At 60.9% G+C, this 55,976-nt stretch carries 52 protein-coding genes and 2 pseudogenes (1 of these 54 running past the window's edge); 25 read left to right on the top strand and 29 right to left on the bottom strand.

Going from position 1 to position 55,976, the window contains the following annotated elements:
• On the top strand, positions 1–243 hold the final stretch of the coding sequence (locus NKH80_RS17970; protein WP_352992770.1) for a LysR family transcriptional regulator. Its footprint begins 654 nt before the window's first position; only the last 243 of its 897 coding nucleotides appear in the window; its start codon lies beyond the left edge, outside the window; its stop codon occupies positions 241–243.
• A 302-nt stretch (positions 244–545) separates the two neighbouring features.
• On the opposite strand, the gene NKH80_RS17965 is transcribed toward NKH80_RS17970, so the two are convergent.
• The 3 genes from NKH80_RS17965 to NKH80_RS17955 all read right to left on the bottom strand — a co-directional run bounded on the left by NKH80_RS17965 (position 546) and on the right by NKH80_RS17955 (position 2,775).
• Entirely contained in the window at positions 546–1,145 is a 600-nt protein-coding gene (locus NKH80_RS17965; protein WP_352992848.1) for a transglutaminase-like cysteine peptidase, read from the bottom strand.
• A gap of 256 nt (positions 1,146–1,401) precedes the next feature.
• Positions 1,402–2,019: a PilZ domain-containing protein gene (locus tag NKH80_RS17960; RefSeq protein WP_254817716.1), complete on the bottom strand. Its 618-nt coding sequence runs from the start codon at positions 2,017–2,019 to the stop codon at positions 1,402–1,404.
• 117 nt (positions 2,020–2,136) lie between these two features.
• Positions 2,137–2,775 carry a PAS domain-containing protein gene (locus NKH80_RS17955; RefSeq protein ID WP_352508577.1) on the bottom strand — a complete coding sequence of 213 codons (639 nt, stop codon included), beginning with the start codon at positions 2,773–2,775 and terminating at the stop codon, positions 2,137–2,139.
• Between the two features lie 392 nt (positions 2,776–3,167).
• Between NKH80_RS17955 and NKH80_RS17950 the strand changes: the two genes are divergently transcribed.
• From NKH80_RS17950 to NKH80_RS17935, 4 genes are all read left to right on the top strand, one after another.
• Entirely contained in the window at positions 3,168–3,938 is a 771-nt protein-coding gene (locus tag NKH80_RS17950) for a rhomboid family intramembrane serine protease (protein ID WP_352992768.1), read from the top strand.
• A 100-nt stretch (positions 3,939–4,038) separates the two neighbouring features.
• A complete protein-coding gene (locus tag NKH80_RS17945; protein ID WP_023717464.1) occupies positions 4,039–4,470 on the top strand; it encodes a CBS domain-containing protein in 432 nt (143 codons plus the stop codon).
• A gap of 190 nt (positions 4,471–4,660) precedes the next feature.
• Entirely contained in the window at positions 4,661–6,160 is a 1,500-nt protein-coding gene (gatB, locus tag NKH80_RS17940) for an Asp-tRNA(Asn)/Glu-tRNA(Gln) amidotransferase subunit GatB (protein WP_352896737.1), read from the top strand.
• 1 nt (position 6,161) lies between these two features.
• Entirely contained in the window at positions 6,162–6,650 is a 489-nt protein-coding gene (locus NKH80_RS17935; protein ID WP_352992766.1) for a GNAT family N-acetyltransferase, read from the top strand.
• 16 nt (positions 6,651–6,666) lie between these two features.
• Here NKH80_RS17935 and NKH80_RS17930 read toward each other — a convergent pair whose 3' ends face one another.
• The 5 genes from NKH80_RS17930 to NKH80_RS17910 form a co-directional block, all read right to left on the bottom strand.
• Positions 6,667–7,008 carry a hypothetical protein gene (locus NKH80_RS17930; protein ID WP_352649224.1) on the bottom strand — a complete coding sequence of 114 codons (342 nt, stop codon included), beginning with the start codon at positions 7,006–7,008 and terminating at the stop codon, positions 6,667–6,669.
• A gap of 142 nt (positions 7,009–7,150) precedes the next feature.
• Positions 7,151–8,362 (bottom strand): hypothetical protein, encoded by a 1,212-nt coding sequence (locus NKH80_RS17925; protein WP_352992763.1) that lies wholly within the window; start codon positions 8,360–8,362, stop codon positions 7,151–7,153.
• A 146-nt stretch (positions 8,363–8,508) separates the two neighbouring features.
• Entirely contained in the window at positions 8,509–8,808 is a 300-nt protein-coding gene (locus NKH80_RS17920; protein WP_352508571.1) for a hypothetical protein, read from the bottom strand.
• A gap of 94 nt (positions 8,809–8,902) precedes the next feature.
• Positions 8,903–10,303, bottom strand: coding sequence for an ArnT family glycosyltransferase (locus NKH80_RS17915; RefSeq protein ID WP_352992761.1), 1,401 nt, complete (start codon positions 10,301–10,303; stop codon positions 8,903–8,905).
• Between the two features lie 209 nt (positions 10,304–10,512).
• Positions 10,513–11,673, bottom strand: coding sequence for a helix-turn-helix transcriptional regulator (locus tag NKH80_RS17910; protein ID WP_352705060.1), 1,161 nt, complete (start codon positions 11,671–11,673; stop codon positions 10,513–10,515).
• 253 nt (positions 11,674–11,926) lie between these two features.
• Here NKH80_RS17910 and NKH80_RS17905 point away from each other — a divergent pair, with 253 nt between their 5' ends.
• The 3 genes from NKH80_RS17905 (at position 11,927) to NKH80_RS17895 (ending at position 13,394) form a co-directional block, all read left to right on the top strand.
• On the top strand, positions 11,927–12,325 hold the full coding sequence (locus tag NKH80_RS17905) for an NADH:ubiquinone oxidoreductase subunit NDUFA12 (RefSeq protein ID WP_254817092.1): 399 nt from the start codon (positions 11,927–11,929) through the stop codon (positions 12,323–12,325).
• Positions 12,326–12,481: 156 nt separating this feature from the next.
• The gene (locus tag NKH80_RS17900) at positions 12,482–12,955 is read left to right on the top strand and encodes a DUF2155 domain-containing protein (RefSeq protein WP_352705058.1); all 474 of its coding nucleotides are present in this window, start codon (positions 12,482–12,484) and stop codon (positions 12,953–12,955) included.
• Between the two features lie 88 nt (positions 12,956–13,043).
• Complete coding sequence (locus NKH80_RS17895) at positions 13,044–13,394, top strand: hypothetical protein (RefSeq protein WP_352705115.1); 351 nt, start codon at positions 13,044–13,046, stop codon at positions 13,392–13,394.
• Between the two features lie 96 nt (positions 13,395–13,490).
• Here the strand turns inward: NKH80_RS17895 and aat are convergent, their stop codons facing one another.
• The 6 genes from aat to NKH80_RS17865 form a co-directional block, all read right to left on the bottom strand.
• Positions 13,491–14,108: a leucyl/phenylalanyl-tRNA--protein transferase gene (aat, locus tag NKH80_RS17890; RefSeq protein WP_292662502.1), complete on the bottom strand. Its 618-nt coding sequence runs from the start codon at positions 14,106–14,108 to the stop codon at positions 13,491–13,493.
• Positions 14,109–14,123: 15 nt separating this feature from the next.
• A complete protein-coding gene (gene accC / locus NKH80_RS17885) occupies positions 14,124–15,467 on the bottom strand; it encodes an acetyl-CoA carboxylase biotin carboxylase subunit (RefSeq protein ID WP_352477446.1) in 1,344 nt (447 codons plus the stop codon).
• Positions 15,468–15,486: 19 nt separating this feature from the next.
• Entirely contained in the window at positions 15,487–15,945 is a 459-nt protein-coding gene (accB, locus tag NKH80_RS17880; RefSeq protein ID WP_352477448.1) for an acetyl-CoA carboxylase biotin carboxyl carrier protein, read from the bottom strand.
• Positions 15,946–15,971: 26 nt separating this feature from the next.
• Positions 15,972–16,406, bottom strand: coding sequence for a type II 3-dehydroquinate dehydratase (gene aroQ / locus NKH80_RS17875; RefSeq protein ID WP_031211260.1), 435 nt, complete (start codon positions 16,404–16,406; stop codon positions 15,972–15,974).
• Positions 16,407–16,570: 164 nt separating this feature from the next.
• Positions 16,571–17,374, bottom strand: a complete 804-nt coding sequence (locus tag NKH80_RS17870; protein WP_352705055.1) for a DsbA family protein — start codon at positions 17,372–17,374, stop codon at positions 16,571–16,573.
• 70 nt (positions 17,375–17,444) lie between these two features.
• Positions 17,445–18,839, bottom strand: a complete 1,395-nt coding sequence (locus NKH80_RS17865; RefSeq protein WP_352508566.1) for a M48 family metalloprotease — start codon at positions 18,837–18,839, stop codon at positions 17,445–17,447.
• A gap of 145 nt (positions 18,840–18,984) precedes the next feature.
• Here NKH80_RS17865 and NKH80_RS17860 point away from each other — a divergent pair, with 145 nt between their 5' ends.
• Both NKH80_RS17860 and NKH80_RS17855 read left to right on the top strand, forming a co-directional pair.
• The gene (locus NKH80_RS17860) at positions 18,985–20,133 is read left to right on the top strand and encodes a pyridoxal phosphate-dependent aminotransferase (RefSeq protein WP_352705053.1); all 1,149 of its coding nucleotides are present in this window, start codon (positions 18,985–18,987) and stop codon (positions 20,131–20,133) included.
• 11 nt (positions 20,134–20,144) lie between these two features.
• Positions 20,145–21,110: a glutaminase gene (locus tag NKH80_RS17855; protein ID WP_254817099.1), complete on the top strand. Its 966-nt coding sequence runs from the start codon at positions 20,145–20,147 to the stop codon at positions 21,108–21,110.
• Between the two features lie 95 nt (positions 21,111–21,205).
• On the opposite strand, the gene NKH80_RS17850 is transcribed toward NKH80_RS17855, so the two are convergent.
• Positions 21,206–24,199: an Rne/Rng family ribonuclease gene (locus NKH80_RS17850; RefSeq protein WP_352992758.1), complete on the bottom strand. Its 2,994-nt coding sequence runs from the start codon at positions 24,197–24,199 to the stop codon at positions 21,206–21,208.
• A gap of 668 nt (positions 24,200–24,867) precedes the next feature.
• On the opposite strand from NKH80_RS17850, the gene NKH80_RS17845 reads away from it, so the two are divergent.
• From NKH80_RS17845 to NKH80_RS17820, 6 genes are all read left to right on the top strand, one after another.
• A complete protein-coding gene (locus tag NKH80_RS17845) occupies positions 24,868–26,130 on the top strand; it encodes an N-acetylmuramoyl-L-alanine amidase (RefSeq protein WP_352508563.1) in 1,263 nt (420 codons plus the stop codon).
• 214 nt (positions 26,131–26,344) lie between these two features.
• On the top strand, positions 26,345–28,801 hold the full coding sequence (locus NKH80_RS17840; protein ID WP_352508562.1) for a penicillin-binding protein 1A: 2,457 nt from the start codon (positions 26,345–26,347) through the stop codon (positions 28,799–28,801).
• A gap of 167 nt (positions 28,802–28,968) precedes the next feature.
• A protein-coding gene (gene prfB / locus NKH80_RS17835) for a peptide chain release factor 2 (RefSeq protein WP_352882141.1) occupies positions 28,969–30,100 on the top strand; the annotation gives its coding sequence in 2 pieces (ribosomal slippage) (positions 28,969–29,034 and positions 29,036–30,100; 1,131 coding nt in all).
• A gap of 471 nt (positions 30,101–30,571) precedes the next feature.
• Positions 30,572–30,958, top strand: coding sequence for a hypothetical protein (locus NKH80_RS17830; RefSeq protein WP_352477462.1), 387 nt, complete (start codon positions 30,572–30,574; stop codon positions 30,956–30,958).
• Between the two features lie 195 nt (positions 30,959–31,153).
• Positions 31,154–31,522: a GFA family protein gene (locus NKH80_RS17825; RefSeq protein WP_254817105.1), complete on the top strand. Its 369-nt coding sequence runs from the start codon at positions 31,154–31,156 to the stop codon at positions 31,520–31,522.
• 174 nt (positions 31,523–31,696) lie between these two features.
• Complete coding sequence (locus tag NKH80_RS17820; protein ID WP_254817106.1) at positions 31,697–32,344, top strand: YiaD family glycine zipper/OmpA-like lipoprotein; 648 nt, start codon at positions 31,697–31,699, stop codon at positions 32,342–32,344.
• 90 nt (positions 32,345–32,434) lie between these two features.
• On the opposite strand, the gene NKH80_RS17815 is transcribed toward NKH80_RS17820, so the two are convergent.
• Positions 32,435–32,707: a DUF2798 domain-containing protein gene (locus NKH80_RS17815; protein ID WP_352508560.1), complete on the bottom strand. Its 273-nt coding sequence runs from the start codon at positions 32,705–32,707 to the stop codon at positions 32,435–32,437.
• Positions 32,708–32,755: 48 nt separating this feature from the next.
• Positions 32,756–33,640, bottom strand: a complete 885-nt coding sequence (locus tag NKH80_RS17810; protein WP_352508559.1) for an NmrA/HSCARG family protein — start codon at positions 33,638–33,640, stop codon at positions 32,756–32,758.
• Between the two features lie 120 nt (positions 33,641–33,760).
• Here NKH80_RS17810 and NKH80_RS17805 point away from each other — a divergent pair, with 120 nt between their 5' ends.
• Positions 33,761–34,654, top strand: a complete 894-nt coding sequence (locus NKH80_RS17805) for a LysR family transcriptional regulator (RefSeq protein WP_352992755.1) — start codon at positions 33,761–33,763, stop codon at positions 34,652–34,654.
• Positions 34,655–34,679: 25 nt separating this feature from the next.
• Here NKH80_RS17805 and NKH80_RS17800 read toward each other — a convergent pair whose 3' ends face one another.
• Positions 34,680–34,844: a YjiS-like domain-containing protein gene (locus NKH80_RS17800; RefSeq protein WP_352992846.1), complete on the bottom strand. Its 165-nt coding sequence runs from the start codon at positions 34,842–34,844 to the stop codon at positions 34,680–34,682.
• A gap of 253 nt (positions 34,845–35,097) precedes the next feature.
• Here NKH80_RS17800 and NKH80_RS17795 point away from each other — a divergent pair.
• A pseudogene (locus NKH80_RS17795) lies at positions 35,098–37,109 on the top strand (BTAD domain-containing putative transcriptional regulator).
• Between the two features lie 45 nt (positions 37,110–37,154).
• Here the strand turns inward: NKH80_RS17795 and NKH80_RS17790 are convergent.
• The 7 genes from NKH80_RS17790 to NKH80_RS17760 form a co-directional block, all read right to left on the bottom strand.
• Complete coding sequence (locus tag NKH80_RS17790) at positions 37,155–38,750, bottom strand: DEAD/DEAH box helicase (RefSeq protein ID WP_352477469.1); 1,596 nt, start codon at positions 38,748–38,750, stop codon at positions 37,155–37,157.
• Between the two features lie 190 nt (positions 38,751–38,940).
• The gene (locus NKH80_RS17785; protein ID WP_352992753.1) at positions 38,941–39,714 is read right to left on the bottom strand and encodes an NAD kinase; all 774 of its coding nucleotides are present in this window, start codon (positions 39,712–39,714) and stop codon (positions 38,941–38,943) included.
• Between the two features lie 461 nt (positions 39,715–40,175).
• The gene (locus NKH80_RS17780) at positions 40,176–40,934 is read right to left on the bottom strand and encodes an MBL fold metallo-hydrolase (RefSeq protein ID WP_352477472.1); all 759 of its coding nucleotides are present in this window, start codon (positions 40,932–40,934) and stop codon (positions 40,176–40,178) included.
• Positions 40,935–40,936: 2 nt separating this feature from the next.
• Positions 40,937–42,001: an ABC transporter ATP-binding protein gene (locus tag NKH80_RS17775; RefSeq protein WP_352992751.1), complete on the bottom strand. Its 1,065-nt coding sequence runs from the start codon at positions 41,999–42,001 to the stop codon at positions 40,937–40,939.
• A complete protein-coding gene (locus NKH80_RS17770) occupies positions 41,998–42,780 on the bottom strand; it encodes an ABC transporter permease (RefSeq protein WP_352992748.1) in 783 nt (260 codons plus the stop codon). Before NKH80_RS17770 ends, NKH80_RS17775 begins: the two co-directional genes overlap by 4 nt.
• 2 nt (positions 42,781–42,782) lie before the next feature.
• Positions 42,783–43,625: an ABC transporter permease gene (locus NKH80_RS17765; RefSeq protein ID WP_502900967.1), complete on the bottom strand. Its 843-nt coding sequence runs from the start codon at positions 43,623–43,625 to the stop codon at positions 42,783–42,785.
• A gap of 13 nt (positions 43,626–43,638) precedes the next feature.
• Positions 43,639–44,745: a polyamine ABC transporter substrate-binding protein gene (locus NKH80_RS17760; protein WP_352992746.1), complete on the bottom strand. Its 1,107-nt coding sequence runs from the start codon at positions 44,743–44,745 to the stop codon at positions 43,639–43,641.
• A gap of 90 nt (positions 44,746–44,835) precedes the next feature.
• Here NKH80_RS17760 and NKH80_RS17755 point away from each other — a divergent pair, with 90 nt between their 5' ends.
• The 3 genes from NKH80_RS17755 (at position 44,836) to NKH80_RS17745 (ending at position 50,767) form a co-directional block, all read left to right on the top strand.
• Complete coding sequence (locus NKH80_RS17755) at positions 44,836–45,450, top strand: TetR/AcrR family transcriptional regulator (protein WP_352992745.1); 615 nt, start codon at positions 44,836–44,838, stop codon at positions 45,448–45,450.
• Positions 45,451–45,686: 236 nt separating this feature from the next.
• Positions 45,687–50,276 (top strand): AAA family ATPase, encoded by a 4,590-nt coding sequence (locus NKH80_RS17750; RefSeq protein WP_352992744.1) that lies wholly within the window; start codon positions 45,687–45,689, stop codon positions 50,274–50,276.
• Positions 50,277–50,344: 68 nt separating this feature from the next.
• Positions 50,345–50,767, top strand: coding sequence for a TetR/AcrR family transcriptional regulator (locus NKH80_RS17745; RefSeq protein ID WP_352992743.1), 423 nt, complete (start codon positions 50,345–50,347; stop codon positions 50,765–50,767).
• 55 nt (positions 50,768–50,822) lie between these two features.
• Here the strand turns inward: NKH80_RS17745 and NKH80_RS17740 are convergent, their stop codons facing one another.
• On the bottom strand, positions 50,823–51,023 hold the full coding sequence (locus tag NKH80_RS17740; RefSeq protein WP_254817120.1) for a DUF2905 domain-containing protein: 201 nt from the start codon (positions 51,021–51,023) through the stop codon (positions 50,823–50,825).
• A 135-nt stretch (positions 51,024–51,158) separates the two neighbouring features.
• Between NKH80_RS17740 and NKH80_RS17735 the strand changes: the two genes are divergently transcribed.
• Complete coding sequence (locus NKH80_RS17735) at positions 51,159–51,725, top strand: DUF2569 family protein (RefSeq protein WP_352689930.1); 567 nt, start codon at positions 51,159–51,161, stop codon at positions 51,723–51,725.
• A 453-nt stretch (positions 51,726–52,178) separates the two neighbouring features.
• Here NKH80_RS17735 and NKH80_RS17730 read toward each other — a convergent pair.
• From NKH80_RS17730 to NKH80_RS17720, 3 genes and pseudogenes are all read right to left on the bottom strand, one after another.
• Positions 52,179–52,427, bottom strand: a pseudogene (locus tag NKH80_RS17730) (cupin domain-containing protein); the annotation flags it as partial.
• Between the two features lie 135 nt (positions 52,428–52,562).
• Positions 52,563–52,760: a hypothetical protein gene (locus tag NKH80_RS17725; protein ID WP_352992742.1), complete on the bottom strand. Its 198-nt coding sequence runs from the start codon at positions 52,758–52,760 to the stop codon at positions 52,563–52,565.
• Positions 52,761–53,027: 267 nt separating this feature from the next.
• Positions 53,028–53,267 carry a hypothetical protein gene (locus tag NKH80_RS17720; RefSeq protein WP_352992741.1) on the bottom strand — a complete coding sequence of 80 codons (240 nt, stop codon included), beginning with the start codon at positions 53,265–53,267 and terminating at the stop codon, positions 53,028–53,030.
• Between the two features lie 484 nt (positions 53,268–53,751).
• On the opposite strand from NKH80_RS17720, the gene NKH80_RS17715 reads away from it, so the two are divergent.
• The 3 genes from NKH80_RS17715 to NKH80_RS17705 all read left to right on the top strand — a co-directional run bounded on the left by NKH80_RS17715 (position 53,752) and on the right by NKH80_RS17705 (position 55,910).
• Positions 53,752–54,465 carry a hypothetical protein gene (locus tag NKH80_RS17715; RefSeq protein ID WP_352992739.1) on the top strand — a complete coding sequence of 238 codons (714 nt, stop codon included), beginning with the start codon at positions 53,752–53,754 and terminating at the stop codon, positions 54,463–54,465.
• A gap of 61 nt (positions 54,466–54,526) precedes the next feature.
• Entirely contained in the window at positions 54,527–55,081 is a 555-nt protein-coding gene (locus NKH80_RS17710) for a hypothetical protein (protein ID WP_352992737.1), read from the top strand.
• Positions 55,056–55,910, top strand: coding sequence for a hypothetical protein (locus NKH80_RS17705; RefSeq protein ID WP_352992735.1), 855 nt, complete (start codon positions 55,056–55,058; stop codon positions 55,908–55,910). The genes NKH80_RS17710 and NKH80_RS17705 overlap by 26 nt, the downstream gene beginning before the upstream one ends.
• Positions 55,911–55,976 lie beyond the last annotated feature (66 nt).

Below are 55,976 nucleotides of genomic sequence, written 5' to 3'. Positions count from 1 at the left end.
GTCGAGGGGCAACTGACGCTTAACAACATGGGGCCGGCGATCCAGGCCGCGCTTGACGGAGTGGGCTTGGCCTATCTACCGCGCGAACTCGTCCTGCCACACATTGAGAGGGGCCTTCTTCAGGAGGTCCTGACCAAATGGTGCCCGACCTTCCAGGGTTACCACCTGTACTATCCAAGCCGACGCCATCCCTCTCCGGCGTTTTCCGCCTTTGTCGACGCGTTCCGCATCAGGGGCAAGTAACAGCGTTTCGACGGCAAACGGCAGCTCGTATCCCACAAACGATCGTGAGACAGCTTGGATGACGAAGCGCAGTTGGAGGCAAAGCCGAGATAACTGTATCGAGATGTTGTTCCGCCGGAAATGGTGGAGCCGGCCCGGGGACGGGGCCGGCTCCTTAAACCCGGTCGTTGGGGACGGGGAGGGGGGGGACTCGACCGGGTTTCTCCTAAAGCGCGAAGTAATGCGACGCACTTAACCTCTGTTTTATGAATGTCGTTATCCCAAAACCGCTACGCGCTTTTGGGCGACATGCATTGGCGTCCTCAGCGGACGCTGGCGACCGCGTCGGAGCGGCCGTCGTTGATCGTCACCCAGGCGCCGGAATTCCGCTCGGACTGGCGCTTCAGATAGGTGTAGCCGGTATTGGTCCAGGACAGCACCTTGGGTTGGAGATTGTCGAGGATGAACTCGCCAAGACTGGTGCGCACGGTCAGCACCGCATGGCCGTCGCCGTTGCGCTGACGCACGACCGTCATCAGCAGATCGCCGGCCGGCACGCCGATGCTCATCAGCTCGCGGCGCTTTTCCAGCGCATAGTCCTCGCAGTCGCCGAAGCCGTTATTGGGAAAGGACCAGACTTCCTCCTTGCCCCACATTTCCATGTCGGTGCGCGGCGCGACCTTGCTGTTGACCGAATTGTTGATCTTGACGATCGTCGCCCACAGCTTGCGGGTGAGCTCGACCGGTGCCTGGTCAGGCGTCCTCTGATTGCATTCCCGCGGAAGCTGCTGGCACAATTCGTAGTGACCGACCGGCTGTGTGGTGCGGCCGCCGGTGTGCATGAAGGCCGGCTCCGCCGCGTTTGCAATCCCCCAGCCGAAAAGCTGCATCGCTATTGCCGCCAGCAACAGCTTGCCCCTCATCCTTTTCATTATTCAGTCTCCCCGTTTGAGGAGACAATGACACGGCTGGATTTATTTGACGCAAAAGCGCGAAGTAGACATTAAGTAAAACAACAATAGAATAAACATAAAATTTGATGCAATTGAGTATAGAATTGTTTATGGATTCTAGCCGGGTGCGTTCCTTTGTTTTGTCGCCCCGTTCGAACAGCTAGGATGGCGGGGCAGAGAAGGGCGCGAAGGATCGCCAGCCTCGCTTCCCGATGGCGCTTCCGCGTCAGCCGCGCGGTGAGCTGAATTCGGTATCAAGCGTTTCGGGGCGCTGGATGACGGCGAACTCGATGGCGATGCCATCTTCGAAATGGCGCACCACCTGGCCGCGCATGGTGCCCAGCGTCACCTGGACGCCGATGGCCGGCTTGACGTCGATCTCGATCGCCGCGCCCGACAGCGACAGGTCGATGATGCGGCACTGGTACTGCCGTCCGTCGGCAAGCTGCAGCACGCTCGTCGGGTTACGCGGCGCGACGCGTTCATGGCGGCGGTCTTCCGGCAAGTCGAGCTCGTGCTTGTTGGCAAGCCAGGTCAGTTGCGCGGCGAGCTTGTCCCTCTTGCGCTCCGACGCGATGACGGTCATCGCAAAGCCATCCTGCAAAGTGCGGGTAATGACGCCCTCGATGCGTCCGATATGATCGATATAGGCAATGACCTTTTCGCCAGCCAGGCCGGCGCGCTCGGTGCGCAGCGAAACGTTGCCGGGCGACATGTCGACTACCTGGCAGGGATGTTCGGTGCGGTCTTCCAGCATGAAGCGTCCGTAAATCTTCACGCGGACGCGCTGAAAGTTACGCCTTTCAGCTTGGGACGGTGCATGGTCGACCGCCGCTGACCTCATCACTGCCATACCCCGTTCGGCATTCCGCGCATGGATGCGGGGAATTTCAGCGGAAAACTACAACAAAGCAGGTTAACAAAGGGGAAAACCCGGCGCTGTTGCTTTAAGCTTTGGGCATCATTCCTCGCGTCCGCCGTCGAAGACGACCAGGTGACGGATGCGGCGGGCCTGGCCGAGCGCCGAAATCGTCTCAGGCGGGTCGAATTCCGACGGGGCGAGCGAGGGAACCTCTATCGCCGGCCGGTTCTTCAGGAACATCGGCTCCTTGTCGGGATCGACGACACGGATCGAATCGATCAACGCGTCGGAAACCGGGTCGGCGCCCAGCCAGAAGGGCTTTTCGACGGCGCTTATCACGCCGAGGCAACGCGGGCTCTCTACCCCGCCGTCGAGCGGCAACGCGAGCAGCTCAAACCTGTTGGAGCGGCCATTGCGGCTGAAACCCTCATAGGTAATGAGGGCTGCCGATTTCAGGTCGAAGACGCCATCGGTCAGCTTCGAGATCAGCCGCTGGTCCTTTTCGCGCCACAGCGAAGGGAATGAAAACCCCTTGAGTTCGCGGCCATAGACTGCGCAAAGCCTGGTGCCGGCCAGCCGGAACACCGCTTCGCCGCGTGTGTCCTTTTCCAGGATAAACGTGTCGGCCAGCAGCGACTTGATGTCGGCCGGTTCGACTTCCGAGCGCTTCGGGGCAGGGCGTCCGTCACGCAACCGGTTCCAATAATGGAACAGCGTGATCGATCCGGTCTGGTTCATGCTAATGCTGCTCCGCGCATTCTGTCTTCTGATGTCCCATCGGTGAACAGAAGGGCGCCCTCCGAAGACCTACATGCGTTGCGGAGCAGGATGCGTGCCAGCATCGTTAATACTTGTTCACGGGTCGGGGCGGTTAAGGTTAACAACTGGTTTACGTTGCGCGCCTGCCAGCCCTGTGGCACACCAAAACCACTCCAGAAGCGGTCGTTTTGCGACGATCGGCAGCACTTCAGTCAAGAGTTCAGGGGGAGCAAGGGGGCTCGACCAGCCGTTCAAGGGAAACCTTGGACGGCTTCTTTTTCGATTCGGGCCTGCTGATTCGCCGTTTGTGATTCGGTTGGCCGTGATCTACATGCTCGCGAAGTCCAATCCAGCGACTGAGTGCAAGCCATATGAGTGACCCAGAAAGCCCACCGGAGATCGAGCAGGGCCAGGGTGGGCCTGTCGCCCGCGAACCGGAGCAGCGCCGCGAGCCGGTGTTCAACCTGCCGCCCGTGGTGCTGGCGGTGATCGGCATCTGCGTCGCGGTCCATCTGATCCGGGTCTATTGGCTGACCGACGACCAGGACTTCGAACTGCTTGTCCGGGCTGCCTTCGTGCCGATCCGCTATTCCGGCCGCTTCGACCTGGATTTCTTCGCGTTTTCAAGCCCTTTTACCTATGCCTTCCTGCATGGCGGCTTTGCCCATCTTGCCATCAATATGGTGTGGCTTGCGGCCTTCGGCTCACCGTTGGCCAACCGCTTCGGCGCGCTGCGCTTCAGCCTGTTCTTCGCCGCCACGGGACTGGCGGCGGTGGCGCTGTTCTGGGCCATGCACCCGCTTGGCGAGGCACCGCTGGTTGGCGCCTCCGGCGCGATTTCCGGCATGATGGGCGCGGCGGCGCGCTACGGCTTCCGCATCGACCGCTCGTCGGGCAAGGCCGCCTTCGCTGGCCGGCTTTTGCCGATGGCGGCGGTCCTGCGCTCGCGTGGCGTCGTCACCTTTCTCGCCATGTGGATGGTGATCAACCTGGCGACCGGCCTCTTCGGCCTGGCGCCCGGCATTGACGGCCAGATCGCCTGGGAAGCCCATATTGGCGGCTTTCTTGCCGGCTTCTTCGGCCTGCGGTTTTTTGATCGGCGAGAGCAGGTGCCCCGGCAGACGGAGGAGCCGGAGAGCTGAGACCTCCGCACTTGAAAAGCAACCGATCGCGGCGCACCATGTTCATCCCAGGGAAAGCCGGCCAGGGCAGGAGCCGGCAGGAAATGCAGAGGAGGACGCCATGACTGTTAAGGCAATTCTCGAGGCAAAAGGCCACGACGTGGTGACGCTCGGGCCGAACGAAAAGCTCAGCGAAGCTATCCGCATGCTTTCCGAACACAGGATCGGCGCGCTGGTCATCACCAACGGCGATCACAAGATCGTCGGCATTCTTTCCGAGCGCGATGTGGTGCGGGTTCTCGCCAAGGAGGGAGCCGCGGCGCTCGACCTTGCCATCCGCTCGGCGATGACGCCCAAGGTGAAGATCTGCAATGAGAACCACACCGTCAACGAGGTGATGGAGATCATGACCAAGGGTCGCTTCCGCCATCTGCCGGTGGAAAAGAACGGGCTGCTCGACGGCATCGTGTCGATCGGCGATGTGGTCAAGCGGCGCATCGAGGATGTCGAGCGCGAGGCCGAGGAGATCAGGGCCTATATCGCCACGGCATGAGGCGGCGGCGGCCGGGTTGCCGGCCATTTGAATTTTTCAAGCTGCTATAGCCGTCCATCGCGGCAGCTGCGGGCCTGTGCCGCGTCGGCGCCTGCGGCTTGGCGCTTGTCTCGCGAAGCGGTTTGCACTAGCGAAGTTGCACACCAAAATATGCGTTCCGCATATCCACAATTCCAATATGCAGGCCCTTATGAGCATCATCGATACCCGCACGCCCGACGCCAAGCGCCTGGTTCCCGGCGCCACCGGCGACTGGGAGATCATCATCGGCCTCGAGGTCCACGCGCAGGTGACCTCGCAGGCAAAGCTGTTTTCCGGCGCCTCGACCACTTTCGGCGCCGCGCCCAACGCCAATGTCAGCCTGGTCGATGCGGCGATGCCTGGCATGCTGCCGGTGATCAACGAGGAATGCGTCAAGCAGGCGATCCGTACCGGTCTGGGCCTGAAGGCCGAGATCAACCACAAATCGGTCTTCGACAGGAAAAACTATTTCTACCCCGACCTGCCGCAGGGCTACCAGATCTCGCAGTTCAAGCAACCGATCGTCGGCGAGGGCAAGGTGATCGTCTCCGTCGGCCCCGACCGGCAGGGCGAGTTCGAGGATATCGAGGTCGGCATCGAGCGCCTGCATCTGGAGCAGGATGCCGGCAAGTCGATGCACGACCAGCATGCGACGATGTCCTATGTCGATCTCAACCGCTCCGGCGTGGCGCTGATGGAGATCGTTTCGAAGCCGGATATGCGCTCCGCCGATGAAGCCAAGGCCTATGTCACCAAGCTGCGCACCATCGTGCGCTACCTCGGCACGTGCGACGGCAACATGGACGAAGGCTCGCTGCGCGCCGACGTCAACGTCTCGGTACGCCGGCCTGGCGGTGAATTCGGCACGCGCTGCGAGATCAAGAACGTCAACTCGATCCGTTTCATCGGCCAGGCCATCGACTCCGAGGCGCGCCGCCAGATCGCCATCCTGGAGGACGGCGGCAAGATCGACCAGGAAACGCGGCTGTTCGATCCCAATAAGGGCGAAACGCGCTCGATGCGTTCCAAGGAAGAAGCGCACGACTATCGCTATTTCCCGGATCCCGACCTTCTGCCGCTGGAATTCGACCAGGCCTATGTCGATGCGCTGGCAAAGGACCTGCCTGAACTTCCGGACGCCAAGAAGGCACGGCTGATCTCCTCGCTCGGCCTGTCGACCTACGACGCCTCGATCCTGGTATCGGAAAAGGCGGTCGCCGACTATTTCGAGAAGGTGGCCGCTGGTCGCGATGGCAAGCTTGCCGCCAACTGGGTCATCAACGATTTGCTGGGTGCGTTGAACAGAGCCGGCAAGAGTATTGAAAATGCTCCGGTTTCGCCCGATCAGCTCGGCGCGGTCATCGATCTGATCAAGGAGGGCACCATCTCCGGCAAGATCGCCAAGGATCTGTTCGAGATCGTCTGGAACGAGGGCGGCGATCCGCGTCAGCTGGTCGAAAGCCGCGGCATGAAGCAGGTCACCGATACCGGGGCTATCGAAACGGCGGTGGACGAGGTGATCGCCGCCAACCCGGACAAGGTCGAACAGGCGCGCGCCAAGCCGACCATGGCCGGCTGGTTCGTCGGCCAGGTGATGAAGGCGACCGGCGGCAAGGCCAACCCGCAGGTGGTCAACGAGCTGGTCAAGGCCAAGCTCGGGATCGAATAGGATGTTCGTCCGCACCGCCAGCGAGCGCGATCTTGCGGCGGTGCGCGCATTGCTGGTGGAGACATGGCACGCCACCTATGACGCCATCTACGGCGCGGCGCGGGTCACCGAAATCACCGACGAATGGCATTCGATCGCCGCGCTCAAAGCGCGGTTGACACGACCGAACTCGGAATTCCTGGTCGCGGACGACGGCAAAAGCATCAGTGGCATGGCTTTCGCGGCCGCCACGACGGATGCCGGGGTCGTCATGCTGAACCAGCTTTACGTGCATCCGGCCTGGCAGAGGCAAGGCATCGGCCAGGCCCTGCTGGACGAGATCGAGGCCAGCTTTCCGGAGGCCCGAACGCTGCGCGTCGAGGTCGAGGAAGCAAATGCTCCGGCCGTTGCCTTTTACCGCTCGAGAGGGTTCACGCCCGCCGGCAACACGGCCGATTGCGGCGGCGCCTCAGGATTGCCGGCGCTGGTTTTGGAGAAGGCGATCGGCTAGCTCGTTCGCCTGGCGCTCAGTTGCGTTTCACGGGCAGGTTGAAGCAGCCGGCGGCGAGAAACTCGCACGGCAGGCTGCCGCCGCCGCCCGACGTGTGCGGGGGCGTAGCGGCTTCGATCTTTTCGACCTCGTAATATTTCGAGGTGACGCCCCATTTTTTAACGCCCTGGCACGTCGAGCGCACGCCAACCTCCGTCGCCTTTGCCGCCGTCTTGTAATAGGTGGTGATCCGGCAGGATTGGCTGACCGGCAGCGCGTTCGCCGGGATCGTGACCGGCGGCAGGAAGTTCGGGAAGGCAAGCAGCGAGATTGCCGCAATGATCCGGACGGCGGGCATGGTGTGGGGCGAGTGCAGCATCGTGCGTCTCCATCGATGGCGCCGCTCGCTCGCGGCGCAGCGGCGCGTTTGTTTCCGCAAGATCAGGCCATGACGCCGGCGCTGCCGCATCGGCCGCGCGGGGGATGGCGGGAACTGCCGCCGTGATCCGCGAGCGGCCGCGTCAGCGCGTTTTCGGCTTGATAAGCGTCTTTATCGGAACGGCGACTTTTGGAGGCCGGACCGTACTGGTTCCACCATCGACGGCCAACTCGCCGCTATTGAGATAGCGTACCGTATAGTGCAGCTCATAGGCGGGAACTCTGATCCATGTAGGCTTGGGATTGAACTGGTCCGGAGGCCTCGAATACCACTTCGGGATCTGCATGATCTTGGAACCGGCACCGAATCCCGCAGTCTTGGCCGCTACTGCGAAGGCGCTGTCTCTGGGATCGTTCGGCGGCTGGTCGACATTGCCGATGACCACCAGCGAATCGTATTTTCGCGCGTCGAGCCGTACTGCGGGAAGGTTCAGCGCAGCCACGTCGCCTTCGCGCATCGTCAGCGCCTTCTGAAGGCCGTCCTCATTGGCGTAGACGTTGAGGTTTATAGCCTCGGATTCCGCATAGACGACATTGCTGTGGAAGTCGCGGGCTGACAGGCGTGTGAGGCTGTCGAAGGTGACTTCAACCGTCGGCTTGGCTATGGCGTCCGTCACCACCAGGTTGCGCCGCGGCACCGTCCAGAAGATGAGATCATCGCCGGTAGCCTGCGTGCCGGCATCGGAGCCGTCTATTGCCGAGCATTTCGAATTTGGAACCGGCGTCGTCACCGGTAGGGGTGCCGAAAACGAGTTGCGTACCTGCGCGTCGATGTAATTGCCGACGTTGAAAACGGCCTCGAGGATGTTGCCGCCCTCGAAGCTCGCCGGGCCGGGTTGCGAGCGGATGATGACCTGGCTGGAATCGGTCTGCCAGCCGCTGCAGAAGACGTTGACGTCTATGGGAATGCCGATGTGGCGGTCGGAGGTCACAGGGATCGAGACTTTGATGGTCAGGATGTAAGGAACTTTGACAAACCAGCTGTTCGGCTGGTTCAGCATCTGCGTCGCAAAGCGCGACGGCCGCCATTGCTTCAGCGATTCGATCGATGCGCGCGACGATCGTCCCTGGGCGGCCAGCTGTGCGTTGGTGGCGTCGACCTTGGCTTGCGCCAGGTTGCGGACGGTGTTGGTGATCAGGAACACGCCGAGTTCGGCTTTGCAGGGCCTGTTCGATTGTGTGGCGTTGCATGGGGCAAGTGCCGCACTGGGAACCGGCGGCCCCGAAGGCGGCGGCTGGGCGGCCGCGGTGGCCGCCATCAGGCAGAAGAACAGCATCATGCAGGTTTTCAACATGGTATCCTCGCTCTCTGGTTGGAAACCACCCTCCGGCTAGACGCCAGCACTTCTTCGATAGCGGTTCATCGCCCGCACGGGGGATGAACCGCGAAACATCGGGCCGGCCCAGCGACGTCGAGCCGCCGTCCTTTCGGGTCGGACATCTACTGCTTCACGACGCCTTTGGTTGTCGCCTTCGGCGCGACGACCTTGGGCTTGGGGGTTTTCGGGCCGGGGTCGACTACCAGTGCAGCCGTGCAGGAGCACTTGCCCGAACCGCAGTTCAGGTCGCCCTTGCACATTTTGGAATGCCGCATATCGGTGCAGTCGGCGGTCCCGGAGCAGGAGCAACTGCCTTGCCCGATCGTTCCGGACTGACATTTGAAGCTCCATGCCGGACCGGCGGCAAGGCCGGCCACAGCGAGCGATAAGGCAAAAAGCGTCGTCGAGATGAGTTTGCGCATGAATACCTCCCGGTTCTATCGAGCGATGGAACCACGAAGCAGCAACGCCTTCATCTCCCGCGCGGGGGACGAACTCGCATACCGGTGACGATCGTCAATGCTGTCCCTTCAGCACGACGAGATAGCCGCGTTCGACGCGAAGCCGGAACGCGATTTGCCCTGCAGTGCCGGGATCCTTGGAAACCTTGTCGATAACATAGCCGCTGGGATGCGAGCCAAGCCATTCTTCCGGTTTGTCGGTGCTTTCGAACGGCCTTTGCAACCCGACCAGGAAGCCGACTTCGCCTTGATAGTCGAAAGCCACGGCCCAGTCCGCATCCTTTCGCTCGTCGATGAAGTTGGCGAGCGGCGTCAGGTCATAGCGTTTGAACGCGGTTGCCGATGCCACCGCGTGGCCGATGCCGAAAATGACAAGCATGACGACGGCCGAGCTTTTCAGCCTGGCGAGCGGGATCTCCGCCATGAAATAGCCGAACAGGATGGTCACGAACGGCAACATCGGCACGACATAGTGAGGCTGCTTGCCGGATATCGCGCTGAACGCCAGCAACACGGCAACGAACGAGAACGACAGTAGGCGCAAGGCGCGCAGATCCGGCGACTTCGTCTCGATCAGGTTGCGTATCCGCGTGCGCAGCTTCAACCGCCAGACCTCGGGTATGAAGATCCAGGGTATGAACATGACCGGCAGCAGCAGCAGATAGAAATAGAACGGCCGGCCGTGCGAATTGCGCAAATTGCCGGTGACGCGCCCCGCCGATTGGTTCCAGACCAGATCATAGACGAAACTGCCCTTTGTCAGGATCGTCGCCGGCACCAGCCAGATCGCCACCGGAATCAGCGCGGCGAGCACTGCCAAGCCCACTCCAGCGAGGAAGTTCGGTGTCGTCAGTCCCGCCCGTCGGTCGCGCCAGAACGGGTAGAACAGGATGGGCGCGCCGATATGGATCAGCACCACCGGGCCTTTCGTCAGCACGCCCATGCCGATGAACAGCCCGGCCAGAACGGCCTGCCAGCGATTGCCGCTCCGGGCAAAGGCAATCAACGACAACAGCGCGGCGAGCACAAACACCGTCAGCAACAGGTCGAATAGGATCAGCGTCGAATAGATGACGAACACGCAGCTTCCGGCAACCAGCCAGGGGATGCGCCGTGCGATGTCGTCGCGGCCCGGAAACAGGGTCTTTGCCAAAGCCGTCGTCAGCCAGATGACGAGCGAGGAGGCGGCGAAGATTACCAGCATCGCGGCCGGCCGGCTGGCGCCGAAAATCTTCCAGACAAGGTCGATGAGCCAAAACAGCAGAGGCGGCTTCTGCAGATAGGGCGCGAAATTCATGGTCGGGACGAAGATCTGTCCGCTCAGATACATTTCCCAGGTGACGCTGAGATATCGCGTTTCGTCGACGGGCAGCAGTGGCCGGAAAGCGACCGCGATTGCGATCAGCCCAAGCAGAAAGAGGTAGGGGAGCAGCCGCTCGGTAGATGTCGGTGTCAAAGATCGAGATCCGCGCCAGAAACCATTTTCATTCCAGCCGAGCAGAGTGCCGCGTTTCTGGACCGCGAACGACCGCACCATGATTTTGGCCGAATTGCAACGATGCCGGTTTCGTTTCGCAGATTTTGCGGACGATGGTCTTAAAGGCTTGGGAAAACTGACCGGCCGGGCCTTTTGGACCGCCGCCGGTCAGGGGAATCTGCGCAAAATCAACTGGCGCGCAACGGCGGCGACAATTCGCGCATCAAGAGTTCGAGCTCGCGCTGATCGCCGGTACCGGTCTTGTCGAAGATCGTCGCCAGCTGCGACTTGACGGTGCCGTCCGAGACGCCGCCGGCCGCGGCGATTTCCTTTCGCGTCAGGCCGGCGGCAACGTGACCGGCGACCCGCCTTTCTGCCGCGGTCAGTCCGAACAGCGCCGCAATGGCGTCCAGCGCCGGGGTCGGTGTCGAACCGCCCGCGGCGATGAAGATCGCTGCGGCGGCGCGCTGCGAGATGCGCGCCGAGATTTCACGCCGCGCCAGCGGCATAACATGGGCCACCGCCGGAACGGCCGTCTTGGCCAGGGGAATGTTGATGCCGCAAGGTCCGAGTGCGAATTCGTCGCGCGTGCCGAGCTGGACGGCACGGCCGATCGCGGCGTTGGCGTTGGCATAGGTGAAGGACAGCTGTCCGCGCACGCAAGCGACCGAAATGTTTTCGGCGAGCAGCGCTTCGGCTGACGGGTTGGCGAAGATGATGGTCATGTCTTCGGCGACGATCAGCACCGGATGGTCGAGGCTTTCGATGATGGAGCGGAAGATTTCGGCCTTGCGCCGCTCGGCCTCGAACAGGTCGCCGATGGTCACCGCGCGCCGCACATGCGGCGCCAGCAGGCAGACAAGCTCGAGATCCTCGCGGGAAATCTGGCGTCTGTCCTTGTCGGTCACCACCATTAGCGTACCGATCCGGGTCGGCCGCTTCATCAACGCCACCCAGAAGAAATCGTCCAGCCGGTTGGGTTGTACCCATTCGCGCACGATGCGGCTTTCGAGCCATCTCTGTCGTGTATCCGGGCCTTGCAGGGCGTAGATCGAATCGACGGTGAAGGGCACGTCGATCTCCATCTTGGGAACCGCCGCATAGAACGGTACTTGCGAGCCGTAGTCATGCTTCAACGGCTCAAGAACTGCGGGATCGCCGCAGGATACCGAAAACCGCGCAGAGCTGCTGATCGTGTCGATGACGGCGAGCATGGCAAGCCGGCCTTCCGCCAGATTGCAGATGGCCTCGAGTGTCGCCTGCCAGCGGTCGACGTCGGCAATCGAATCGTAGATCGCCTCAACGACCTGCGGCAATGCGCGACCGGCCGTGCCCGCCAGCGATGACATAAACCCCTCTCATTTGCCGTCCTAGGCAACGAAGCATCAACTGTTAGAATAACGCTGCGTAAGGTTGCCAACAACTTATTTCATCTGCTTCGGACGGCCGCGAAAATAGCATGAACGTATCGCTTTTCCGTCAGCCATTTGCTCGCCGGTTGCGGCAAGACCCTTGCCTTCGCAATGCCGTGACGCCATAAGCAGGTACAGGCGCCGCAGCCGCCGCGAGGACTTGCCACAAGGACTTGCCACGAGGATTTGGATGAAGACTTTCCTTCTGCAGTTTTTCACCTGGTGGAACAGCCAGACATTGGGAACGCGCTTTCACACCTGGCGGCATGGCAAGAAGGTCGGGCAGGACGAGGTCGGCAACGTCTACTATGAGGGCGGCGTCGATTCGGAAGGCCGCACCCGCCGCTGGGTCATCTACCGCGACTATTCGGAAGCCTCGGCGATTCCGCCCGGCTGGCATGGCTGGATCCATCACCGTGTAGACGTTCCGCCGCCAAGCGAAGACTACAAGCCACGCGACTGGCAAAAGCCGCATGTGCCGAACCTCACCGGCAGCCCCGCAGCCTATCGGCCGAAGGGGTCGGTGCTGACCAACCGGCATCGTCCGCAGGTGACGGGCGACTACGACGCCTGGACGCCCGGTTCGTGATCGATCGCCGCGACAGGCCGCGGTCCCCCACGGAGGCGGTCCCCACGCGGGCGGTCCTTTGTCGCCACAATTACTGTTTAGCTGTTTGCTGATCCGACAGCAGCAACTAGCCTTGGCGTTAAGAGAATCACCCGGGCGCAAATCACCGGACCTTGCATGAGCATGTTCAGCCGAATTTTGACGGGCGGATTAACCGCGGTCGTTCTCGCTTCCATGGTGGCGCTTGCCGCTGCGCAGGAATTGGCGCCGGACGCGTCGGTAGCGCCTGCAGCACCGGCAGTATCCGAACGCCTCACCAATCCCGTCGCTGAATTCGCCGGCATCGACAAGATCACCGGCCGGATCATCACCTTCGATGTCTATATCGACGAGACGGTGCAGTTCGGCGCTTTGCAGGTGACGCCGCGCATCTGCTATTCGCGGCCCGAAAACGAAGAGCCGAAGACGGATTCGTTCGTCGAGGTCGACGAGATCACGCTCGACCGGAAGATACGCCGTATCTTCACCGGCTGGATGTTTGCCGAAAGCCCCGGGATCAACGCCGTCGAGCATGCCGTCTATGATATCTGGCTGAAGGGCTGCAAGCAGAAGTCCGACGTGCCGGCACCCGCCGCCCCCAAAACCAACTAGAATCTGTCAGCGCGCGGCGGATACCGCGCCCCGCGGAACCGCCGCGTTCCCCGAGCGTTGGTGCCTCTCTACGGAGGAGGTTGCCATGATGATGGCCAACAAGAACGAACTTCTCGACATCGAAAGGGGATTCTGGAGCGGCGACGCCGACTACTTCAAGGCCAATGCCGATACCGAATGCCTGGTGGCCTTCCCGCAGATGGCGCGGGTGATGAGCAATTCCGATCTGGCCGAAACCGCCACGGACCAGAACCGCTGGCGCGATCTCGACATCGACCTCAAGGGCATCATCGAGCCGGGCAGCGACATCGTCATGCTGACCTACGAGGCGCGTGCGACCCGGCAAAATGGCGAAGCCTATGCGGCGCTGGTCAGCACTGGCTATGTCCACCGCGTCAATGGCTGGAAGATGATGTTCCACGCACAGACGCCGCTGTGACGGCAGCAAAAAGCTGACTGGCCGCTAGAGCAATTCCACGAAAAGTGAACGGTTTCCGTCCGGAATTCTGTGAAAAACGATGAACCATTCTCCAGGTTATGGAAAAAACACCGCCTCGCCCTTCAGCGCCTCGGCCAGCATCTTCTCGTACTTGCCGCGCGGCACGTCGATTGCGCCGAAGCGTTTGAGATGCTCGGTGGTGAACTGCGTGTCGAGCAGTGCAAAGCCGCGCGCCTTCAGGCGTTCGACGAGGTGAACCAGGCAGGCCTTTGACGCGTCGGTCTCCCTGGCGAACATGCTCTCGCCGAAAAACACGCGGCCGAGCGATACGCCGTAGAGCCCGCCGACCAACCGGTCGTCGTGCCAGGCCTCGACCGAATGGCAATGGCCCATCCGATGCAGCTCGATATAGGCTTCGCGGATCGGCGCGTTGATCCAGGTCGACCGACGTTCCTCGCGCCTTTCGGCGCAGGCCTCGATCGTCGCCTCGAAGTCGAAATCGATACGGAACTCGAACAGGTTCTTGCGGATCGTCTTTCTCAGGCTTTTCGGTATGTGGAACCCGTCGAGCGGAATGATGCCGCGCGTCTCCGGCCGCACCCAGAATACTTCGGGGTCATTGGCGCTTTCGGCCATCGGGAAGACGCCGGAGGCATAGGCTTTGAGCAAAAGGTCGGTCGGGATGCGATAACCGGGTGCGTAGGGACGGGTCATCGCTTCGCCCCTGTATCACTCGCCTTCGGCCAGGTATTTTTCCAGCCAGTGGATGTCGTAGTCGCCATTGGCGATGTCGGCGTTGCCAACGAGGTCGCGAAACAGCGGCAGCGTCGTTTTGATGCCGTCGACGACGAATTCGTCGAGCGCGCGCCGCAGCCGCATCATGCACTCGACGCGGTTGCGGCCGTGCACGATCAGCTTGCCGATCAGGCTGTCGTAGTAGGGTGGGATCTTGTAGCCCGAATAGACGCCGGAATCGACGCGGATACCGAGGCCGCCCGGCGTGTGAAAGTGGGTGATGGTGCCTGGCGAGGGGGTGAAGGTGCGCGGATCCTCGGCGTTGATGCGGCATTCGATGGCATGGCCGTGGAAGCGGATATCCTCCTGGCGCACCGAAAGCCCGCCGCCCGAGGCGACGCGGATCTGCTCGTGCACGAGATCGATGCCGGTGATCGCCTCGGTCACCGGATGTTCGACCTGCAGGCGCGTGTTCATCTCGATGAAATAGAACTCGCCGTCCTCATAGAGGAATTCGATGGTGCCGGCGCCGGAATAGCCGAGATCGGCGATGGCCCTGGCGCAGACGCCGCCAATATGCGCGCGCTCCTCGGCATTGAGCGCCGGCGAGGGCGCTTCTTCCCAGACCTTCTGGTGGCGGCGCTGCAGCGAGCAGTCGCGCTCGCCGAAATGCACGCCGCGCCCGGCGCCATCGCCGAACACCTGCACTTCGATATGGCGCGGCTTCTGCAGATATTTCTCGATGTAGACGGCGTCGTCGCCGAAGGCCGCACCCGCCTCCGAGCGTGCCGTCTGCAGCGCCACCTCGAGGTCGGCCTCGCTATGCGCCACTTTCATGCCGCGCCCGCCGCCGCCGGCCGACGCCTTGATGATCACAGGGTAGCCGATCGCGGCGGCAATGCGCTTGGCTTCCTTGTCCTCGGTGACCGCGCCGTCGGAGCCGGGCACCACGGGGATGCCGAGGCGCTTTGCCGTGCGCTTGGCCTCGATCTTGTCACCCATAATGCGGATATGGTCGCCGGTCGGGCCGATGAAGGTGATGTTGTGCGCGGCGAGGATGTCGGCGAACTTGGCGTTCTCCGACAGAAAACCGTAGCCGGGATGCACTGCGTCGGCGCCGGTGATCTCGCAGGCGGCGACGATCTGGTGGATGTTGAGATAGCTGTCGCGCGACGGCGGCGGGCCGATGCAGACGCTCTCGTCGGCGAGACGCACATGCATGGCGTCGGCGTCGGCGGTCGAATGCACCACCACCGTCTGGATGCCGAGCTCCTTGCAGGCGCGCAGCACCCTGAGGGCGATTTCGCCGCGATTGGCGATGAGGATTTTCTGGAACATCTTTCGCCTGTTCCCGGCTCTACTCGATCACAACGAGCGGCATGCCATATTCGACCGGTTGCGCGTCTTCGAACAGGATCGCCGTCACCGTGCCGGCGCGCGGCGAGGGGATCTGGTTCATCGTCTTCATCGCCTCGATGATCAGCAGCGTCTGGCCTTCCTTGACCTTCTGTCCGACCTCGATGAACGCCTTGGCGTCGGGCGACGGCGCCAGATAGGCTGTGCCGACCATCGGCGAGGCGACGGCGTTCTTCGACACGTCGGGCGCCGCCGGCACGGCGGCTGCCGCGGGCTGCGCGGCTGCCGGCGCGTGGGCCGGCTGCGCTGCGGCGACAGCATGGACGGCCGGCGCCTGCCGCGAGACGCGCACCTTCAGATCGCCCAGCTCGACCTCGATCTCGGTCAGGTTGGTGTCGTTCAGTATGCCCGCCAGATCGCGGATCAGCTGCTGGTCAACACCGTTCTTCTTTATCGACATTTTCGAGCCTTCTGTTTGTTGGCCGGTCATAGGCGTGCAGCCAGCGCCTGCAGCGCCAGCGTGTAGCCGAGCGGCCCGAACCCGCAGATCATGCCGACGGCGACCGGCGCGACCATGGAGACGTGGCGGAATGGTTCCCGCGCATGGATGTTGGAAAGATGCACCTCAGCTACCGGCAGCGGCGCGACGGCGCGGATGGCATCGTGAATGGCGATCGAGGTATGGCCGTAGGCGCCCGGATTGATGACGATTGCGGCGGCCTTGTCGGCGGCCTCCTGGATCCAGTCGACGAGGTCGCCCTCATGGTTCGACTGGCGGAAATCGATCTCCAGCCCAAGTGCGGCACCTGCCTGCTTGCAGTCGTCGGCGATCGCGGCAAGCGTCTTGCCGCCATAGATACCAGGCTCGCGCTTGCCGAGCGCGTTGAGATTGGGGCCGTTCAGGACGAAAACCGTTTTCAAAAAATGCCGACCTTTCCCGGCGCGGCTAAGCCGGCGCGCCGGACCCTCTATAATGGGCATAGACGCTGGCGAAAAGAGCGCAAGTGCGTTCTTTCGCCGTCCACAACAGCCGGAAAACGGCCCGCGCCGGAAACCCGCAGCCCCAATCGAAACCCGAACGCTAATCAGAGCGCCGCCTTCGCCGCCTCGATCTTTTCGGCCAGCACTTCCTGGCCAAGCGCGCCGAACACAACCTCGTTGCCGACCACGTAGGACGGCGTTCCGGTGATGGCGAGCTTGGTGGCGAGATCATAGGTCTTAGAGAAGGCCTCGGTGATGCTCGGGTCCTTCATCTTTTCGCGCAGCGTCGTCTCGTCGGCGCCGAGCGACAGCGCCACCTTGATTGCCGCCGCCTCGGTGGCGCGCCCCTGGCCGCCGAGCAGCGCATTATGGAATTCGCCGTATTTCTCGGGCTTCAGCAAGTGGAAGGCCATCGAGACGACGCTCGCCTTCTGCGAATCCGGGCCGAGGATCGGGAATTCCTTGAGCACGAAGCGCAGGTCCGGATCGGCCTTGGTCAGCGCGCGCATGTCGTCGATGGCGCGTTTGCAGTAGCCGCAATTATAATCATAGAATTCGACGATAGTGACCTTGCCGTTGGGATTGCCGACAACGCCGTCAAAGGAGGAATTGAAGATCTGGTCCTTGGCGTCTTTGATGACGCCGAGACTGGCGACGCGCTGTTCTTCCTTCTGCTTGGCCTCGAGTGCCTGCTGTGCTTCCAGAAGCACTTCCGGGTTCTTCAGGAGATAGTCGCGGACGATGCCTTCGACTTCGGTGCGGTCGAGCTTGGTACCCGAGGACGCCGTCTGGGCAAGCTGCGCCGTGCCGGCCTTCGCCGTCTGCGGATTGCCGGCGACGAAGCCGAACGCCAGCATGGCGAGAGCCGCTGCCACTCCGGTAGTGCCCAGCAGAATTGCCTTGGTCATGATCCTCGATCCTCTTGCCCGTGTTCCGGTCCGCTCGCTTTGGCTGTGTCGCAGCCTGCGTCCGAAAGGTTCACTTCTTCTTACCTGATGGTGCGTAGTTTATAATGTCCTGCGCGCGAAGCCAGCCCGGCTCGCCCCGCTTCATGCTCTGCTGCGCCCGCATGGCGAAGATCTTCGCATTCTTGTAGTCGCCGGAATAGAAATGCCCTTCGGCGGTTGCAAGCTCGGCGGCCGGGATGTTGCCGAGTTCCCCGTAAGCCTGTGCCAGATAGCGGTATCCGTCGGCGTTTTCGCGATCCCGTCCGAGGCCGGTGTTGATCTGCGCCACTGCCTTCTTCAGCGAATCCGCCGTGCCGATGGCCATCAGCGCCTGGCCGTAAGAGACCGGCAGCAGCCCGGATCGCGCCGGATCGAGGCTGACCGCCTTGGCATAGGCGTCGGCAGCATCCTTCGGCCGGTTCGCCTTCATCAGGATGTCGCCGCGCAATTCCTGGAAATACGGGTTTTTCGGCTGTTCCTTGATCAACGCGTTGGTCTTGGTGAGCGCCGAAGCCAGATTGCCGAAAAGATAGGTCATCTGCGCGTCGCCATAGCGCGAGGCGAGGCTGCCGGGGTTCTTGCGCATCAATCGTGACGCCGCCGCCTGGCCTTGCATGTAGGCGGCGATCTTGATGCGCATCATATCGTGGCGCTGCTGTAGTGCCGGCGGGTCGACCTTGTCGACGTAAGGGCTCTGCTTCACCAGCACTTCGAGATTGGCGATACGCTCCTGCGGCATCGGATGGCTGATGCGATAGGGATCGACTTGCGCGCCCGAGAGCGACAATGCGTTCTGGAAACGGCCGAACGTCTTCAGCATGCCCATGCCGGACTGGCCGGTTGCATTCAGATAAGCGATTGCCGAACGGTCGGCGGTCATCTCTTCGGTGCGCTGATAGGCGAGGATACTGCGTTGCGCCATCTCGCCGCCGCCGGCCATCACGCCCATGCCGGCCCCAGCGAGGCCGCGGCTGTTGCTGGTGGCGCCGGCAACCATGGCGCCGGCGCCAAGCAGCGTCGCCAGTATCGCCATCGTCTTGGCACGCTCGAGCTGCTCGCGCAGTTTCTGCTGATGCCCGCCGGCGATATGGCCGGCCTCGTGGGCGATGACGCCGATGATCTCGTTGGGCGTTTCGGCCGTCATCAGCGCGCCGGTGTTGATGAACATGCGGCGGCCGGCAACAAAGGCGTTGAAGCTCTGGTCGTTGACCAGCACGATGTTGATGGCGTCGCCCGACAAGCCGGCCGCCTTGAAGATCGGCCGCGCGTAGTCGCGTACCAGCGCCTCGATCTCGGCATCGCGCACCACCGGCACATTCTGCGCAAATGCATCGACCGAGCCGGCCATGGCGACCACCGCCGCAAGCGCAAGCGTCGCGAAGGCGCGCGCTGTCCTGGCGATCGTCGATTTGGGTCGGCTCAACATGGCAGGTCCACTGGTAGACGAGTGGGCGAAGGATGAAAAGTCGGCAGCCTAAACTTACCGAACTTGTGATCCCCACACCAATCGGGCATTTGTGCGGCGCGGCCAGCATGGCCGGCACGCGCGGACAAGTGTGGTGGATTGAAAAATGACTGTTTCGCTTTCGCGCCGCGGCGCGGTCGAACCGTTCCACGCCATGGACATCCTGGCCGAGGCGAATCGGCTGAAAGCCAAGGGCCTGCCGGTCGTATCCATGGCCGTCGGCCAGCCTTCCGATCCGGCGCCGGCCGGGGTTCGCGAAGCGGCGGCCAATGCCTTGAAAGCAGGCCGCATCGGCTATACCGACGCGCTGGGCCTCGCCGGTCTGCGCAAGGCGATCGCGGCGCACTATGGCGAGCATTACGGGCTTGACGTTTCGCCCGAGCGGATAGCCGTCACCACCGGATCGTCGGCTGCCTTCAACCTTGCTTTTCTGGCGATGTTCGATCCAGGCGATCGCGTCGCCATCGCCGCCCCCGGCTATCCGGCCTATCGCAACATCATGGCCGCGCTCGGCATCGACATCGCCGAGATCGAGTTGGACGGCGCCGCCTATCTCCATGCCGAGCACCTGCAAGCCGCGCATCGCGAAAAACCTCTGAAGGGCGTGCTGTTCGCCAGCCCGGCCAACCCGACCGGCGCGGTCATTCCCGCCGGCGATCTCGAGGCGCTGGTCAAGACGGCGCAAGAGCTCGGCATCGCCGTAATCTCGGACGAAATCTATCACCGGCTGGCCTATGCGGCGCCAGACACGACCGCGCTTTCTTTCGGCGCGGATGTGACGGTGATCAATTCCTTCTCGAAATATTATTGCATGACCGGCTGGCGCATCGGCTGGATGGTGCTGCCGCAGGAGCTGGTGCGGCCGGTCGAGCGCATCGCCCAGAGCCTCTACATCTCGCCGCCCGAGCTGTCCCAGATTGCCGCGATCGAGGCGTTCAAGGCGACGCCAGAGCTGGAGGCGGTGAAGGCGCGCTATGCCTGGAACCGCGAGCTCCTGATGCAACGCCTGCCGGAGCTAGGCTTTGCTTTGGCCGCGCCCATGGACGGCGCGTTCTACGCCTTCTGCGACGTCACCAGGCACACCAATGACAGCATGGCGTTTGCGCGCCGGATGCTGGCCGAGGCGCATGTGGCGGCGACGCCCGGCCGCGATTTCGACCCGCTGCAGGGACATCGCACGATGCGCTTTTCCTACGCCGGCAGCCACGACGACATGGTCGAGGCGATGGCGCGTATCGAACGCTGGCTGAAGTAGGGGGGGCGACGATGCCGGAGCTTGAACAGGCGTCTCAACTTGAACAGGCGCCCCAGCTTGAACAGGCCTTGCGCGAGGTCGCCACCGAAATGGCGGAGCGTACCGATCGCGGCGACGTCGCCAGCTATATTCCCCAGCTCGGCAAGATCGATCCGAAAAAATTCGGCATCGCCGCGGTGACCAATGACGGCCGCGTGCTGACCGCGGGCGACGCCGACGAGGCGTTTTCAATCCAGAGCATCTCAAAGGTGTTCACGCTGACGCTGGCGCTCGGCAATGTCGGCGACGCGCTGTGGCAACGGGTCGGGCGCGAACCTTCGGGCAATCCGTTCAACTCGATCGTCCAGCTCGAGCACGAGAACGGCATTCCGCGCAATCCATTCATCAATGCCGGCGCCATCGTGGTCTCAGACATCCTGCTTGCCGGCCATCAGCCGCGCGAGGCGATCGGCGAGATCCTGCGCTTCATCCAGTTCTTGGCAGATGACGACACGATCATCGTCGACCGCGAGGTCGCGGCGTCCGAACGCGCCACCGGCTTTCGCAATTTCGCGCTCGCCAATTACATGAAATCGTTCGGCAATCTCCACCATGCGCCGGAACTGGCGCTGGGCGTTTACTTTCACCATTGCGCTATCGCCATGAGCTGCCGGCAACTGGCCCTGGCCGGCCGCTTCCTCGCCAATGGCGGCAAGAACCCGGCGACCGGGCATTCCGTCGTCTCGGCAGAGCGCGCGCGCCGCATCGGCGCGATGATGCTGACCTGCGGCCACTATGACGGCTCCGGCGACTTCGCTTTCCGCGTCGGCATTCCCGGCAAGAGCGGCGTTGGCGGCGGCATATTGGGAATCGTGCCGGGCGTCGCCTCGCTTGCCGTCTGGTCGCCTGGCCTCAATGCCAACGGCAATTCCAGGCTGGGCTCGATCGCGCTGGAAAAACTTGCGAAGATAATGAACTGGTCGATCTTCGCACCATAGTGTCGTCGCCTGCAATTGGGCAAAAAAATCCCGCGCAGCCGATCGGCGACGCGGGACTTTTCTAATCAGAAAGTCTGGCTAATGCAAGGAAAGGCTTAGAAAAAGCCCTTCCGCTGCCACCAGCCGGCACGCTTTGGCTTGTCCTCGGTCTTTGCTTCCTCGGTCTTTGCCTCGTCGGCGACGATCGAGGAGACGACCGGCACGACCGGAGCATCCACCGGTACGGGCTTGCGGCGCGACGGCCGGACCTTCGGCGTTTCCTCGGCAGCCGCCACTTCGGTCTCCGGCGACACCGGCGCGGGGGTCTCGCCGGAAGCCACGGAGGCGGCCTCGGCAGCCGATGTCTCGGCGCCCGCAATCTCGGCAACTGCTTCCGCCGCAACCTTCTTCGGCTTGGCGGCGCGGCGCGGCTTCTTCGGCTTTTCGGCGCTCGGCATGTCGTCGTTCGCCGGAGCAAGCACCGCAAGCTCTTCGGCCGGCGGGGCACCTTCCGGTTCGCCGGTCACGGGCTCTGCTTCCGACACGGCACCTTCCGTCATGGCGGCTGGCTCGCCGGCGCTGGCTTCGACGCTGTCCTCGCCGTCTTCACGGCGATTGCGCTTGCCGCCGCGCTTGCCGCGCCGGCGCTTCTTGCCGTGACCGTCGTCCGCCGCTTCCGCCGTTTCGGCAACACCGGCCGGCGCTTCACGTTCCGCTTCGGCGCCTTGGTCGCCGTCGGCTACCAAGGCATCGTCTGTCGGCGCCGAAACGGAAGCACCTTCCACAGCAGCGCCATGTTCGCGGTCCCGGTGGTCACGATCCCCGTGTTCACGATCCCCGTGTTCACGATCGCCGTGTTCACGATCCTTGCCGCCGCGCCGTCTGCGGCGCTTGCGGCGCTTGCGATCGCGGCCTTCGCCGTCCTCGCCCGACCTTGGCTGCTGCGGCTGCTGGGCAGGGCGTGTTTGCTCGGCCTGCACCGGTGCCTCGTCTTCCTCCTCGATGACGATCTCGTCCTCGGGTTCTTCCGGCTCGACATAGGCCGGGAAGGTGCGCGCCTCGACGAAGCCTTCCGGCTTTTCGGCCAGCGCACCGCGGAAGATGGCATAGTGTTGTGCACCGACCGTATCATCGGCTTCGATGGTGATGGTCACACCGAAGCGGTGCTCGAATTCCACCAGCGTGCCGCGCTTGTGATTGAGCACATAGAGTGCGGTCGCTGCCGGCGTCCGCACCGTGATGTGGCTGCGCGAATCCTTGAGCAGGAATTCCTCGATTGCCCGTACCACCATCAGCGCGACCGACGAATCGGAGCGCACATGGCCGGTGCCGCCGCAATGCGGGCAAGGCTTCATCGTCGATTCCAGCACGCTGGCACGGATGCGCTGGCGCGACATTTCCATCAGGCCGAAATGCGAGATGCGGCCGACCTGGATGCGGGCACGATCGTTCTTGAGGTGATCCTTCAGCCGCTTCTCGACGGAACGGTTGTTGCGGTTCTCCTCCATGTCGATGAAGTCGATGACGATGAGGCCGGCGAGATCGCGCAGCCTCAATTGCCGGGCGACTTCCTCGGCAGCTTCCAGATTGGTGTGAAGTGCGGTATCCTCGATCGAGTGCTCCTTGGTGGAACGGCCCGAATTGACGTCGATGGCGACCAGCGCTTCCGTCTGGTTGATGATGATGTAGCCGCCGCTCTTCAGCGTCACCTGCGGCTGCAGCATGCGGTCGAGCTGCGCTTCGATGCCGTTGCGCACAAAGATCGGCGTCGTGTCGCGGAACGGCTGAACCACCTTGGCGTGGCTCGGCATCAGCATGCGCATGAAATCCTTGGCCTCGCGGTAGCCTTCTTCGCCGGAAACCAGGATCTCGTCGATATCCTTGTTGTAAAGGTCGCGCACCGAACGCTTGATCAGGCTGCCTTCCTCGTAAACCAGGGCAGGGGCCGTGGATTGCAGCGTCAGATTGCGGACGTTTTCCCAAAGCCGCATCAAATATTCGTAGTCGCGCTTGATCTCTGCCTTGGTGCGGCTTTCGCCGGCCGTACGCAGGATGACACCCATGCCCTGCGGCACTTCGAGATCGGCGACCACTTCCTTCAGCCGCTTGCGGTCCTGCGCATTGGTGATCTTGCGCGAAATGCCGCCGCCGCGCGCCGTGTTCGGCATCAGCACCGAATAGCGGCCGGCCAGCGACAGATAGGTGGTCAGCGCCGCGCCCTTGTTGCCGCGCTCTTCCTTGACGACCTGCACCAGCAGGATCTGCCGGCGCTTGATCACTTCCTGGATCTTGTACTGGCGGCGCACCGGCTTGCGGCGGTTGCGCACTTCTTCCAGCGCGTCTTCGGCGCCGACCGATTCGACCTCATGATCGTCCGAATGCGAGGATTGCACCTCTTCCAGCATGCCGCGATCATTGTCTTCGGAGGTTGCCTCGCCGCTTGTCTCGGCCCCGCCCGTCTCGGCTTCGCTTGTCTCGACTTGCGGGACGGCTTCCGAGATTACGTCGGCATCGACGCTGGCAGCGATGGAACTGGAACCGCCTTCGGACGGCTCGGTCTCGCCGCGATCAGCGACTTCATCGCTCTGTCCGGCTGCACCCTCGCTCTGTCCAGCAACTTCGGACATGGTTTCGTTGTCGGTAGCGGCATCCAGCTTTTCTGCGACGGCACCTTCGCCGTTCTCGCCGTCGGACGCGCCTGCCTCGTGCCTGTGCTCGCCGCGGTCACGGCTCTTGCCGCCGCGCCGGCGTCCGCGCTTGCCACGGTCGCGGCTCTGGCGGTCCTCGCCTTCGGCGGCTTCCTCGTCCTCTTCGTCCTGGGCTTCCTGTGCTTCCGCACGCAGCAGCGCCTGACGGTCGGCGACCGGAATCTGGTAGTAGTCGGGATGTATTTCACTGAAGGCGAGGAAACCGTGACGGTTGCCGCCATATTCGACAAAGGCTGCCTGGAGGGAAGGTTCGACGCGCGTTACGCGGGCGAGATAGATATTTCCTTTGAGCTGCTTCTTGTCCTGAGATTCAAAGTCGAATTCTTCAATTCGGTTACCGCGAACGACGACAACGCGTGTTTCCTCCGGGTGGGAGGCGTCTATCAGCATTTTGTTGGGCATTATTTCGTTTCCTCCCGGCAGCCGTCGGCCGCAGCTTGCGGGGCAATGCCCGCTGCCGTGGACCTGGAACATGAGTGCCGGACAATTGAACGTCCGCCGGCCGCTGCCTGAGCGCCATGGCGGTGCCGCCCGCAGCCGTAGTGGCGCGGTTTGTTGCGGACCTTTCCATGATTGCGCTTGAAGCCATCGTCACCAGCAGAACCTTTTGAACCAAAGCCCGGGAAAAACCGGACCAGCTTGTTTGCTCATACAGAGCCGGCACGGGACAATCCCGGCCGTTTTGCTCACGCAGGCGATTCCCCCGCCACGGGAGCACGCCTGCGAAAATCGTCGCGATCACCGATGCCTTCTTCGCCTGAAGCGAAAGGAGCCGTCTTGCGTCTGACCTGTAGCAGGAAGCTGCGGAGGAGGACGGTTCCAGGATTGCAGTGATCCACCATCGCTTTTATGATTTGGCGGGTTGGAAGGCAACCCCGATTCCCGATGCCGGCAAAAAGCCGTTCCGCAGCGGAAGCACAGGTCCCAAGCCTTCCATGAAAAGGCTTGGTTAACCTTCTCTGGATACCAATCGTTAATCGAGTTCGCGGCCTGCCGGCACTTTGACAAGCAACAGGGCCCTTCGACAAGCGGTCGGGCATGACGCCAAAACGGGAGCGACTGGTAGAAAGATGGGACTGGCAAGCTTCGCAGACAAGGGCCGTCATCATGGAGGCTGGTTCTTCCGCACCGCCTGCCTGCTGTCGCTGATCCTGGCTTGCCTGGTCTTTTCGCCGCTTTCGCGTGCTGCCGACGCACCGCTTGCTGCCACAAGCTACAAGATGGCCGGCGATGCCACCAAGATGCGCATCGTCATCAATTTCGACCGCGAGCCCGACATCAAATGGTTCCTGCTGCGCGGCCCCGATCGCCTGGTCATCGATCTGCCGGCCACGAGATTCGCCCTCAATGCCAAGGACGTAAAGCCGCGCGGGCTTGTCCGCGCCGTGCGTTACGGCGAGCTCGGCGAGGGGAAATCGCGGCTGATTCTCACCGGCAAGGGACCGTTCGCCGTCGACAATCTCGACGTGCTCAAGAACGGTGACGGCAACGGCTACCGCATCGCCATCGACATGTCGGCAGCGTCGCAGCGAGAATTCGACGCAGCGCTCGCCAATCAGGCGCTGACGACCGGCTCGACGGTCTCCGCCGACAAGGCCGGCAGGGTCGGTACCGGGCCGGTCTCCAATCCGGGCCATCGTTTCACCGTCGTCGTCGATCCCGGCCATGGCGGCATCGACGGCGGTGCCGAGGGCCTGAACGGTACGGTCGAAAAGAACGTGACGCTCGCCTTTGCCATGGAACTGCGCGACAAGCTCGCCGCCAGCGGCAAATACGACGTGTTCCTGACGCGCGAAACGGACGAGTTCCTGCGGCTCGACGACCGCGTGCGCATTGCCCGCCAGCATGAGGCCGACCTGCTCATCTCGATCCATGCGGACACGATCAGCCTCAAGGGCATTCGCGGTGCAACCGTCTACACCGTGTCCGACAAGGCTTCCGATCCCGAGGCGCAGGCGCTTGCCGACCGTGAAAATCTTTCCGACCAGTTCGCCGGCATGGAGATCAAGGACGACAGCAAGGAAGTGACCGATATCCTGATCGACCTGATCCGCCGCGAGACGCATAATTTTTCGATGAGCTTCGCCCATACTCTCGTCGGCCAGCTTTCCACCAGCGTCGGTCTGATCAACAACCCGCAGCGTTCTGCCGGCTTCAAGGTGCTGAAGGCGCCGGACGTTCCATCCGTGCTGGTCGAACTCGGCTATCTGTCGAACGCCAAGGACGAAGCGCAGTTGCTCAGCGCCGATTGGCGCAACAAGGCGACCCAGAGCATAACCAATGCCGTTGCCCTGTTTGCTTCGGCCAGAAGCGGAACGGGGGCCGGAGGCTAAAATGCCCACCGGCGCCCACAACCTGAAGCAGCGTTGCACGGCGACAACACCCTGTGCTTTTATTTCCGGCATTCGAAACCGAAATCCCGCGCCGCCGTATTTTGCCCACATGGTCGCGACATGGATTTTGCGATTACGGTTTGGGATCGTCCCGAAAGCTTGCGTGAAGGGCGGCTTCGTTTAGGAAATTCCCGAACCAAGGACTGGAGCGGGTATGATTCGTCTCATTGGCTATTTCTTCGGCATCGGCACGACGCTGGCCCTTTTGGTCGCGGCGGGCGTGGCGATCTATATCGGCCATTTGTCGAAGGACCTGCCCGATTATGAGGTGCTGGCCAAATACGAGCCGCCGGTGACCACCCGCATCCACGCGTCGGATGGCGCGCTGATGGCCGAATATGCGCGTGAGCGGCGGCTTTATCTGCCGATTCAGGCGATCCCGGATCGTGTCAAGGCGGCCTTCCTGTCGGCCGAGGACAAGAATTTTTACAATCACCCCGGCATCGACGTGACCGGCCTTGGCCGCGCCATTGTCGTCAACCTGCAGAATGTTGGCTCGGGAAAGCGCCAGGTCGGCGCCTCGACGATTACCCAGCAGGTGGCAAAAAACTTCCTGTTGTCTTCGGATCAGACCTACGAGCGTAAGATCAAGGAGATGATCCTCGCCTTCCGCATCGAGCAGGCCTATTCGAAGGATCGCATTCTCGAGCTCTATCTCAACGAGATTTTCTTCGGCTTCGGCGCCTATGGCGTCGCCGGTGCTGCACTCACCTATTTCGACAAATCGGTGAATGAGCTCACCGTTGCCGAAGCCGCCTATCTCGCCTCCCTGCCAAAGGGGCCGAACAACTACCATCCCTTCAAGCATGCCGATCGCGCCTTGGAGCGCCGCAACTGGGTTATCGACCAGATGGTCGAGAACGGCTACGTCACGCATGAAGAAGGCGAGAAGGCCAAGGCCGAGCCGCTCGGCGTCACGCCGCGCCGCACCGGCAACTATCTCTTCGCCGGGGAGTATTTCACCGAGGAAGTGCGTCGCCAGATCATCGCGCGCTATGGCGAGAATGCGCTCTACGAAGGCGGCCTTTCCGTCCGCACGACGCTCGATCCGAAGATGCAGCTGATTGCCCGCAAGGCCATGCAGAACGGTCTCATGAAGTTTGACACGCTGCGCGGCTACCGCGGGCCGGTCACGAGCATCGACATTTCCGGCGACTGGGGCGTGCCGCTGGGCAACGTCAAGCGATTGGAAGACGTGCCGGAATGGTCGCTCGCCGTCGTGCTCGACAGCTCTGCCACCGGCCTGTCCATCGGCCTGCAGCCGACGCGCCAGATCTCCGGTGAAATCGTCAAGGACCGCGTCGAAGGCACCGTCAGCAAGGAAGACATGAGCTTCGCCATGCGCCACGTCGTCGATGGCAGGACCGTCAAGGCGAAGTCGCCGGCCGACGTGCTGAAGCCGGGCGACGTGATTTTCGTGCAGAAGAACGAGGGCTCGGACAACAGCTACAGCTTGCGCCAGGTTCCCGAAGTGGAAGGCGGCCTGATCGCAATGGATCCGCATACCGGACGCGTCCTGGCCATGGTCGGCGGTTTCTCCTACGCGCAGTCGGAGTTCAACCGGGCGACGCAGGCCATGCGCCAGCCCGGATCGTCGTTCAAGCCGATCGTCTATTCGGCCGCCCTCGACAATGGCTATACGCCCGCCTCCGTGATCATGGACGGGCCGATCACCATCCAGAGCGGCAACACGACCTGGACGCCCAAGAATTACGACGGAACGGTTGCCGGCCCGGCGACCTTGCGCTCCGGTATCGAGAAATCGCGCAATCTGATGACGGTGCGGCTTGCCAACGACATGGGCATGAAGCTGGTCGTGGAGTATGCCGAGCGTTTCGGCGTCTACGACCACCTGGCGCCGTATCTGCCGATGGCGCTGGGATCAGGCGAGACGACGGTGATGCGCATGGTGTCGGCCTATTCGATCATGGCCAATGGCGGCAAGTCGATCAAGCCGTCGCTGATCGACCGCATCCAGGACCGCTACGGCAAGACCGTCTTTAGGCAGGACGAACGCGGATGCTCGAACTGCAACGCCGCCGAGTGGCAGAACCAGCCAGAGCCGGAGCTGGTCGACAATTCCGAGCAGGTGCTCGATCCGATGACCGCCTACCAGATCACATCGATGATGGAGGGCGTCGTGCAACGCGGCACCGGCGCCACCATCAACGAGCTCGGCCGTCACATCGCCGGCAAGACCGGAACGACCAACGACGAAAAGGATGCCTGGTTCATCGGCTATACGCCGAACCTCGTTGTCGGCCTTTATATGGGCTACGATCAGCCGAAAGGCCTTGGCAAGGGCGCGACCGGCGGCGGCCTCGCCGCGCCGATCTTCAAGGATTTCATGCGCGTGGCGCTGGACGGCACGCCCAATGTCGACTTCAAGGTTCCGGAAGGCATGAAGCTGATTGCGATCAATCGCAAGACCGGCATGCGAGCCAACGCGGGCGACGCCGGAACCATCATCGAAGCCTTCAAGCCGGGTACCGGTCCCGCCGACAGTTATTGGGTGATCGGCATGGGTGCGGACGGCTCCAACGCTACCGGCGGGGCGCTGTCGCCGCAGGCCAACCAGGCCATCCAGTCGGGCGGCGGCGGGCTCTACTGACAATCGCTGCATCGGGTCTGGCCGGCTTGACGATGATGGTCGAGCCGGTCCATTCCGCTTTACAGGGGCCGGTACATTACAGGGGCCGGCGCTTTACAGGAGACCGTGCCGTCCCTATGTATCGCGCCACCAAACCGCCATCCAGCAACAGGACAGAACAGCCAGCCATGCGCGCGGAAACGCAAAACATTGTCGACGAGATCAGGCAGGCAATCACCCTGCTGAGGAGGCATCTTTGACTGGGACCAAGCCATAAAGCGGCTTGAGTACCTGAACGTCCGTGCCGAGGATTCGAGCCTCTGGAACGAGCCGCTGGAAGCGCAAAAGCTGATGCGCGAGCGTCAGGGCCTCGAGGAAGGCATTGGCGCGGTCAAAGGCCTCACCCAGGCCCTGGAAGACAATATCGGCCTCATCGAGCTTGGCGAGGAAGAGGGCGACGAGGGCGTCATCGCGGAGGCCGAAGCGGCGATCCGCTCGATGCGCGGCGAGGCCAAGGCGCGCCAGATCGAAACGCTGCTGTCGGGCGAGGCTGACGCCAACGATAGCTATCTGGAAGTCCATGCCGGCGCCGGCGGCACCGAAAGCCAGGACTGGGCCTCGATGCTTCTGCGCATGTATACGCGCTGGGCCGAGCGCCGGCGCTTCAAGGTCGAGGTGCTTGAAGTGCATGACGGCGAAGAAGCTGGCATCAAGTCCGCCACGCTGTTGATCAAGGGCCACAACGCCTATGGCTGGCTGAAGACGGAATCGGGCGTGCATCGTCTCGTGCGGATTTCGCCCTATGACAGCAATGCGCGCCGCCACACCTCCTTCGCCAGCGTCTGGGTCTATCCCGTCATCGACGATACGATCGACATCGACGTTTCCGAATCCGACGTCCGTATCGACACGTATCGGTCGTCGGGATCGGGCGGCCAGCACGTCAACACCACCGATTCGGCGGTGCGCATAACCCATCTCGCCACCGGCATCGCGGTTGCCTGCCAGGCCGAGCGCTCCCAGCACAAGAACAAGGCCAAGGCCTGGGAAATGCTGCGCTCGCGGCTTTACGAGGAAGAGCTGAAGAGGCGCGAAGCGGTGGCGAACGCCACCGAAGCGTCGAAGAGCGATATTGGCTGGGGCCACCAGATACGGTCCTACGTGCTGCAGCCCTATCAGCTGGTGAAAGATCTGCGCACCGGCGTCGAGAGCACCAGCCCGTCGAGCGTGCTCGACGGCGACCTCGACGATTTCATGGAAGCCTCGCTGTCGCAGCGGATCGAAGGTGGCGCCGGCGAAACGGTGGCCGATATCGACTGAGGCGCCGGGCACCAATCCGGCAGGAATGTGGGTTCATCACGCGAGCGTTACGGCCATCGCGCGAGAGTGACGAGCTCTCAATTCGCACTTACCTGTCGTTCTACAACTTTGTTTTTCATCGGATTCTTCAAAATCGATTTCCGCTTTTGACGCGGATGTCTCGGGCCGCCGGTGCCAAGCCTGGAACCAGCGCGAGCCAAATCCCGTTATTGGCGATCCCGTTGCCGGGCTTGACCAGGTTTCGTCAATCAGGGCGGCAGGTTGGTTCCGACTGCAGAGGTCGGCGTTCGGTTGCGACAGCAATTGCTTGCGCCAACCAAGGAATCAGCCCAGCATTCATGCGCTGGGGAGGAAAAAAGCATTTATGGCCGGACGCGGCGTATCTGCGACCTGACGATCCGGCCACTGGGAAGACACGTTCCGGGAACGGGCAAGCGAGATGCTTGACAACCGTTGATAGGAACTGCGCTCATGCTTGCTCTCACAACCAGACCGGCCCCAGTCGCCCGCACGGCGCGCCGACTCCTGAATTCACTTGTCGCGGCAGTGGTTTTGATTGCTGCCGCCATTCCATTTGCGGCGCCTGCTCTGGCGCATGATGCCAAACCGACCGCGGCCATGCCGCAAGGCTGGAGCTATCCGTTCTCCTGCTGCTCGGGCTATGATTGCCGCGAGGTCTCTCAGACATCGATCAGCGAACGTCCGGAGGGCTATGTCATCAAAGGAACCGGGGAGGTCGTGGCCTATAGCGACAAGCGGATCAAGAATTCGCCCGACGGCGAATATCATTGGTGCTCCGTTGCCGGTGCCAATGACGGAAAGACCATCTGCCTGTTCGTGCCGCCATCGTCCTATTAGCGCATGACGCCCAAAGCTTGCCGACGGGCTGACCCGAAGGTGCGCCGGCTTTGGCTCGATGAGCCTTCGATCGGCACTCCAGCACTTTTAACCTGCCTATCGCAGGCTCACAGGCCTGCTGACCGGCAGTTGTCAGGAGCGTTTCTTTATGCTGCCTTTGCCGTACGGGGCGGCGGCATTGTGAGGGACCAATTCATGACCATCAAGGCAAGCTGCCACTGCAAGGCGACGACATTCGAGGTTTCGCAAGCGCCGCAGACAGTGACGCGATGCACCTGTTCCTTCTGTTCGAAACGCGGTTCGTTGTGGGCCTATTACACCCCATCGCAATTCAGACTCACCAGCCCGCCGGAGAATGTTTCGTTCTACCTGTGGGGATCGAAAACCATAAAACACGGTTTTTGCGCCACCTGCGGCTGTGGCACCTTCACCGAGACGCCGGACTGGTCGACAGGCGAGCCGAATTTCGACAATCCGAAGATCAGCGTGAACTCGCGGCTGTTCGACGATTTCGATCTCGACACGGTCGAAGTGGTGGTCATCGACGGCAAGAATCTCTGGTAGCCGGTCGAATTGCGGTGGTCGCACGAGCCGCCGCAGGCGTGTGGAATTGGGCCGGGAAAAGCCGCGGCAACGGCTTTTGCTGCTCCGCTTTTCGCCGCATTTCATGTTACAAGTCGCTGGAAGGGCTGATGCGGTGCGCCGTTGCGCGGCCGTGGAATGGAGAGGGACCACCATATGAAAAAGATTGTGCTCGCCGTCGTGGCGACGGCTGTGCTCGTGAGCGCATGCACCACCGATCCCTACACCGGGGAACAGAAGGTTTCCAACACCGCTGCCGGCGCCGGTCTCGGTGCTTTGGCGGGTGCCGGGCTCGGCATGCTAGCCGGCGGTAACGACCGCCGCAACGCGCTGATCGGCGCGGGCATCGGCGCGCTTGCCGGCGGTGCCATCGGTGCCACCATGGACCAGAACGAGGCCGAACTGCGCCGACAGCTTCAGGGCACCGGCGTCAGCGTCACCCGCACCGGCGACCAGATCATCCTCAATATGCCGTCCGACATTACCTTCAACGTCGACCAGGACGCGGTGAAGGCCGGTTTCTATCCGGTGCTGAATTCAGTGGCCCTTGTGCTGAAAAAGTTCCGCCAGACCACGGTCGACGTGTTCGGCCACACCGACTCGACCGGCAGCGACGAGCACAATTTCGACCTGTCGCAGCGCCGTGCTTTGGCGGTCGCCAACTATCTGTCCGGACAGGGCGTCGATTCCCGCCGCTTCGCCGTCACCGGCTTCGGCAAGACGCGTCCGATCGCCTCCAACGCGACCGCTGCCGGCCGGGCTCAGAACCGCCGCGTCGAGATCCAGCTGTCGCCGCTTACCTGAGGCAAGCGCACAAACCGGCAGCGGCCTCGCAAGGGGCCGCTCTAATGGCTAGGCCGGCCCTATGGCCGCCGGCACCCTTCATTCGTGATGTCAGGACCGGGCCGGTTGATCGACAATCGCGGCAACGATCCGGCGCACGATCGGAAGCACAATCAGCAGACTGGGAAACGCAACAAGCCATGAAGCGCCCCATGCATAGCTCCAGGCCGCTATAAACCCGTTGGTCCAGCCTGCGCCGATTGCCGTCGAAACCGCCGAGACAATCGACGACATCAGAATCGAAAGAACCAACGGCATCACCACCGCGCCGTAGGAGGGCGGCAGCTTTTTCAACTTGAAGGCTTGGTCCGGTGATGCTTGCATCGAAGTCTCCTAATCAGAAAATATGCGTAGGCGTTATTGTGAGGACGATCAGGCGGCATATGCCGTCTGCAGCGCCAGTTCCCGAATGAAGCTTCGCAGCGAACGCGGCTCGCGGCCAAGCACGGCACGCAACGTCAGGCTGTTCCCGCCGAGGCCGTATTTGGCGTAGTGGCTGTGTACTTTGGCCAGCATCTGCAACTGCCTGTCGGTATAGGGAAGGCGGGCCTTCGCCGCCCAGTCCTGAAATGTCGGCTCGCCCGCCGAAACCGGCCGGCCAAGCGCTTCGCTCATCATGGCGACGACCTCTTCGCGGCTGTGCATACCGTCGGCGCACAGCTCGAGGGTCGCATAGGACAAACGCGCTTCGGTCAATGCGATTGCCGCCACTTCAGCCACATCGCGATAGTCGACGCGGGCGAGCTTCGCCGTCCTTGGAAACGGCTCGGCGAAAACGCCGTGCTCGACGACGGACGGCCAGGCCGCCGCGATATTTTGCATGAAATTGGCCGGGTGCAGAATGGTGTATTCCATGTTCGTCGAATAGAGGGCAGCTTCGACGGGTACCTTGCTTGCATGGTTTTCCAGCCTCGTATTGGTCGGCTGGATCACCGACGAAAAGACGAACTTTCGAACGCCCGCTCGCGCCGCTGCCTCAACCATGGCAACCCCCATGGCGGCTTCGTCGGCAGCAAAGGCCGGTCCGATGTGAAAGACACCGTCGACACCTTTCACGGCCTGCTCAAGGCTCTGATGGTTGCGCAGATCTCCGATCGCGATCTCGGATGCGCCGGCTTTCCGGGCTTTTTCGGCACTCGCGGCGTCACGAACAAGCGCCCGAATCCTGGCATTGCGGCGGACGAGTTCAGGCACCACCAAACCGGCAACGCGGCCTGCGGCGCCTACGACCAGGACGGTTGGACTGGGTGTTCGCATGACGATCTCCTTCCCTCGAGTCTGCCTTTCGGCCTGTGCAGGGAAGATAAAATCTAGCGGACTGCGTTACAATTCATCGATTTTGCGATAGTTTATCCCGATTTTCGGGAGAAATAGGCGATGAGCCGGATAGACGATTTCGAAGCCTTCATTGCCATTGTCGAGCATGGCAGCCTGACGGCTGCCGCACGCCGGCTGAACCGTTCGCTGCAGTCGGTCAGCCGGTCCCTGGCGACATTGGAGGAATCGATCGGGGTCGAGCTTCTGCACAGGACCACACGCCGCTCGACGCCGAGCGAAGCCGGAGCGGCCTTTTTCCAGCGCATCAAACCCGCCGTCGAGGAGATTAACGAAGCCAGGCTTCAGGCGGCCAACCGACGATCCGAGCCGTCCGGCATCCTGCGCATGAGCGCCCCGGTTCTGTTCGGCCCGGACTTCCTCGTGCCGGTTATCGCCGACTATATGCGGACATATCCCCGGGTCGAGGTTGACCTCCAGCTTTCCGATGAATTTGTCGATCTCGATGCCGAGGGTCTCGATCTGGCGGTAAGGATCGGCAATTTGCCGGATTCCAATTTACGTGCGAAGCGCCTGGGCGCACTGCGGCGCGTGGTGTTCGGCGCACCTGCCTACTTCCAGCAACACGGCCGACCGGCCCATCCGCTCGAATTGCGCGAGCATGAATGCATCGTACGAACCGATGACGGCCGCCCAGGCGAATGGATGTTTCAGATAGAAGGCAAGCCCCGGCCGGTGAAGGTCGCGGGCACCTTCCGGTCAAATTTGATGATATCGATCTATGCAGCCGCGGTTCACGGATTGGGTTTGGGCTACTCGCCGCTTTGGCAGGTAAAACACCTGGTGGACGACGGCCGCCTGGAACTGGCTCTGACCGAATTCGAGCCAGTGCCGGTGCCGATACACGCCGTGTGGCCGGAAGGCAGATCATCCTCGGCCAAAGTCCGCGCTTTTCTGGACCTGTTGGCATCCCGCCTGGAACTCAAGAACCTTTAGGCGCAGACCAAACTCAACGCCGAGCTTACCTCATTGACATCAAGTTCGTGACTAGAACAGCCGAGGCGGCATCGAGTGCGGGTTGATGGACCTCCGAATGACCGATGTCCTTCAACTGATCGGTCGTCAAATCTGCCAGTGCCCTCCGTCTTGCGGCGGTCCGCCGCCATCCCGTGAAGGCAGCGATCATCATTGCTGCGCCTTTCAAGCTAGACCCAAGCAAGCGTTTGGACATGCTGCGGGCGGCGCGAGTTTCCGAGTGAGCCATTGTTTTGGTCTCCCATTTCGAGTTTGCGCATGGGAGCGTGCCACGCAGACGTTTTCGGCCTGTTCGGCTGGGCGTGAACAACTGGGAGAAGTCCGGCGATCCGCCGTTAAATCGGTGTTAAATCGATCCACCGAGATGCTATTCTGTCGCCGCGGTCAAAGTCTGGAGACGATTTGTGCGCATCCGGTTGCTTGGTGGCCTGGAGGTTACTTCCCCGGAGCACCGGCCTGTCCGGTTCGCCACACGCAAGACTTCGCTCCTTTTTGCTGCCCTGGTTCTCGCGGGCCGCCGCGGCCATGGTCGCGAGCAGCTTTCCGAAGCCTTTTGGCCGGGGCGAAGCAACGGGCAGGCCCGCAATAGTTTGCGGCAAGCGCTGGTCGACATCAGGCGCACGTTCCCCGCCAGCTCGGATGCAGCCGTCTACATCTATGGGGATCAGGAAACCGTTGCGCTTATTGCCGGTCCGGATGAGGCGGACATCTCGATCTTCGACCGGAAATTGGAGCAGGGCCGAACCGCCGATCTCGCCTTCGCCGCCGATCTCTACCGCGGTGAGCTGCTTGCCGGGCAAGCCATCCCTGACGAACTGGACGAGTGGTTTGGACCGTATCTGAGCAAGTATCAGCGCAAGGCGCTGCAATTGGTCGACCGGCTGAGCCTGGCGCTGCCCGCACCCGGCTCAGCCGAAGAGACGGCCTGCGAAGGGCTCGCGGAGCGATTGCTCGCCTCGGATCCGACGGCGGAGGCAGCCCATCGGGCGCTGATCCGCATCCATGCTCATCGAGGCCACGAAAACGCGGCCTTGCGTCAGTTCGAGCTGTGTCGGGCAGCTTTAAGGAAACATCTGAACGCCGAGCCTGAAGAGCAGACAAGCTCGCTGGCGGCTTCCCTGCAGTCCCGTGAACGACCTGAACATCAGCGGCCGGAGCCAAGCTCTGGCGCCGCATCACTGGCGCCGGTCTGGCAGTCCCGACGAGGCGCGACGACCAGCCATCGATTGCGGTGCTGCCGTTTCAGAACCTAAGCGGTGATATCGAGCAGGAATATTTTGCCGACGGCATGGTGGAAGACATTGTCACCGCCTTGGCTCACTTTCGGCACCTGTTCGTAGTCGCACGGAATTCGAGCTTCACCTACAGGGGACGGTCCATAGACATAAAGCAGGTCGGGCGTGAGCTGGGCGTGCGCTATGTGGTCGAGGGAAGTGTTCGCCGGGCGGGCGACCGCCTGCGCATCGCCGGGCAGCTCATCGACACCTCGACGGAGGCCTATCTCTGGGCCGACCGTTTTGACGGGACGCTCGCCGAAGTCTTCGATCTGCAGGACCAGGTCGCCTCGAGTATTGTCGGCGCAATCACACCGAAAATGCAGGAGGCTGAGATCGAGCGTGCCAAACGCAAGCCGACAGAAAGCCTCGACGCTTATGATTACTACCTCCGCGGGCTGGCGGCCTTTGACCGGACGATCACTAGTAGATCGGCCATCGACGATGCCTTGCGCCTCTTCATGAAAGCGATCGACCGTGACCCGGAGTTTGCCGCAGCCTATGCGCGGGCGGCGCGGTGCTACGCCACCCGAAAAAGCAACGGCTGGATGACAGACCGCGCGAAAGAGAATGCCGAGGCTACTCGACTGGCCAGGAGAGCGGTCGAACTCGGAAGGGACGATGCGATTGCGCTTTCCTTCGGTGGATACGTCCTCGGCTACGTAGGTGGCGACCTTGACGACAGTGCGGCTTGCATCGATCGCGCGCTCGTTCTCAACCCGAATCTAGCGGCCGCGTGGGGCCTAAGCAGCTGGGTCAAGGCTTGCTTTGGCGAGCCAGGCAAGGCCGTCGAGCACGCCGCGCTTGCCATGCGCCTAAGCCCATTGGATCCACGTCTGTTCGCTTGGCAATTCAACACCGGGCTCGCTCATTTTTGTGCCGGCCACTACGATGACGCCGCCGCTTGGGCGGGAAAGTCGCTACGGTACCAACCGAACTACGTGAGCGCGATGCGTGTAGTGGCGGCGAGTCATGCCCTGGCGGGACGCCTGTCGGAAGCGCAGCAGACTATGGCCCGGGTCTGCGAGGTCGATCCCTCGCTGCGGCTCTCGAATCTCGCCGAGGTGCTGCCGCCGTTTTATCGACCGGACGATCGCAGCAGATATATCGAAGGTCTTCGCAAGGCTGGCCTGCCGGACTGACTCGCGGCAACGCTTCGCGCGGCCGTGGGACGCGCAAGCTGGATATCAGACCTTGGCGACGATCCGCATGAAGGCCGGCATGTCGTCGCCGAAGCCGACGGTCGCGTCATTGTCTTCCTGGCGCTGGCGGGCAGGGCGCTCGCGCTGCGGCCTGGTGTCGCCGCGTTCGGGCGCGCGCCGTTCGTTGCGATCGGGGGAAGCCTTCCGTTCAGGTGAAGCCTGGCGCTCGCTGTTTTCCGAGCGGATCGCCTCCTTGCGGGTACGCCGCTCGCCAATATCGGCGACGGCGGCTTCGGCCACGACCGGCTGTTCCTCGCTAACCGCTTCCGGCGCTGCTTCTTCGCTGCGCTTGGCGTGGCGTTCACGCGGCTTGCGCTCGCCCCTGTCCTTGGCGTCGTCCTTACGCCCGGCGCGGCGTGGCGCACCACGGCCACGGCGCGGGGCCTCGTCCTCGCCGCCCTCGCTGGCGACGACTGTCGACAGGTCGCCGTCATGCCACTCGATCTTGGTGCCGATCAGCCGTTCGATGGCGTCGATGTATTTGGTGTCCGATTTGGTCGCGATGGTGAAGGATTTGCCGGAGCGTCCGGCGCGGCCGGTGCGGCCGATGCGGTGGACATAATCCTCGGCGTGGATCGGCACGTCGTAGTTGAAGACATGGCTGACGTCGGGAATGTCGAGGCCGCGCGCCGCGACGTCCGAAGCGACGAGGTACCGCAGCTTGCCGTCACGGAAATTGGCCAGCATCTGCATGCGCGCGCGCTGGTCCATGTCGCCGTGCAGAGCGCCGGCGTCGAAATCATATTTGAGCAGCGAACGGAACAGCTCCGACACCTCGACCTTGCGGTTGCAGAAGATGATGGCGTTCTTCAGCTCGGCATCCTCGGCCTTCATCAGATTGCGCAGCGTCTCGCGCTTGTCCCAGGGTTTTGGCCCGGATTTCACCAGCCGCTGGGTGATGTTGGTGGCGGCCGATGCTGCCTTCGACACTTCGACGCGCACCGGCGCGTGCAGGAATTTCTCGGTGAGCTTGGTGATTTCCGGTGGCATCGTCGCCGAGAAGAACAGCGTCTGCCTGGTGAACGGGATCATTTCGCAGATGCGCTCGATATCGGGAATGAAGCCCATGTCGAGCATGCGATCGGCCTCGTCGATGACGAGGATCTCGACGCCGTTGAGCAGGAGCTTGCCGCGTTCGCGATGGTCGAGCAGGCGGCCTGGCGTCGCGATCAGCACGTCGGCGCCGCGCTCGAGCTTCTTGTCCTGCTCGTCGAAGGACACGCCGCCGATCAGCAGCGCGATGTTGAGCTTGTGGTTCTTGCCGTATTTGACGAAGTTTTCCTCGACCTGCGCGGCGAGCTCGCGCGTCGGCTCGAGGATCAGCGTGCGCGGCATGCGGGCGCGGGCGCGGCCCTTTTCCAGCCGGGTGAGCATCGGCAGGACGAAGGACGCCGTCTTGCCGGTGCCGGTCTGGGCAATGCCCAGCACATCCTTGCCGAGCAAGGCGTGCGGGATAGCACCAGCCTGGATCGGCGTCGGCTCGGTGTAGCCGGCATCGGTAACTGCGGAAAGGACCTTCGGCGACAGGCCGAGGTCTGCGAAGGTCAACGCTTCTTGAGCGATCTGGGTGTCTGAGGACAAGTTTGGCGGTCTTTGGCTGGTTCGGGGGCGCAACGTAAGCAGTCGCGGCAAGCGCCGCGCGCCTGCAAGATTGGTATTGCAGGTAGGCGCAAGCCCACGATTTGTCAACACAAACGGGCGGCATTGGCACGATTGTGAAGTCGTAACCTTAATCGCGATGCTTAATTTACGCAGTGGCTGCCGCGCCCGCTCAATACCTGAACTGTTCGGCGAGAATGCGCTCGTTCCACGAATGATTGGGATCGAACAGCAGCGTCGCCGTTGCCGTCGGCGATTCCCTTACCGTGACCGTCGTCACCGCCTTGACCTCGGTGTGGTCGGCGGCGGCGTTCACCGGCCGCTTTTCCGGCTCCAGAATGTCGAAACGCACGCTCGCCTTGTTGGAGAGCAGCGCGCCGCGCCCGCGGCGCGGACGAAACGGGCTGACCGGGGTCAGCGCCAGCAGCGGAGCGTCGAGCGGCAGGATCGGCCCGTGCGCGGACAGATTGTACGCGGTCGAGCCGGCCGGCGTCGCAATCATCACGCCGTCGCAGTGCAATTCCTCCAGCCGCTCTTGCCCATCCACGGTGATGCGGATCTTGGCGGTCTGGTAGGACTGGCGCCAAAGCGCGACCTCGTTGATCGCCAGCGCCGAAATCGTCTCGCCCTCCGCCGTAACTGCCTGCATCTCCAGCGGACGGATCGTTTCGGCAACGGCCGCCGCGATGCGCCCGGTCAAGCCGCTGGCGCGGTATTCGTTCATCAGGAAACCGATGGTGCCACGGTTCATGCCGTAGACCTTCTTTCCCGTGCTCATCGTCTCACGCAGGGTCTGCAGCAGAAAGCCGTCGCCGCCGAGCGCCACGACGATCCCAGCTTCTTCGACGGATGCCTGGCCGTAACGCGCAGAAAGGCTTTCCAGCGCCGCATTGGCGTCGGCTGTACCGGATGAGACGAAGGCGAAACGGCTGGCGGTTTTGCTCATGGCTCTCAACGACAACCGATTGGCGACGACCGTTTGGCGACCGATTGGCGGCGACCGGTTGCTGGGCCGCGCCAGCGCCGGGTTAGCATGGGTGGGCATTTCTGCAAAGGGAGGGAGGTGTCTTGATATGGCGGCCGAACAGGGCGCACTCGCGCATCGTGTCGGAGGACAAAATGATGTGATGGTTAAGGCCCGCTTTAAACTCTCGTAAAGCTGGATCGATCATGTTAGCCGGCAGCGGACGGGCGGCGTGGGGGCTAACCAGTCGAGGCCGATCTATTGCCGCTGGCACGCTTGATTATTGTCTTCCTGATGCTGGCAAGTTTTGCCCTGGCTTTCGCGGAACTGGTGCGCCAGTCGGAGGAAAAGAGTTTCAGACCCGAGCCCACCGCCTCACGCTGCGGCGACGCGGCGGGGACACCCTGTCCGCAAAGGGCGCTTTGACGTTACTACGCTGGTCCTTAACGGGCGAGCAGATGACAGCCGGCCTGGCGCTTTTGCGCGAGATACTCGTCGACAAGCTGGCGATAGCGGACTCTCCCGAAGCTCGGGAAATGGCCGCCATGCACGACCGAGACATCGAGATCGCGCATGCGCAGCAGCGTTTCGACATAATCGTCGATATCGGAGTGATAGACGTCGTCGATCAGCGGGCCGTCATAGACGATGTCGCCGGAAAACAGGATGCCCGTCCTGTTTTCGTAGAGCGCAATGCCGCCGGGTGAATGGCCGGGCGTGTGGATAACCTCGAAGGCACGGTCGCCGAGATCGAGGATATCGCCTTGCTCGAGCAACCGGCCGGCTGGTGCGGGCAGGATCCGGTAGCGCTTCGTGTCCCAGCCTTGCGGCATGCCGTCGAACATCTCGTCGGTGGCATAGCGGTCGGCAACCGTCCATTCGTTGCGCGGGTCGGCGAGGATCCCGGCCTCGGCCGGGTGCACGCAGCGGTCGGGAAATTCGTGATGGCAGCCGATATGGTCGAAATGCGTGTGGCTGGCCACGCAGGTGAGCTTGCGCTCCGTCAGCAGCGGCACGTGGCGGCGCAGGCTGAAATGGCCAAGGCCGGTGTCGAACAGAAGATCGCGGTCGCGGCCGCGCACATGCCAGATGTTGCAGCGGAAGAACGGCTTGATCCACGGCTCGTGGATCAGCGTCACGCCATCGCCCATGCGGATGGTTTCGTACCAGTGGCCGGCGTCGATGGTTGGAGGCGTGCTCATGTTCAGTCCGCAAGCAGGATGATGTCGCCAGCATCGTACGATACCGCGACCACGTCGCCCGGCTGGACTGCCGATGCCGAGGGAACCTTGGCGATGAAATGCAGCGCCGGGTCGGTCGTGGAGGTCCCCAGCACACGCTTGAAGCTGCCATGGAAGACGACGTCGCTGACCTTGGCCGTACCGAGCGCGACAGCACCGCCGGCAGCGCCGAGGACAAGATGCTCCGGCCGGACGGCCAGCGCAACGGTCGAGCCGGCCGGCAATGTGCCGGGCACGGAGAGCGACCCAAGCTTCGTGGTGACGGTGATTTTGCCGCTCTTCGCGTTGGTCACCGTTCCCGATATCAGCGTGCTTTCGCCCATGAAGGTCGCGGAAAAGCGCGTCGCCGGCCGTGCATAGACGCGCTCGGGCGGTCCTTCGTCCTCGATGCGCCCGTCATTCATCACCACGCAATGATCGGCCAGCGCCATCGCCTCTTCCTGGTCGTGGGTGACGTGGATGAAGGCGGTGCCGACGCGTTTCTGGATCGCCTTCAATTCATCCTGCATCTGCCGGCGCAATTTCAGGTCGAGCGCGCCGAGCGGCTCGTCGAGCAGGAGCACCGCCGGCTCGACCACCAGGGCGCGCGCCAGCGCCACGCGCTGCCGCTGACCGCCCGAAAGCTGATGCGGCTTCTTGTCGAAGGCAGTGGCCAGCCCAACCAGCGCGAGCGCCTCGCGCGCCCTTGCTGCCCGGGTTGCTCCATCGACACCCCGCATGCGCAGCCCGAACCCGACATTGCTGCCGACGCTCATATGCGGGAACAGCGCATAATCCTGGAATACGGTCGTCGTCGGCCGCTTCGCCGGTGGCACGGCGGTGCAGTCCTCGCCGCGAATCAGCACCTTGCCCTCGCTCGGCGTGACGAAGCCGCCGAGGATGGACAGAAGCGTCGTCTTGCCGGAGCCGGAAGGCCCGAGCAGGATCGTGTAGCTGCCAGGCTCGATCGTCAGCGAGACGTTCTTCAGCACCGTGTGCTGGCCGAAGCGATGCGAGACGGAGCTTATGTCGACCAGTGGCGCACTCATGCCGGCTTCCTCCGCAACAGCATCAGCTCGAACAATATCACCAGTACGATGGAGACGGCGAAGACCAGCGAGCCGACGGCGTTGGTCTTCGGATTGAGGCCGGAGCGCAGCAGGTTCCAGATCTCGACCGGCAGCGTCGTGTCGAAGCGCGTCAACAGGAACGAGATGACGAATTCGTCCCAGGAGAAGGTCATCGACAGGAAGAAACCGGCGAAGATCGCCGGCGCCATGACAGGCACCGTGATCAAAAGCAGCACCTTCCATTCGGGAGCGCCGAGATCGCGCGCGGCGCGCTCGATGTTGATCTGGTGATCGCCCATCTGGCTGTAGATGATGGCAAAGCAGAGCGGCAGGTTGATCACGACATGGCCGATGCCTGCGGCAAGTAGAGACTTCGGTACGCCGGTCCAGTTGAACAGCACCAGCAGCCCCATGCCGATGATGAGATAGCTGACGGTCAAGGGCAAGGTGATCAGCCCGCGCATCAGGCCCGAGCCCGGCAAGGCGAAGCGCGCAAAACCCCAGGCGGAGAGAAAGCCGAGCGTGACGGCGACAGCCGAGGAGACGACCGCCACCAGCAGCGAATTGACCAGCGCCGAAATCAGCCGCGTGTCGGCGAGCACGGCCTCGTACCAGCGCAGCGACGGCCCGGTGAAGGGCGGGATCGGAAACGAGGTTGCCTGCAGCGAAAACAGCACCAGAACGACGACCGGCAGAAAGATGAAGCCGTAGATTGCGATGGCGTAAAGGCCGGAGACGAGGCGGATGAAAGCGCGCATGGTCAGGCCCGCTCGATCTTCAGCCAGCGGGCGCAGGCGAGGTAGGCGATGGTGACCACTGCCATCAGGATGATAGATAGCGCCGAGGCGAGGGGAAAGTCGCCGCGCCGGCCGATCTGCATCATGACGAGTTGCGGCATCAAAAGCTCGTTGTTGCCGCCGAGGATCTGCGGCGTGATGTAGTCGCCGATGCACAGCACAAAGGTGAGGAAGGCGCCGACCATGATGCCAGGCAAGGTCAGCGGCAGAACGACATGCAGGAATGTCCGAACCGGCCCGGCGCCGAGGTCGGCGGCGGCCTTGCGGTAGCTGGGGCTGAGCTGCTTCAGATTGGCGAAGATCGTCAGCGTCAGCAGCATGACGAAGAAATGCACGAAGCCGGTGACGGTCGCTAGCCGCGTATTGGCGAGCTGCAGCGGTTCGCCGAGCAGGCCGGAGCCGGTTAGCGCCCGGTTGACGACGCCGTTCTGCGCCAGCACCAGCAGCCACGAATAGGAGCGCACGACGTAGGAGGTCCAGAACGGCAGCACCGCCAGCATCAGCGCCAGCCGCTGCCAGCGCTCCGGCACCTGTTCGGCCAGAATCCAGGCAAAGGGATAGGCAAGCAGCACCGAGATAATGGTGACGATCGCTGTGACCTGTAGCGAGTTCACCATCGCCTGCCAGTAGGACGGATTGGCAAAGAATTGGCTGTAGTTGGACAGCGTGAAGCCGCCGCCTTCATGCGCCGTCAGGCTGGATACCGCCATGGCGACGAAGGGCAGCACGAAGAACAGCAACGTCCAGCCGAGCGCCGGCGTGACCAGCGCCCAGGGCAGGGCGCGCCCGCTGTTGGCGGCGTTCACGACCGGCAGCCGGTCATTGCGCCTGCAGCATTTCGGTCCAGACGTCCTGCATCTTCTTGTCGAGATCGGCATTCGGCGCCGGATAGGCCTGGGCGCGGGCGAGGAATTCCGGCTGCTCGTCGAAGCGCAGGATCTTCTTCTGCTCGTCGCTCAGGGCCGCCTTGTTGTTGGCCGGCATGCCCCAATAGCAGGACGAGGTGGCGAGCCGCGCCTGCCCTTCGGGGCTCATAATGTACTGGATGAATTTAAGCGCCAGATCCTTGTTCTTGGAATCCTTGAACATTGCCAGCGACTGCGACCACAGCACCGCGCCTTCTTTCGGAATAGAGAAGTCGAGGGCAGGGTTTTCCTTGGCCAGCCCAGCCGTCACCCATTCGCCGCCGCCGACCAGTATGTCGACCTCGCCTGTCGCCAGCGCCGTCTGGCTGGCGGTCACTTCGCCGACCAGCTTGGCGTTGGCCTTCATTTTGAGCAGCTCTTCCTTGATGGCGGGAAGGTCGGCTTCGGTCAGTTCCGCAGTCTTCTTACCGATCGCCAGTGCGGCCATGCCGATGACCGGCAGGTAATAATCGTAGATGGCGATCTTGCCCTTGTATTTGTCGCCGGTCAGCGCGGCAAGCGACTGCATGTCGGCCGGGTCGACCTTGGTCTTGTTGTAGCCGATCGTGTTGTAGCCGAACTTTTCGGTGATGCCGTAACGCTTGCCGTCGACGACGGTGGAGCTATCCATCTTCACCTGCGGAAACAGATCGGCCAGCGGCAGCTTATCTTCCGGTAGCGGTTCGAACAGGCCTTTTTCGACGCCGCGCGGTATGTCGATGCTGTCGATCACCATCACGTCCCAGTCGCCCGGCTGCGACTGTTCGACGATCGCCAGGCCGGCGCCGGTGCCTTCGAACTCCTTGACATTGACCTTGACGCCGTTCGCCTCCTCGAACGGCTGCAACAGCGCCGGATCGGCGTGATCGCACCAGATCAGCGCGTTGAGGTCCTGCGCCTGAGCGAGGCTGCCAGCCGCCAGCAGCAGTGCTGCGGCGGCGCACGCGCCTTGGAGATGGCTCTTCAGAACGGAAAGCGGGTTTCTGGTAATTGGATTGGAGGTCTTCAGCTTGGTGGACATCGAGTGTTCTCCCTTGCCTTTTTGGCTTGTAGCAAAAATTGAACCAATTCTAAAATTGAGTCAATTCTGTTTTTGTGGCAAACAGCCGCTATGAGCGGATTGCGGGCAAGGCAGAAGGCGGATCGGCATCGCCGCATCATCGAGGCGGCGGCGGCGCTTTTCCGCGATGCCGGCTATGAAGGCGCCAAGATCGAAACCATCGCCGCGCAGGCCGAAGTCTCGGTCGGCACGATCTACAACTACTACCAGAACAAGGGCGACATCCTCGGCGCCATCGTTTCGATGGAGGTCAACGAGGTGCTGAATGCCGGGCTCGGCGTCGTTGCCAACCCGCCAGCCAATGTCGGCGACGCTCTCGATACGCTGCTCGGCATCTATATCGAACATTCACTGCATTATCTCAGCAAGGAGATGTGGCGGCAGGCGATGGCGATCTCGACGCAGCTGCCCGACAGCCCGTTCGGCCAGGCCTATACGGCGCTCGACCGGGCACTGACCGAGCAGATCCGCGCGCTGATCGCCAGGTTACAGGCGCTCGGCCTGGTGCGCCGCGACATCGATGGTCCGGCGCTCGGCGAACTCATCTTCAACAACATGAACATGATGTTCATCGAGTTCGTGAAGCGCGAGGAGGCGAGGATTGCAGAATTGCGCACGGCGATACGCAGGCAGAACCGGATATTGGTGGCGGCGATTGGGGTGTGAGGGGTGAAAGCGAGCCCTGCGGCGAGTGTCGGCCTCGGACCGACGACCGGACGCTAAAGCCGTGGTCCGGCCGTACGGGAGCGGCTAAAATCAATGACGCTAGGCCTCAGTCAACATCAATCTCGATCGCACGCAGGCTTGCATGTCATAGACATTTCCTAAGCAGTACGCCTACCGTTCCCGATTGATCCGATTCTATTGTTAAAAATAGCGATCATCGTTGCGGACTGTCGTACATGATACCTGGAGGCATCGCGGACAAACTTGGAAATCGCTATGAAGCGAAATGGCTTGTTCGTTCCCTGATGGACGTGCTCAGCGGGAAGGCTGAATGGCTTCAATTCGAAAATATCGATACCGAATTCCACGGCTTCGAATTCGGCATAAGGAGGGATGGTCTCACTGAGTGGCATCAGACTAAGATATCGTCTCCTGGGGGAAATTGGGCGATCGGCGCCCTTGGCCGTGAAGGTATTTTGAGCGCGTTTGCGAACCGCTTATCCAAAGATGCCACGGCTCATTGTCACTTTGTTTCGCAAGATAACGCTGGCACTTTCCATAAGCTGACGGAAAAGGCTCGCTTAGCAAATGGCACGCGCCAATTCCTCGACGCCCTGTCGCAAGACCAAAACGACGCCTTTCAACAGCTCTTGGCAAAGTGGGCGACGACGCCTGACACGGCGTATGAGTGGCTCCAGAGGAGCCATGTAGTAACAATTTCAGAAACAACCTTGGAGTGGACGATCCAGTCGTTCGGCGATCTTTATTTTTTGAATGGCGGAGCGAGTGCTTTTGCAAACCTGCGAGATATTGCCGAGAAAAATTTCAACAAGCTGCTGACAGGCGCATCACTGCGATCATTAATAAGGGAAAACGGCGTTCTGACGATCAAGGATTGGGCGCTTGATCCAACAATCGGAGAAAGGCTCAAAGAAGAAACGGAGGCATATCTTGGCACCTATGTGCCTTTTGGCGCTGGTGGGGAAGTGATTCAACGAAGCGAGAGTCACCTGTTGATCCAGGAAATTCTCGATCCCAGCGGTGCAGAGCTAATATTGCTGACAGGCGTGGCGGGCTCCGGAAAATCCGGAATCGTCCGTTCCGCAATATCCGACTTGGTATCATTCGGGATTCCGCACCTAGCATTTCGGGTCGATCAATGCCTGCATTGTAGCACCAGGGAAGAACTCGGAAGGCACCTATTCGGCCGGGAAGAAGGTCCAGCGAGCACCTTGAAAGGTGCGTTTCCATCTACTCGATCTGTCCTGATTATAGATCAAGTTGACGCTATCAGCGAAGTCTCTGGTCGAGATGGAAAGGTCAAAGAGGTCATATTCCGGCTGATTGCCGATGCTCACAATTTTCAGAGTATCAAGGTCGTGGTGATTTGCAGGACCTTTGACCTCGAAAGTGATCCACGGCTGAAGCAGTTGAAGGAACTGCGGCGAGCCAAGCAAATTGACGTCCCGCTCTTCAGTTGGGGCACTGATGTCGAGCCGATTTTAGTCTCAAAGAATGTCCCTGTTGATCGATTGACCGGACCTCAGCGTCGCCTCCTGGAACTTCCCATCAATCTCGCGGTTTTCTTGGAAATTGATGAGAAACATCTCGTTTTCCAATCTCGATCGGCTCTGCATGAAAAGTTAATTGAAAAGAAACAGCGGGTCATCTCCAAAACGCTTAAACCCGCATGGACGGTCGTACAGGCTCTTGGAGCGATGTGCGAATGGATGAGCAAGCGCCAGCAACTTGACGCACCAATCTCGGTCCTCGACCCCTTCCCAAGGGCCATAGATGTCCTGACCTCCGAGGGGCTTATCGTACTGTCGCGTGGCCGAGTGAATTTCTTTCACGAGAGTTTTTTCGATCATATCTTTGCACGATCTTTTGTCTTTCGCGAACAGCGCTTGGTCGACATGCTTCGCGAGACTGAACAGCATCTATTCCGCCGGACTCAAGTCCGGCAAATTCTCGAGGCGCTCCGGCAGAATGATTTCTCGCGTTATGCGGATGAATTGTCATCGCTGCTGTTCGGTGAAAAGATCCGTTTTCACATCAAATTCGCCATTTGCCAGTGGCTAACGACCATCGAAACTCCGACCGACCGTGAGTTTGAAATCGTTCAAGATCTCGACACCTTACCGGATAAATACAACCAGCTGTTTCGCCGCGCGGTTCTATCAAGCCACGTTTGGTTTGATTTCCTCAGCGCGAAGCAATGGATTTATACAGAACTGGAATGCCGATCGGAAAAGCGCACGGATACTCTTCTTTGGTGGTTGTCCAGCATAGCAGGCGAGAGGCCGCGGGAAATTAGTGAACTGCTTCGCAGGTGGTGGGCCGGCGACGCTGCAAAAGCGGAGCAATTGGTAAGCTGGTTCGGATTTGTCCATCGGAAGCAATCCGACGATGATCTCCTTCAGCTTTGTTGCGATGTTGTCGCATCACACCCACTGGAGCTTTTCAAAGACCGCGGGCGTGATCGTATCACGATGCTGCTTCACGTTTGGGGAGAAAAATCACCGGAGAAATGCGGGCAGCTAATTGAGGCCATTTTCGATGCCTGGTATGCCCAACATCCTGGTCAAAATCCATTTGATCGCGATCAGGAGAAGGTCATCGAAGGGTATTCACTGGAGGAGCTACTGAAGAAAGCTCCGAAAGCCCTTGCAATAGGTTTCACTGGCGCTTTGGCACGCGCAGTTGATTTGGTGATAGCTGAAGGGCGAGCCGGCTCAAGCTGGTATTCATTTAATTATAGAAGCTATTCAGGCAATCGCTTTGGCTTTGACCATTTTCTGGGGGTCTACGTCGCGGCCTTAAAGAAAGTGGCGGAGAAGGATCCATCCGACGCGGCCGAATTCCTAGCTCGGTTGAATCCGGACAAGCATGAGTGCTTCATGCACATCCACTTGGAAACCATCCAAGCAAATCCGACCGCTCTGGCCGAGCGACTGCCCAACCTCGTGGCCAACAAGCTTGCCTTTGAATCAGGCTGGCAGGGGGCCGATTGGATGTCGCTGGCTACAGCCTGCCGTGAAATTTTTCCTCACCTTGTCGCTGATCAAAGGTGTCTAATTGAAAATCGTATCTCCCAGCAAAATGAAGAAATCGAATACGCGTCGCGGTTACTGCGTCGCATCAAAGAGGCAGGAGAGACAGGCCCGTTTTGGACAAGAGGGAGCGCACTTCGTGCATTGAACCGCTCTGGCCACAAACGGTGGTGCATTCTGGAAACAATTGGAGAGGACCGCCTAAGCCAGACAAGCAGGCTACAGCTCTCACAACTCAGGAGGAAATTTCGCGGTTGGCAGGTCGATGAACCATCGCAAGTCGAAGCACATTTTGTTGGCTCTCCGATCAAACGACACAGTTGCGAACGCATGTCCGACCGTCACTGGCTTTCTGCCATTGAGCGTTATGACAATGATGAAGACAGGCGGCGCGGTCGGGTATTCGTCGATGGAGGAGCGAGGCAGTTGGCAGGCGAACTCCAGGAAGCAACCAAGAAAAACCCCCAGCGATTTTCGGCGCTCCTGCTGCAAATTCCTGAAGCCGCCCATAAGAGCTACGCCGGACACATATTGTCAGGTTTGGCCGACGCGGAGAACGCGTTGGACGAATGGTTGATCACCGCTATTCGTCATGCACATCAGCTCGACGGAAGGCCATACGGCAATGAAATCGCCCGTCTCCTCATCAATCATCCGCACTTAGCTGCAACGTCGGATATCGCAGATGCCTTGATCTGGTATGCCATGTATGGCGAAGCCAGCGAGAGTGACGATGCCGACACAACTAGCGTCGCGCGTGAAACGCTGACCATCGACCATTTGATTCAACGGGGCGGCGGTCTTCATATCCGAGGCATCAACGGCGTGCGCGGTTGGGCTTGGGAGGCGTTGGGAGCCGTTCTCTGGCACGTGCCGAAACTTGAGTCCGCAGTTTGGCATGCTTTGGACATCGCCGTTGAGCAAGAGATGCTCATTGGCGTACGCTGCTGCATGATGAAACCGCTGACGCCTTTGTTCAATGCAGACAAAAATCGATTTGAATCGACACTAAGAAAGCTCGTGGGAATAGCTTCTGGTTCGCCTATTGAGACCCATATAAATCGCCTTGCGCCCCTTGTTACCCATACGGGTGTCAGCCTGTTCCCCTATGTACTGAGTTGGTTACCTGAGTTGGGCAGAGAACTCATTTCGCACCTTCTGGGAAGCGGGGATCGGACCAAAGAACTCATAGCGGCCTGGTTCGTTTTCGGTGAAAGCTTCCGGCACCCAGAATTCTCGCAAGATGCGGACGACCTGAGTGCGAAGAGCGTTGACCATAGAAGGTTGATGGCAGACGTCGCTGGAGACGTGCTGACATGGGCGGAACATGCTAATCGCCCCGATATTTTGTTGAGGCGTTTCTTTTCTGATGAAGACAAAGAAGTCCGCAGCCAAGCGGCTGACGCGTTCCGGCGCATTAACCCTGATGAAGTCGCGCGATACCGTGATCTAACCCGCGAATTTTTACGATCTCCGGCATACGCGGACAGCGGTTTTGCGGTGCTTCACATGCTCGAAGGCGCGACCTGTGATGTCCTCGACCTAGTTGTGGAAGCAGCAGGGCGAACAATAATAGATCTCTCGAAAAATGGTGATCAAAATGGAAGACGGGGCACCGACGTTCATCGTCTGCAGGATATGTTGAAACGAGAGTATGTCTCGTCAGAGAAAAGTCCGGAGGCAAGGACGAAGATCCTTGATATGATCGACCTAATGCTGTCCCGTGAAATCCACGGCGCTGAGAGCATCGTTTCCGCTCACGATCGATGGTAAAGCAATGTTGCCGTAGGTCATTCCGATACATCCAGAACAAGGGCGACATCCTCGGCGCGATCGTTTCGATGGAGGTCAACGAGGTGCTGAATGCCGGGCGCGGCGTCGTCGCCAACCCGCCAGCCAATGTCGGCGACGCTCTCGATACGCTGCTCGGCATCTATATCGAACATTCGCTGCATTATCTCAGCAAGGAGATGTGGCGGCAGGCGATGGCGATCTCGACGCAACTGCCGGACAGCCCGTTCGGCCAGGCCTACACGGCGCTCGACCGGGCACTGACCGAGCAGATTCGCGCGCTGATCGCCAGGCTACAGGCGCTCGGCCTGGTGCGCCGCGACATCGATGGTCCCGCGCTCGGCGAACTCATCTTCAACAACATGAACATGATGTTCATCGAGTTCGTGAAGCGCGAGGAGGCGAGGATTGCAGAATTGCGCACGGCGATACGCAGGCAGAACCGGATATTGGTGGCGGCGATTGGGGTGTAAGACGATCAAGGGCGAGTAGGACCAGCAACACAAATCGCCGCAGCCGGAGTATCGCCTAACGGTTGATCAGCCATAGAATGGCCGAGAGCACGATGCTGACCAGTATCGCCGTGGTGATAGGGACATAAAGCCTGAAGTTCTCACGCTCGATCACGATATCGCCGGGCAGCCTGCCAAGGCCGGAGCGGGCCAACCAAGGCCACAGCAGGCCTATGGCGACTATGCTGAGACCAACGACGATCAGAGTTCGCGACATGGCATCCTGCCGGAAAGTGTCGTGCCAGAAATATAGTGTTGACGGATCTTGCAAGCAGCGCTTCCACTCGATATTGCCTCTTGAGTTGAGATTGAAATCTGCTACAACCTTAACGGGCATCAAGGGAGGGATTGGATGCGGATTTCCATCTGGCATTGGGCTATACTGCTGCTGCTGATCGGCGTGCCCGTTTTCTTTGCCGTTCGGTCAGCCGCAAAGCCATTACAGGATCCTTCGGCTCTCGTCGGTTTTGGAGGCTGGCTTATGCTGCTGGCGATTGGACAGTGCTTGGCACCTTTCCGCACGCTGGCTGAGCTGTTCTCTTCGAGCGGGGGCTATCGACAGCTAATGACGCTCCCCAACGGCGCGTTGGCGGTCTACGGCGAGGTCGCCCTGTTGCTGGCGTTTCTGGTGCTCCAGCTGGTTGTGTTCGTTGCAATGCTCCGGCGGAGTTCCCGTTTCAAGCAGCTGTTCCTGTATCAGTGGTTTGCAATACCAATCGTGTTTATTCTGGACACGACATGGATCTCAGCGGTTATGAGCGCTCCTGTGAGCTTGGTGCTTGCAGGGGATGCGCTGGTAATGCCCGCAGTTTCTTTTGTCCTGACCGGGATCTGGGTCGCCTACGTCTACAAGTCGGTCAGGGTGAGAAACACGTTCGACCGGGCCGCGATATCCGGTCGGGTCGCGAGTGCTTCCTGAGCTTGCCGCGAGCCCTATGTATGGCAGCCGACAAAAAATGCCGGGCGCGCTGCATCGACCCGGATCACCCGGCCTGTAGGCCTGCTCGAGCGAGGATTTCAGGCGCCGGCGTGACATCCCGTGCGGCTTGCAGTAGCCGGGGTCGATCGCGCGATAGCCAAGCAGATGGCCAAGTGGCGCCAGGATCCCCAGCGCCACTCGCTGAATAGCAGGTGGCGGGTGCGTGAAGACGATCACGTCGGCAAATTCCCTGGCGATGACCGCTGCCTGAAGCGGCGAAGGCCTGCCTTTTCTGTCCACCTTGCCGGCATTGGCCAGGCCGAAGAGCATGCCGATCAGCAGCTCGAAACGGTTCGGGTCGACATTGTCTGCACCTGGCGCCCGGTCGACTTCGACCAGCACATGCGCTTCTTCGGTTTTGCTGCTGTTCCACCAATCATGTGCGACGCCTGCTTCGACCGTGGCGGATTGGCCGGGCCCCAGGGACAAAGTCTTCCCGGCCATGCGAGCGTCGAGCCGGCCGCCGAGGACGGCAAACCGCTCCGTCAGGTTTGGGTGGAAGTGCTCGCCCACCACTGCGGCTCCCGGCCGGGCGGTCAGATGAGCGATGCCAGGTCCGTGGCCGCGGTCTTCGGTGCCACGCAGGATGACCGCATATTCGCCGGTCACCTTGTTCTCGTAGACATCTCCACAGCGTGACATGGATCGGCTCCGGAGTTTCAGAGCACCAATGCCCGGCAACTCTATCGTCAAAGGCTTGGTCGTTCAACGACGCTCCAACGGGCGATTGCGGAAACACCAGTTGCCGGCTCTTCGTCAACGCGGGCGATCAGCGCTCTACCGAGCATGCTTAGGCGGCCGCGCACGCGGAAACGGCACGACCGTCAGTGGCGCCTTGCGGAATTCCGCGATGGCTATTTCTTCAATCAGCGCGTCGAGGGCCTCGTTGACGCGTCGGCTCGTTTCATCCGCGCCGCAGAGGCGGTTTTGTGCGCACTCCAAAAGCTCGCGCGCCGCGGCGAAATCACTTCGCATGACAACACCCTTTGGTTTTTGGCCCGCCGCACGGGGCATTGTCGGCGCGCTTAATTGAGCGAGTGCTAATATACACAGGAGCAATTTAATCGAATGCTGTTGAATGGCCCGGAGCCGGAGAGGGGCCGAAATGAAGGCTGTAAGGGCTAGGCACTAATGGGCTCGGCGTCTCTTGGTATGAGATGCCAAAGCGCAATCTGGCGTCAGATTAAGCCGGCAATTTCACGCGACGTTTGTGGTTCCCCGACGGGGACGGAACGCGTGGCCCTAAAACGTTCTTGGGCGGCTAAGATATTCTCTGGCGGCGGCAATCTGGCGCCGGTGCTCGCGCAGGAAGGCTGCGCCGAAACAAATGGCGAAGGCCAGTACTGAAAGGCTTGTCGTTGCTCTTGATGTTGGATCGGGGTCGGGACTTAGCAGGAAACGGAAACCGAACGCGCAGGCGAAGACGATAAGGCCGCCAAATAAACCATTGATGAAGGGGGCGGTCGTGCGTTTCTGCTCCAACGGAAACTCCCATGGGTTTCCGCTGGGGTATATGTGTTTGAACTGATGTGCCACCGCTCCAGACGGGCGGACCCTGTGGAAATCGGGGATGACCTGACGTCGATGCCCTTGAAGGCGGGAATCTAGAATACTGCATTGGGGTCTACAATGCCAAGGACGCCAAAGGTTCATTCCAGGCATTTGGCGAATAACGTCACATGGATGTTCGGACCTCAACGACACCAGCCGGCTGCGACAGTTTCTCCTCCAGCGTATGAGCAGCAAACATTCAAACAGGCGCTGGCTCCATGGAACGGGCGCGAATTGATAGCAAAATCAACATCCACGCTAACGCCAGCTCAAGGCGGCGCATGGCTCGGGTAGCAGTACGGGTAGCCAGGGCGGGCGCCGCTGTGAGAGGGACTGATCCCGAACAGGTGCATTGCTGCGGTCACAAAGTCGTGCAAGTCTGCGCAACAATCTGGGCTTAGCCGGGACTCTTGAATTGGAAGCGCTTTCATCATTCGAGTTGCATAACTACGCTTTCGAGATTCGTTACCCAAACGCTTATCGCATTTGGGACGAAGCGGGGCGCATCGCCACCCAATTGCAGGAGGGCGTCAAAGACCTTGTGCTGACGAAGGGTGAGCCCTCGCTTTTGACATTTGTGCTGAACAACTCGATAACAGTCGAGGTTAGAATTGATCGTCTTAACGTCACAGAACACTATCCAAAGGTGGACTTCGGAAAGAACACGAGAGATCTTCAATATGTTTTCGACGTGGTCTCCGATGTTCTCCGAATTGCGCAAATTACACGTTTAGGAACAAAAGTCGAATACAGAAAAGAGTTTAAAAATAAATCAGAGATGGCCGGTTTCTTTGTAGATTTTAACGTTATTTCGTCTGTCTCTGGAAAGAATTTCAACGTCGAATCAGAGTTGGTTTTTCCTACGATCCATATTCAGGTTGAAGATAAAGAGCTTGGATACCATTTCAGACTCACTCCTAAGAACGAGCGGGTCCAATTGAGCGTCGGACCGGGAGTGCGAGAGATTGAAAACGTTGACAAAGAGAAAATCTACGTCGCACTCGAAGTCGATTTGTACACCGTCAAAGAGATGGAGCGAAGTGGCTTGAGGGTATCGGACTGGATGGATACAGTAGCGAGAGTGGTCCGAAGGGACGTGGACAAGATATTGTCGAAGCTGGGTAGCTAGAATGTCAGCGTATGAAAGTTCCGAGACGCGCACTACCGATTCACCTACGGGCGGCGTAGTCTTGAGGGGCCTGCCGAGCGCGACGTTCTCGGTCTTGGACGTTTCTGGTGTTGCGGCGTTTGGAAATCGCCCCAGAGCGTTAATTGATCCTAGTAGGCTGTATGTCGTTGATGATGACAGCGAGGTTACTCAGAAAACCAAAACAGCCCTGTTTCTTACCGATTGCTCTGAAGCTTTCTTTCAATTGCAAAAGGTAGCCCGGGCTCTGGAAGAAGGCGCAGACTTCGAAGCAGATTTGGCATTTATGGATGCCAAGAGATCGGTCTTCTCGTTAGCAAAGCATCGCGACATGGGCGAGGGGATTGCACTCGTTATCTGGTGGCTGATCAAGATTGCAGCGTCGGCACCTGTGGCACCCGAGGCGCAACCTCATATCCAATGCATGAAGACGGCGATAAGCGATCTGAAGAAATCCCCGAATTTGGATTTTGAAAAAGCAATGGCCGTGGTGGATGGGCTTGAGTCGAATTTGGGTGCGCATCCCGCTCCATCTATAAATGAGTTGGCCTCGCTTCTTTTGGATGGAGAGAATGTCGAGCAGTCAGCAATTGGGTAACCAGACAGCGGTATTAGACACGTCCGTATTTGCTGACCTATCTCTAAAATCAGATGACAAAAACGCGGCTGCAAAGCGAGCCGTCGCTAAATACACAGATATCCTGCTTTTCGAGTATATGCTTAAGGAATTCAAGCAGGGGCCGCTGACTAATTTTGCCTGGTTGTACGAAAAGTTTCGTGAGACGCAATCTCATTTGGAGACGCTGGACAAGCTACATAGGATGTCCAGAACTCCGCGAACCTATCGAACTTCAACGGCACTTGAAGCGTATAAAGAGGCCTACAAACTCCTTGATAAGGTCGGAATGAAAGTAATTTTGGCATCTTCGTCAAACGGGGATTCCGAAGACAAGGCGCTGGCGGATTTCTTAGGTGTTGAGGTAAAGCGGATCGCGCTGAATGCCTGGAATAAGCGCGGCAACTTTGGGACGGTTACAAACCAGCTACCGTGCTACGAACTAAAGGATATCCCGGCACAAAATGGTTCGATCGACCTGCGGCCAACTGCGTGCAGCCGTGGGGCGAATTGCTGCGTTCAGCTCGAAATGACGGGAAACAAGTCAAGGCTAAAAAATATCCAAAAGGGCCTAAAAAGTGCGCCAGAGAAGAACGAGACGACCAAGCGAAGGGCAGTCGTAAGAAAGATGGTCAATCACCCGAACGACGCTTTGACAAAGGACGAATGCCGGCGGATAGGGGACGCATATTTCGTATTCGCCGCGCCGGAGGGAAGCGCGGTTCTAACCACCAACACTAAAGATATGGTGCCGCTAGGTCAGGCTTGCTCGGTAAAGATCGAATCACCCTGTGAGCGGCCCGAGACATAGGTGACGATTTGTACCGGACACATAGGTAACACTTTTCGGTTTTTGCCGGGAGGTGTTGATGCCGTG

It is taken from the genome of Mesorhizobium sp. M0904 (genome assembly GCF_040319475.1).
Lineage (GTDB): Bacteria > Pseudomonadota > Alphaproteobacteria > Rhizobiales > Rhizobiaceae > Mesorhizobium.
The sequence above is the reverse complement of the archived record's forward strand: the minus strand, read 5'-3'. Positions and strand labels throughout refer to the sequence as shown.

What these genes read in the sequence shown, in the direction of transcription:
- NKH80_RS17965 (WP_352992848.1), bottom strand. Translation starts at nt 1,145, where the DNA reads ATGAGGGGCAAGCTGTTGCTGGCGGCAATAGCGATGCAGCTTTTCGGC.
- NKH80_RS17960 (WP_254817716.1), bottom strand. Translation starts at nt 2,019, where the DNA reads ATGAGGTCAGCGGCGGTCGACCATGCACCGTCCCAAGCTGAAAGGCGT.
- NKH80_RS17955 (WP_352508577.1), bottom strand. Translation starts at nt 2,775, where the DNA reads ATGAACCAGACCGGATCGATCACGCTGTTCCATTATTGGAACCGGTTG.
- NKH80_RS17950 (WP_352992768.1), top strand. Translation starts at nt 3,168, where the DNA reads ATGAGTGACCCAGAAAGCCCACCGGAGATCGAGCAGGGCCAGGGTGGG.
- NKH80_RS17945 (WP_023717464.1), top strand. Translation starts at nt 4,039, where the DNA reads ATGACTGTTAAGGCAATTCTCGAGGCAAAAGGCCACGACGTGGTGACG.
- gatB (WP_352896737.1), top strand. Translation starts at nt 4,661, where the DNA reads ATGAGCATCATCGATACCCGCACGCCCGACGCCAAGCGCCTGGTTCCC.
- NKH80_RS17935 (WP_352992766.1), top strand. Translation starts at nt 6,162, where the DNA reads ATGTTCGTCCGCACCGCCAGCGAGCGCGATCTTGCGGCGGTGCGCGCA.
- NKH80_RS17930 (WP_352649224.1), bottom strand. Translation starts at nt 7,008, where the DNA reads ATGCTGCACTCGCCCCACACCATGCCCGCCGTCCGGATCATTGCGGCA.
- NKH80_RS17925 (WP_352992763.1), bottom strand. Translation starts at nt 8,362, where the DNA reads ATGTTGAAAACCTGCATGATGCTGTTCTTCTGCCTGATGGCGGCCACC.
- NKH80_RS17920 (WP_352508571.1), bottom strand. Translation starts at nt 8,808, where the DNA reads ATGCGCAAACTCATCTCGACGACGCTTTTTGCCTTATCGCTCGCTGTG.
- NKH80_RS17910 (WP_352705060.1), bottom strand. Translation starts at nt 11,673, where the DNA reads ATGTCATCGCTGGCGGGCACGGCCGGTCGCGCATTGCCGCAGGTCGTT.
- NKH80_RS17905 (WP_254817092.1), top strand. Translation starts at nt 11,927, where the DNA reads ATGAAGACTTTCCTTCTGCAGTTTTTCACCTGGTGGAACAGCCAGACA.
- NKH80_RS17900 (WP_352705058.1), top strand. Translation starts at nt 12,482, where the DNA reads ATGAGCATGTTCAGCCGAATTTTGACGGGCGGATTAACCGCGGTCGTT.
- NKH80_RS17895 (WP_352705115.1), top strand. Translation starts at nt 13,044, where the DNA reads ATGATGGCCAACAAGAACGAACTTCTCGACATCGAAAGGGGATTCTGG.
- aat (WP_292662502.1), bottom strand. Translation starts at nt 14,108, where the DNA reads ATGACCCGTCCCTACGCACCCGGTTATCGCATCCCGACCGACCTTTTG.
- accC (WP_352477446.1), bottom strand. Translation starts at nt 15,467, where the DNA reads ATGTTCCAGAAAATCCTCATCGCCAATCGCGGCGAAATCGCCCTCAGG.
- accB (WP_352477448.1), bottom strand. Translation starts at nt 15,945, where the DNA reads ATGTCGATAAAGAAGAACGGTGTTGACCAGCAGCTGATCCGCGATCTG.
- NKH80_RS17870 (WP_352705055.1), bottom strand. Translation starts at nt 17,374, where the DNA reads ATGACCAAGGCAATTCTGCTGGGCACTACCGGAGTGGCAGCGGCTCTC.
- NKH80_RS17865 (WP_352508566.1), bottom strand. Translation starts at nt 18,839, where the DNA reads ATGTTGAGCCGACCCAAATCGACGATCGCCAGGACAGCGCGCGCCTTC.
- NKH80_RS17860 (WP_352705053.1), top strand. Translation starts at nt 18,985, where the DNA reads ATGACTGTTTCGCTTTCGCGCCGCGGCGCGGTCGAACCGTTCCACGCC.
- NKH80_RS17855 (WP_254817099.1), top strand. Translation starts at nt 20,145, where the DNA reads ATGCCGGAGCTTGAACAGGCGTCTCAACTTGAACAGGCGCCCCAGCTT.
- NKH80_RS17850 (WP_352992758.1), bottom strand. Translation starts at nt 24,199, where the DNA reads ATGCCCAACAAAATGCTGATAGACGCCTCCCACCCGGAGGAAACACGC.
- NKH80_RS17845 (WP_352508563.1), top strand. Translation starts at nt 24,868, where the DNA reads ATGGGACTGGCAAGCTTCGCAGACAAGGGCCGTCATCATGGAGGCTGG.
- NKH80_RS17840 (WP_352508562.1), top strand. Translation starts at nt 26,345, where the DNA reads ATGATTCGTCTCATTGGCTATTTCTTCGGCATCGGCACGACGCTGGCC.
- NKH80_RS17830 (WP_352477462.1), top strand. Translation starts at nt 30,572, where the DNA reads ATGCTTGCTCTCACAACCAGACCGGCCCCAGTCGCCCGCACGGCGCGC.
- NKH80_RS17825 (WP_254817105.1), top strand. Translation starts at nt 31,154, where the DNA reads ATGACCATCAAGGCAAGCTGCCACTGCAAGGCGACGACATTCGAGGTT.
- NKH80_RS17820 (WP_254817106.1), top strand. Translation starts at nt 31,697, where the DNA reads ATGAAAAAGATTGTGCTCGCCGTCGTGGCGACGGCTGTGCTCGTGAGC.
- NKH80_RS17815 (WP_352508560.1), bottom strand. Translation starts at nt 32,707, where the DNA reads ATGCAAGCATCACCGGACCAAGCCTTCAAGTTGAAAAAGCTGCCGCCC.
- NKH80_RS17810 (WP_352508559.1), bottom strand. Translation starts at nt 33,640, where the DNA reads ATGCGAACACCCAGTCCAACCGTCCTGGTCGTAGGCGCCGCAGGCCGC.
- NKH80_RS17805 (WP_352992755.1), top strand. Translation starts at nt 33,761, where the DNA reads ATGAGCCGGATAGACGATTTCGAAGCCTTCATTGCCATTGTCGAGCAT.
- NKH80_RS17800 (WP_352992846.1), bottom strand. Translation starts at nt 34,844, where the DNA reads ATGATCGCTGCCTTCACGGGATGGCGGCGGACCGCCGCAAGACGGAGG.
- NKH80_RS17785 (WP_352992753.1), bottom strand. Translation starts at nt 39,714, where the DNA reads ATGAGCAAAACCGCCAGCCGTTTCGCCTTCGTCTCATCCGGTACAGCC.
- NKH80_RS17780 (WP_352477472.1), bottom strand. Translation starts at nt 40,934, where the DNA reads ATGAGCACGCCTCCAACCATCGACGCCGGCCACTGGTACGAAACCATC.
- NKH80_RS17775 (WP_352992751.1), bottom strand. Translation starts at nt 42,001, where the DNA reads ATGAGTGCGCCACTGGTCGACATAAGCTCCGTCTCGCATCGCTTCGGC.
- NKH80_RS17770 (WP_352992748.1), bottom strand. Translation starts at nt 42,780, where the DNA reads ATGCGCGCTTTCATCCGCCTCGTCTCCGGCCTTTACGCCATCGCAATC.
- NKH80_RS17760 (WP_352992746.1), bottom strand. Translation starts at nt 44,745, where the DNA reads ATGTCCACCAAGCTGAAGACCTCCAATCCAATTACCAGAAACCCGCTT.
- NKH80_RS17755 (WP_352992745.1), top strand. Translation starts at nt 44,836, where the DNA reads ATGAGCGGATTGCGGGCAAGGCAGAAGGCGGATCGGCATCGCCGCATC.
- NKH80_RS17750 (WP_352992744.1), top strand. Translation starts at nt 45,687, where the DNA reads ATGATACCTGGAGGCATCGCGGACAAACTTGGAAATCGCTATGAAGCG.
- NKH80_RS17745 (WP_352992743.1), top strand. Translation starts at nt 50,345, where the DNA reads ATGGAGGTCAACGAGGTGCTGAATGCCGGGCGCGGCGTCGTCGCCAAC.
- NKH80_RS17740 (WP_254817120.1), bottom strand. Translation starts at nt 51,023, where the DNA reads ATGTCGCGAACTCTGATCGTCGTTGGTCTCAGCATAGTCGCCATAGGC.
- NKH80_RS17735 (WP_352689930.1), top strand. Translation starts at nt 51,159, where the DNA reads ATGCGGATTTCCATCTGGCATTGGGCTATACTGCTGCTGCTGATCGGC.
- NKH80_RS17725 (WP_352992742.1), bottom strand. Translation starts at nt 52,760, where the DNA reads ATGCGAAGTGATTTCGCCGCGGCGCGCGAGCTTTTGGAGTGCGCACAA.
- NKH80_RS17705 (WP_352992735.1), top strand. Translation starts at nt 55,056, where the DNA reads ATGTCGAGCAGTCAGCAATTGGGTAACCAGACAGCGGTATTAGACACG.